This window comes from Paracoccus sp. 08 (genome assembly GCF_024105395.1).
GTDB lineage: Bacteria > Pseudomonadota > Alphaproteobacteria > Rhodobacterales > Rhodobacteraceae > Paracoccus > Paracoccus marcusii.
Genome location: NZ_WEKR01000021.1, coordinates 1 through 55,617, shown reverse-complemented (window position 1 = coordinate 55,617; position 55,617 = coordinate 1). Strand labels below are relative to the sequence as shown.

At 67.6% G+C, this 55,617-nt stretch carries 55 protein-coding genes and 3 tRNA genes (1 of these 58 only partly in view); 31 read left to right on the top strand and 27 right to left on the bottom strand.

The window, feature by feature from the left end:
• From GBO37_RS09395 to GBO37_RS09385, 3 genes are all read right to left on the bottom strand, one after another.
• Positions 1-976: the 5' portion of a hypothetical protein gene (locus GBO37_RS09395; protein WP_252928592.1), read on the bottom strand. 59 nt of this gene lie to the left of the window's left edge; 976 of the gene's 1,035 nt are visible here — the first part of the coding sequence; the start codon lies at positions 974-976; its stop codon lies off the left edge, out of view.
• Between the two features lie 68 nt (positions 977-1,044).
• The gene (gene rpoH / locus GBO37_RS09390) at positions 1,045-1,953 is read right to left on the bottom strand and encodes an RNA polymerase sigma factor RpoH (protein ID WP_045999157.1); all 909 of its coding nucleotides are present in this window, start codon (positions 1,951-1,953) and stop codon (positions 1,045-1,047) included.
• A 110-nt stretch (positions 1,954-2,063) separates the two neighbouring features.
• A complete protein-coding gene (locus GBO37_RS09385) occupies positions 2,064-3,086 on the bottom strand; it encodes an RluA family pseudouridine synthase (RefSeq protein ID WP_252928591.1) in 1,023 nt (340 codons plus the stop codon).
• On the opposite strand from GBO37_RS09385, the gene GBO37_RS09380 reads away from it, so the two are divergent.
• Positions 3,085-3,396: a DUF6476 family protein gene (locus tag GBO37_RS09380; RefSeq protein WP_252928590.1), complete on the top strand. Its 312-nt coding sequence runs from the start codon at positions 3,085-3,087 to the stop codon at positions 3,394-3,396. The genes GBO37_RS09385 and GBO37_RS09380 overlap by 2 nt on opposite strands.
• Here the strand turns inward: GBO37_RS09380 and GBO37_RS09375 are convergent.
• Complete coding sequence (locus tag GBO37_RS09375) at positions 3,387-3,644, bottom strand: accessory factor UbiK family protein (protein ID WP_252928589.1); 258 nt, start codon at positions 3,642-3,644, stop codon at positions 3,387-3,389. The genes GBO37_RS09380 and GBO37_RS09375 overlap by 10 nt on opposite strands.
• A 119-nt stretch (positions 3,645-3,763) precedes the next feature.
• Between GBO37_RS09375 and lgt the strand changes: the two genes are divergently transcribed.
• The 3 genes from lgt to pgeF are packed head-to-tail and all read left to right on the top strand — an operon-like array spanning position 3,764 to position 6,439.
• Complete coding sequence (gene lgt, locus GBO37_RS09370; RefSeq protein ID WP_252928588.1) at positions 3,764-4,645, top strand: prolipoprotein diacylglyceryl transferase; 882 nt, start codon at positions 3,764-3,766, stop codon at positions 4,643-4,645.
• Positions 4,642-5,700 (top strand): class I SAM-dependent methyltransferase, encoded by a 1,059-nt coding sequence (locus GBO37_RS09365; protein ID WP_252928587.1) that lies wholly within the window; start codon positions 4,642-4,644, stop codon positions 5,698-5,700. Before lgt ends, GBO37_RS09365 begins: the two co-directional genes overlap by 4 nt.
• Positions 5,684-6,439, top strand: a complete 756-nt coding sequence (gene pgeF, locus GBO37_RS09360; RefSeq protein ID WP_252928585.1) for a peptidoglycan editing factor PgeF — start codon at positions 5,684-5,686, stop codon at positions 6,437-6,439. Before GBO37_RS09365 ends, pgeF begins: the two co-directional genes overlap by 17 nt.
• Here the strand turns inward: pgeF and GBO37_RS09355 are convergent.
• Both GBO37_RS09355 and GBO37_RS09350 read right to left on the bottom strand, forming a co-directional pair.
• Entirely contained in the window at positions 6,436-7,461 is a 1,026-nt protein-coding gene (locus GBO37_RS09355) for a hypothetical protein (RefSeq protein WP_252928582.1), read from the bottom strand. The two genes, pgeF and GBO37_RS09355, sit on opposite strands and share 4 nt — an antisense overlap.
• Before the next feature lie 3 nt (positions 7,462-7,464).
• Positions 7,465-7,965, bottom strand: coding sequence for an Lrp/AsnC family transcriptional regulator (locus GBO37_RS09350; RefSeq protein ID WP_045999164.1), 501 nt, complete (start codon positions 7,963-7,965; stop codon positions 7,465-7,467).
• A gap of 156 nt (positions 7,966-8,121) precedes the next feature.
• On the opposite strand from GBO37_RS09350, the gene trxB reads away from it, so the two are divergent.
• Positions 8,122-9,105: a thioredoxin-disulfide reductase gene (trxB, locus tag GBO37_RS09345; protein ID WP_252928580.1), complete on the top strand. Its 984-nt coding sequence runs from the start codon at positions 8,122-8,124 to the stop codon at positions 9,103-9,105.
• Positions 9,106-9,109: 4 nt separating this feature from the next.
• On the opposite strand, the gene GBO37_RS09340 is transcribed toward trxB, so the two are convergent.
• Positions 9,110-9,652, bottom strand: a complete 543-nt coding sequence (locus tag GBO37_RS09340) for a hypothetical protein (protein WP_252928578.1) — start codon at positions 9,650-9,652, stop codon at positions 9,110-9,112.
• A 191-nt stretch (positions 9,653-9,843) separates the two neighbouring features.
• On the opposite strand from GBO37_RS09340, the gene GBO37_RS09335 reads away from it, so the two are divergent.
• The 3 genes from GBO37_RS09335 to GBO37_RS09325 all read left to right on the top strand — a co-directional run bounded on the left by GBO37_RS09335 (position 9,844) and on the right by GBO37_RS09325 (position 13,888).
• Entirely contained in the window at positions 9,844-11,553 is a 1,710-nt protein-coding gene (locus GBO37_RS09335; RefSeq protein WP_252928577.1) for a bifunctional sulfate adenylyltransferase/adenylylsulfate kinase, read from the top strand.
• A 110-nt stretch (positions 11,554-11,663) separates the two neighbouring features.
• A complete protein-coding gene (locus tag GBO37_RS09330; protein WP_252928576.1) occupies positions 11,664-13,091 on the top strand; it encodes an MFS transporter in 1,428 nt (475 codons plus the stop codon).
• Entirely contained in the window at positions 13,088-13,888 is an 801-nt protein-coding gene (locus GBO37_RS09325) for a hypothetical protein (RefSeq protein ID WP_252928575.1), read from the top strand. The genes GBO37_RS09330 and GBO37_RS09325 overlap by 4 nt, the downstream gene beginning before the upstream one ends.
• On the opposite strand, the gene GBO37_RS09320 is transcribed toward GBO37_RS09325, so the two are convergent.
• The 3 genes from GBO37_RS09320 to GBO37_RS09310 all read right to left on the bottom strand — a co-directional run bounded on the left by GBO37_RS09320 (position 13,885) and on the right by GBO37_RS09310 (position 15,072).
• Positions 13,885-14,112 carry a DUF1150 family protein gene (locus GBO37_RS09320; RefSeq protein WP_045999169.1) on the bottom strand — a complete coding sequence of 76 codons (228 nt, stop codon included), beginning with the start codon at positions 14,110-14,112 and terminating at the stop codon, positions 13,885-13,887. The two genes, GBO37_RS09325 and GBO37_RS09320, sit on opposite strands and share 4 nt — an antisense overlap.
• On the bottom strand, positions 14,105-14,533 hold the full coding sequence (locus GBO37_RS09315; RefSeq protein WP_045983045.1) for an Hsp20 family protein: 429 nt from the start codon (positions 14,531-14,533) through the stop codon (positions 14,105-14,107). Before GBO37_RS09315 ends, GBO37_RS09320 begins: the two co-directional genes overlap by 8 nt.
• Positions 14,534-14,640: 107 nt before the next feature.
• Positions 14,641-15,072: a hypothetical protein gene (locus GBO37_RS09310; RefSeq protein WP_252928574.1), complete on the bottom strand. Its 432-nt coding sequence runs from the start codon at positions 15,070-15,072 to the stop codon at positions 14,641-14,643.
• Positions 15,073-15,194: 122 nt separating this feature from the next.
• Here GBO37_RS09310 and GBO37_RS09305 point away from each other — a divergent pair, with 122 nt between their 5' ends.
• The 4 genes from GBO37_RS09305 to GBO37_RS09290 are packed head-to-tail and all read left to right on the top strand — an operon-like array spanning position 15,195 to position 17,498.
• Complete coding sequence (locus tag GBO37_RS09305) at positions 15,195-15,410, top strand: YdcH family protein (RefSeq protein WP_045983047.1); 216 nt, start codon at positions 15,195-15,197, stop codon at positions 15,408-15,410.
• Positions 15,411-15,470: 60 nt separating this feature from the next.
• A complete protein-coding gene (gene purE, locus GBO37_RS09300) occupies positions 15,471-15,956 on the top strand; it encodes a 5-(carboxyamino)imidazole ribonucleotide mutase (RefSeq protein WP_045983048.1) in 486 nt (161 codons plus the stop codon).
• Positions 15,949-16,983 carry a 5-(carboxyamino)imidazole ribonucleotide synthase gene (locus GBO37_RS09295; RefSeq protein WP_252928573.1) on the top strand — a complete coding sequence of 345 codons (1,035 nt, stop codon included), beginning with the start codon at positions 15,949-15,951 and terminating at the stop codon, positions 16,981-16,983. The genes purE and GBO37_RS09295 overlap by 8 nt, the downstream gene beginning before the upstream one ends.
• Positions 16,980-17,498, top strand: coding sequence for an NUDIX domain-containing protein (locus GBO37_RS09290; protein ID WP_371927533.1), 519 nt, complete (start codon positions 16,980-16,982; stop codon positions 17,496-17,498). The genes GBO37_RS09295 and GBO37_RS09290 overlap by 4 nt, the downstream gene beginning before the upstream one ends.
• On the opposite strand, the gene purF is transcribed toward GBO37_RS09290, so the two are convergent.
• The 3 genes from purF to radA all read right to left on the bottom strand — a co-directional run bounded on the left by purF (position 17,432) and on the right by radA (position 21,053).
• Entirely contained in the window at positions 17,432-18,922 is a 1,491-nt protein-coding gene (purF, locus tag GBO37_RS09285) for an amidophosphoribosyltransferase (RefSeq protein ID WP_045980781.1), read from the bottom strand. The genes GBO37_RS09290 and purF overlap by 67 nt on opposite strands.
• Before the next feature lie 130 nt (positions 18,923-19,052).
• Positions 19,053-19,646, bottom strand: coding sequence for a CvpA family protein (locus tag GBO37_RS09280; RefSeq protein WP_127898539.1), 594 nt, complete (start codon positions 19,644-19,646; stop codon positions 19,053-19,055).
• A 42-nt stretch (positions 19,647-19,688) separates the two neighbouring features.
• Complete coding sequence (gene radA, locus GBO37_RS09275) at positions 19,689-21,053, bottom strand: DNA repair protein RadA (RefSeq protein WP_045999173.1); 1,365 nt, start codon at positions 21,051-21,053, stop codon at positions 19,689-19,691.
• A 135-nt stretch (positions 21,054-21,188) separates the two neighbouring features.
• Here radA and GBO37_RS09270 point away from each other — a divergent pair, with 135 nt between their 5' ends.
• From GBO37_RS09270 to GBO37_RS09255, 4 genes are all read left to right on the top strand, one after another.
• Positions 21,189-22,484 carry a lipoprotein-releasing ABC transporter permease subunit gene (locus GBO37_RS09270; RefSeq protein WP_252928572.1) on the top strand — a complete coding sequence of 432 codons (1,296 nt, stop codon included), beginning with the start codon at positions 21,189-21,191 and terminating at the stop codon, positions 22,482-22,484.
• Entirely contained in the window at positions 22,477-23,142 is a 666-nt protein-coding gene (locus GBO37_RS09265; protein ID WP_252928570.1) for an ABC transporter ATP-binding protein, read from the top strand. Before GBO37_RS09270 ends, GBO37_RS09265 begins: the two co-directional genes overlap by 8 nt.
• A 64-nt stretch (positions 23,143-23,206) precedes the next feature.
• The gene (locus GBO37_RS09260; RefSeq protein WP_045999176.1) at positions 23,207-23,614 is read left to right on the top strand and encodes a c-type cytochrome; all 408 of its coding nucleotides are present in this window, start codon (positions 23,207-23,209) and stop codon (positions 23,612-23,614) included.
• Positions 23,615-23,618: 4 nt separating this feature from the next.
• A complete protein-coding gene (locus GBO37_RS09255; RefSeq protein WP_245008314.1) occupies positions 23,619-24,116 on the top strand; it encodes a phosphatase PAP2 family protein in 498 nt (165 codons plus the stop codon).
• On the opposite strand, the gene selD is transcribed toward GBO37_RS09255, so the two are convergent.
• Positions 24,113-25,174, bottom strand: a complete 1,062-nt coding sequence (gene selD / locus GBO37_RS09250) for a selenide, water dikinase SelD (RefSeq protein WP_252928568.1) — start codon at positions 25,172-25,174, stop codon at positions 24,113-24,115. The two genes, GBO37_RS09255 and selD, sit on opposite strands and share 4 nt — an antisense overlap.
• Positions 25,175-25,330: 156 nt before the next feature.
• Between selD and tig the strand changes: the two genes are divergently transcribed.
• The 5 genes from tig to GBO37_RS09225 all read left to right on the top strand — a co-directional run bounded on the left by tig (position 25,331) and on the right by GBO37_RS09225 (position 27,982).
• Positions 25,331-26,665 (top strand): trigger factor, encoded by a 1,335-nt coding sequence (tig, locus tag GBO37_RS09245; protein WP_252928600.1) that lies wholly within the window; start codon positions 25,331-25,333, stop codon positions 26,663-26,665.
• Between the two features lie 96 nt (positions 26,666-26,761).
• Positions 26,762-27,181: a DUF1489 family protein gene (locus tag GBO37_RS09240; RefSeq protein WP_045980796.1), complete on the top strand. Its 420-nt coding sequence runs from the start codon at positions 26,762-26,764 to the stop codon at positions 27,179-27,181.
• Positions 27,182-27,223: 42 nt separating this feature from the next.
• A tRNA-Gly gene (locus GBO37_RS09235) sits at positions 27,224-27,297 on the top strand.
• A gap of 18 nt (positions 27,298-27,315) precedes the next feature.
• Positions 27,316-27,858 (top strand): histidine phosphatase family protein, encoded by a 543-nt coding sequence (locus tag GBO37_RS09230; protein WP_252928566.1) that lies wholly within the window; start codon positions 27,316-27,318, stop codon positions 27,856-27,858.
• 49 nt (positions 27,859-27,907) lie between these two features.
• Positions 27,908-27,982: transfer RNA gene (locus GBO37_RS09225), tRNA-Val, on the top strand.
• A 103-nt stretch (positions 27,983-28,085) separates the two neighbouring features.
• Here the strand turns inward: GBO37_RS09225 and GBO37_RS09220 are convergent.
• Positions 28,086-28,175: transfer RNA gene (locus GBO37_RS09220), tRNA-Ser, on the bottom strand.
• 108 nt (positions 28,176-28,283) lie between these two features.
• On the opposite strand from GBO37_RS09220, the gene GBO37_RS09215 reads away from it, so the two are divergent.
• The 4 genes from GBO37_RS09215 (at position 28,284) to GBO37_RS09200 (ending at position 33,786) form a co-directional block, all read left to right on the top strand.
• On the top strand, positions 28,284-29,141 hold the full coding sequence (locus GBO37_RS09215) for a hypothetical protein (protein WP_252928564.1): 858 nt from the start codon (positions 28,284-28,286) through the stop codon (positions 29,139-29,141).
• Positions 29,138-30,199 carry an NUDIX domain-containing protein gene (locus GBO37_RS09210; RefSeq protein ID WP_252928562.1) on the top strand — a complete coding sequence of 354 codons (1,062 nt, stop codon included), beginning with the start codon at positions 29,138-29,140 and terminating at the stop codon, positions 30,197-30,199. The genes GBO37_RS09215 and GBO37_RS09210 overlap by 4 nt, the downstream gene beginning before the upstream one ends.
• Before the next feature lie 84 nt (positions 30,200-30,283).
• Positions 30,284-31,315, top strand: a complete 1,032-nt coding sequence (locus tag GBO37_RS09205) for a cysteine synthase A (RefSeq protein WP_252928560.1) — start codon at positions 30,284-30,286, stop codon at positions 31,313-31,315.
• Between the two features lie 8 nt (positions 31,316-31,323).
• Positions 31,324-33,786 carry a DUF3772 domain-containing protein gene (locus tag GBO37_RS09200; RefSeq protein ID WP_252928558.1) on the top strand — a complete coding sequence of 821 codons (2,463 nt, stop codon included), beginning with the start codon at positions 31,324-31,326 and terminating at the stop codon, positions 33,784-33,786.
• A 42-nt stretch (positions 33,787-33,828) separates the two neighbouring features.
• Here the strand turns inward: GBO37_RS09200 and GBO37_RS09195 are convergent, their stop codons facing one another.
• The 4 genes from GBO37_RS09195 to GBO37_RS09180 all read right to left on the bottom strand — a co-directional run bounded on the left by GBO37_RS09195 (position 33,829) and on the right by GBO37_RS09180 (position 38,900).
• Positions 33,829-34,917 carry an AI-2E family transporter gene (locus GBO37_RS09195; protein WP_084697130.1) on the bottom strand — a complete coding sequence of 363 codons (1,089 nt, stop codon included), beginning with the start codon at positions 34,915-34,917 and terminating at the stop codon, positions 33,829-33,831.
• A 59-nt stretch (positions 34,918-34,976) separates the two neighbouring features.
• Entirely contained in the window at positions 34,977-37,754 is a 2,778-nt protein-coding gene (gyrA, locus tag GBO37_RS09190) for a DNA gyrase subunit A (RefSeq protein WP_371927532.1), read from the bottom strand.
• A 103-nt stretch (positions 37,755-37,857) separates the two neighbouring features.
• Positions 37,858-38,325, bottom strand: a complete 468-nt coding sequence (locus tag GBO37_RS09185) for a disulfide bond formation protein B (RefSeq protein WP_045980734.1) — start codon at positions 38,323-38,325, stop codon at positions 37,858-37,860.
• Entirely contained in the window at positions 38,322-38,900 is a 579-nt protein-coding gene (locus GBO37_RS09180) for a YqaA family protein (RefSeq protein WP_045980733.1), read from the bottom strand. The genes GBO37_RS09185 and GBO37_RS09180 overlap by 4 nt, the downstream gene beginning before the upstream one ends.
• 147 nt (positions 38,901-39,047) lie before the next feature.
• Here GBO37_RS09180 and GBO37_RS09175 point away from each other — a divergent pair, with 147 nt between their 5' ends.
• Positions 39,048-39,884 (top strand): neutral zinc metallopeptidase, encoded by an 837-nt coding sequence (locus GBO37_RS09175; protein ID WP_045980732.1) that lies wholly within the window; start codon positions 39,048-39,050, stop codon positions 39,882-39,884.
• A gap of 137 nt (positions 39,885-40,021) precedes the next feature.
• Here the strand turns inward: GBO37_RS09175 and GBO37_RS09170 are convergent, their stop codons facing one another.
• Complete coding sequence (locus GBO37_RS09170; RefSeq protein WP_252928557.1) at positions 40,022-40,201, bottom strand: hypothetical protein; 180 nt, start codon at positions 40,199-40,201, stop codon at positions 40,022-40,024.
• A 71-nt stretch (positions 40,202-40,272) separates the two neighbouring features.
• Between GBO37_RS09170 and GBO37_RS09165 the strand changes: the two genes are divergently transcribed.
• On the top strand, positions 40,273-40,731 hold the full coding sequence (locus tag GBO37_RS09165; protein ID WP_045999186.1) for a type II toxin-antitoxin system RatA family toxin: 459 nt from the start codon (positions 40,273-40,275) through the stop codon (positions 40,729-40,731).
• Between the two features lie 38 nt (positions 40,732-40,769).
• Here GBO37_RS09165 and metK read toward each other — a convergent pair whose 3' ends face one another.
• From metK to GBO37_RS09130, 7 genes are all read right to left on the bottom strand, one after another.
• Positions 40,770-41,948, bottom strand: coding sequence for a methionine adenosyltransferase (gene metK / locus GBO37_RS09160; protein WP_252928554.1), 1,179 nt, complete (start codon positions 41,946-41,948; stop codon positions 40,770-40,772).
• Positions 41,949-41,952: 4 nt separating this feature from the next.
• Positions 41,953-43,338 carry an adenosylhomocysteinase gene (gene ahcY / locus GBO37_RS09155; RefSeq protein WP_045980728.1) on the bottom strand — a complete coding sequence of 462 codons (1,386 nt, stop codon included), beginning with the start codon at positions 43,336-43,338 and terminating at the stop codon, positions 41,953-41,955.
• 75 nt (positions 43,339-43,413) lie between these two features.
• Complete coding sequence (locus GBO37_RS09150; protein ID WP_252928553.1) at positions 43,414-44,058, bottom strand: TetR-like C-terminal domain-containing protein; 645 nt, start codon at positions 44,056-44,058, stop codon at positions 43,414-43,416.
• A gap of 258 nt (positions 44,059-44,316) precedes the next feature.
• Positions 44,317-46,137, bottom strand: coding sequence for a translational GTPase TypA (typA, locus tag GBO37_RS09145; protein WP_045980726.1), 1,821 nt, complete (start codon positions 46,135-46,137; stop codon positions 44,317-44,319).
• Between the two features lie 142 nt (positions 46,138-46,279).
• Positions 46,280-47,404, bottom strand: coding sequence for a hypothetical protein (locus tag GBO37_RS09140; protein WP_252928550.1), 1,125 nt, complete (start codon positions 47,402-47,404; stop codon positions 46,280-46,282).
• A 218-nt stretch (positions 47,405-47,622) separates the two neighbouring features.
• On the bottom strand, positions 47,623-48,381 hold the full coding sequence (locus GBO37_RS09135; RefSeq protein ID WP_252928548.1) for a hydroxypyruvate isomerase family protein: 759 nt from the start codon (positions 48,379-48,381) through the stop codon (positions 47,623-47,625).
• The gene (locus GBO37_RS09130) at positions 48,382-48,927 is read right to left on the bottom strand and encodes a DUF1285 domain-containing protein (RefSeq protein WP_252928546.1); all 546 of its coding nucleotides are present in this window, start codon (positions 48,925-48,927) and stop codon (positions 48,382-48,384) included. It lies immediately after the preceding gene.
• Between the two features lie 63 nt (positions 48,928-48,990).
• Here GBO37_RS09130 and GBO37_RS09125 point away from each other — a divergent pair, with 63 nt between their 5' ends.
• The 4 genes from GBO37_RS09125 to GBO37_RS09110 all read left to right on the top strand — a co-directional run.
• Entirely contained in the window at positions 48,991-49,998 is a 1,008-nt protein-coding gene (locus GBO37_RS09125) for a MoxR family ATPase (RefSeq protein WP_252928545.1), read from the top strand.
• A complete protein-coding gene (locus tag GBO37_RS09120) occupies positions 49,995-50,858 on the top strand; it encodes a DUF58 domain-containing protein (RefSeq protein WP_252928541.1) in 864 nt (287 codons plus the stop codon). The genes GBO37_RS09125 and GBO37_RS09120 overlap by 4 nt, the downstream gene beginning before the upstream one ends.
• Entirely contained in the window at positions 50,858-53,605 is a 2,748-nt protein-coding gene (locus GBO37_RS09115; RefSeq protein WP_252928539.1) for a DUF4159 domain-containing protein, read from the top strand. The genes GBO37_RS09120 and GBO37_RS09115 overlap by 1 nt, the downstream gene beginning before the upstream one ends.
• Positions 53,602-55,617 (top strand): hypothetical protein (locus GBO37_RS09110; protein WP_252928536.1); only part of this gene is annotated, 2,016 nt, incomplete at its 3' end. The genes GBO37_RS09115 and GBO37_RS09110, both read left to right, overlap by 4 nt.

The following is a 55,617-nucleotide window of genomic DNA, read 5'->3' as shown; positions in this document are numbered from 1 at the left end:
GCGTGGTTCCCTGACGGATTGGGTCGGCCTCAATCAGCGGCAGGACAGCGGCGCCGGTCGGATCGATGCTGCGCGCATAGGGTTCGGTCGACAGCCCGCGTTCCGCAAAGGCCGGGGGCAGGCTGGCCAGGTCGGGTCGCGGCAAAGACTGCGACAGCAGCGTCTCTCCATAGCCCTGCATCGCGTCGCGCGAGAGCGTGCCAAGCGTCATCAGGCGCAGTGAGTTCATCAGCCCCGCATGCCGCAGCGCATCCAGCGTCGCCTGCTTGTCCTCGACCGCCAGACGGGCGGCGATCAGGTGACCGGCAGAGGCTTCGGGCCCGGGGGTGGTGGCCAGCAGGTCGTTGCCCAACACGTAAAGATCACCCGGCAGGCGACGCGCCCCGTTGAGCGGCGCGGGCACGACCTGCACCAGCGCCTGGTCGCCGATCAACTGGGGTGCGATCCAGTCCAGCACCTGCTGGCCCGACCGGCGCCGGCAGACGGCACCGGCGCTGTGCTCCAGATCGGCCAGCACGGCCAAACCGATTGTTCGCGCCTGCGCGGGTGGAGCGATCCGGGCCGCATGGCGGATCAGCGCGTCGGGCAGCCAGAATGTCAGGGCAGCCAGCATGGCGACCGCGCCCAGCACCGTGACGACGCCCCGCAGGCGGCCCGGCACGGCACGGTGGATGGCGATGGCCCGTTGAACGCGCTCGATCCCCTCGATCATCAGCGGATCGTCGATCTCGACGGTCTCGTCGGGTGCCTGGCCGTTCGGGGTATAGATCGCGGGCAGCTGTCCCGGATTGATCCGCGTCACCGCAGGCAGCGACCAGTGCGACAACGGCCGGTCAGATTTCGGGTCCATCATCGTCAGCGTCGCGGCGCCCACCGAGACGATGACCTCGCGCAGCCGTGATTCGGGCGTCTCGCGCCACGAGCCCTGCGCCTCAAGGCGCTGGAATTCAGTCAGGGCAGTCACGGGGGCGGGCATGGTCTAGGGTCGTCCTGCAGGGTGCCCAGACCATAGCGACGCGCCGCGTTGCGTCAATGCAGCGCGGGTCACTCGACCGTATCGGCGATCCGCATGCCCTTGTCGCGGGCCAGGGTGCGCATCCGTTCCTGCAGCTTCTCGAACGCGCGCACCTCGATCTGGCGGATGCGTTCACGCGACACGCTGTAGCGGCTGGAAAGGTCCTCCAGTGTCATCGGATCGTCGCGCAGACGACGCTCCATCAGGATGTCCTTCTCACGCTCGTTGAGTGCATCCATCGCGTCGATCAGCATCTGGCGCCGGGTGTCCAGCTCCTCGGATTCCGCATAGGCCTCGGCTTGATTGGCGTTCGTGTCCTCCAGCCAGTCCTGCCACTGCGCCGACGATTCGCCATCGCCCGACCCGACCTGAGCATTCAATGAGGCGTCACCACCGGAAAGCCGGCGGTTCATGTCGACGACTTCCTTTTCGGTGACGTTCAGTTCGGTGGCAATTTGGGCGACGTTCTCGGGACGAAGATCGCCTTCCTCCAAGGCTCCGATCTTGGACTTGGCCTTGCGAAGGTTGAAGAACAGCTTCTTCTGCGCGCTTGTGGTGCCCATCTTGACCAAGGACCAGGACCGCAGAATATATTCTTGGATCGAGGCGCGGATCCACCACATCGCATAGGTGGCAAGGCGGAAGCCACGTTCCGGGTCAAACCGCTTGACCGCCTGCATCAGGCCGACATTCGCCTCGCTGATCACCTCTGCCTGCGGCAGGCCATAGCCGCGATAGCCCATCGCGATCTTTGCGGCCAGACGCAGGTGACTTGTGACCAGCTGATGCGCGGCATCGCTGTCCTCATGATCGGCCCATGCCTTGGCCAGCATGTATTCCTGTTCGGGTTCCAGCAGCGGAAACTTGCGGATCTCCTGCAGATAGCGGTTCAGACCCTGTTCCGGGCTTGGGGCGGGAAGATTTCCATAAGTCGCCATGATGTTCGCCTTTCGCAGAGACCGGTTAACGCAGCGTCGAACAGCCCGGTTCCGGGACAGAATGCCGCATCCGCGCGGGCAGTGTCATGTGTGGTCGGCTCACGCTGTCGTCAAGGGGCAGTGCGAAGGGCATCCAGAAGGGCCTGCATGTCGTGGGGCAGGGGACTGTCGAACCCCATCTCGACCCCGGTGACCGGATGGACGAACCCCAGATGCGCGGCGTGCAACGCCTGTCGGGAAAACGCCTGGACCGCTGCCGCCGCGGTGCCAAGCGCCTTGGCAGAGGCACGTCGCGACCCGCCATAGACCGGATCGCCGATCAGCCCCAGGCCGCAATGGGCCATGTGCACCCGGATCTGGTGGGTGCGCCCCGTTTCCAACCGGCACTCCACCAGCATGGCGGAAGGCGGCGTGCCGAACCGTTCCAGCAACCGCGCGCGGGTCACGGCGTGACGGCCCTTGTCGGCAAAGACCGCCTGACGTTGGCGGTCGGTCGGGTGGCGCGACAGGTGCGTGGCGATCCGCAGCACCAGCCCTTCCTCGAACGAGACGCCGGGCGTGCCACGCAAACGCGGATCGGCCGCGTCGATCGCCCCGTGCGCCAGCGCAAGATAGCGCCGGTTGGCGGTATGCGCCTCGAACTGGGCGGTAAGGCCGTGATGCGCGCGGTCCGACTTGGCGACGACCAGCAGGCCCGACGTGTCCTTGTCGATGCGGTGCACAATGCCGGGGCGCTTTTCACCCCCGATGCCCGACAGCGAATCGCCGCAATGCGCCAGCAGCGCATTGACCAACGTGCCGGTGGGGCTGCCCGGCGCGGGATGGACGACCATCCCGGCAGGCTTGTCGATCACGATCAGGTCATCATCCTCATGCGCGATGACCAGCGGAATGGCCTCGGCCCGCGTCTCGACAGGCTCGGGCGGGGCCAGGGCGATGCGGTATTCCTGACCCTCGGCGACGCGCGCCTTGACGTCGCGTGCGAGGCCGTCCGGACCGCTTACCGCACCATCGGCGATCAGCCGCGCCAGGCGCGACCGCGACAGGGCCGCATCCTCTGGCACCGCCATGGCAAGCGCCTTATCAAGTCGGTCGGGCGGGTTGGCCGGAATGGTCACGGAAAGGATCGACATGGCGCAGGATGATACCGATTGGAAGGTGGCGGCGAAAGCCGTCCCGGAACTGCGCTTTCTGAAGACGCTGGTGACGGGGCTGACGCTGGTCATGGGGGTGGGGATGATCGCGGTCGTGGCGCTGCTGTGGGTGCGGCTGAACCAGCCCGTGCTGCCCGAACTGCCAGATGCGATCACGCTGCCCCAGGATGCGCAAACCCGCGCGGTGACCTTTGCGACCGATCGGATCGTCGTGCTGACGACGGACGACCGGGTGCTGGTCTATGACCGCGCGGGAACGCTGGTGGGGCAGACGGTGCTTCAGCCCTGAGGCTTGTCGGCACCGGCGGACATGGCGTCCAGCCGCGCCTTCAGTTCGGCATTCTCGGTGCGGGCCTTGATCGCCATCTCGCGCACGGCCTCGAACTCCTCGCGGGTGACAAAGTCGCGGTCGGCCAGCCAGCGGTCGATCCAGCCCTTCATGGCCGTCTCGGCCTCGCTGCGGGCGCCCTGGGCCACGCCCATCGCGTTGGTCATCAGCTTGGACATGTCGTCGAAGAAACGGTTCTGAGTGGTCATCTGGCGGTGCCCTTCTGTCTTGCGTTGCGTCCTATATGGTCCGGTGCGGTCCCGGGTTCAATGTTGACAGTGCGGCTTTGGCGACTAGCGTGCGCGGCAAATCGCAGACCCGAGGCCCCATGATCCCGTTTCCCGACGTCGCCCCCGAAATCTTCACGATCACCCTGGGCGGGTTCTCGTTTTCGCTGCGCTGGTATGCGCTGGCCTATCTGGCCGGCCTGATCCTGGGTTGGCGGCTGATCGTCGCGATGATGCGCCGTCCCGCGCTGTGGGGCGGCACGCCGCCCACCGCGCCCGACCGGGTCGACGACCTGCTGACCTGGGTCATCCTGGGGGTGATCCTGGGCGGGCGTCTGGGGTTCGTGCTGTTCTACGAGCCCGCCTACTATCTGTCGAACCCCGGGCAGATCCTGCAGGTCTGGCAGGGCGGGATGAGCTTTCACGGCGGCTTTGCCGGCGTGATCGTCGCGACCTGGGCCTGGTCGCGAAGCCAGGGCGTGCCTGTCCTGCGGCTGGCCGACGCGATGGCCGTCGTGGCACCGATCGGCATCTTCTTCGGGCGCATTGCCAACTTCATCAACGCCGAACTGTGGGGCCGCCCCACCGACCTGCCGTGGGGCGTGGTCTTTCCCGGCGAGGCGGCGCAGACCTGTCCCGGCATCGTCGGACCATGCGCCCGCCACCCCAGCCAGCTGTACGAGGCGGGACTTGAGGGCCTGCTGCTGGGGCTGATCCTGCTGGTCCTGGTTCGCGCCGGAGGGCTGCGCCGTCCGGGCCTTGCGTTCGGGGTTTTCCTTGCCGGCTATGGGCTTGCGCGCATGTTCGTCGAACTGTTCCGCGTCGCCGATGCCCAGTTCATCACGCCGGACAACCCGCTTGGCCACGTCCTGGGCGGCCCTGTGATCGGCCTGACGATGGGGCAGACGCTGTCGCTGCCGATGGTCCTGATCGGACTGGCGCTGGTGGCTTATGCGCGGCGCCGCCCGCCCGTCGCCGCATGACGCCCCTGGCCGCGATCATCGCGGCGCGCATCCGCGCGACGGGGCCGATCAGCCTGGCCGAGTACATGCAGGTCTGCCTGATGGACAGTCGTCACGGCTATTACGCGACGCGCGATCCCTTCGGCACCGCGGGTGATTTCACGACCGCGCCGGAGATCCACCAGATGTTCGGCGAACTGTGCGGCCTTGCGCTGGCGCAGACCTGGCTGGACCAGGGTGCCCCGGCCCCGTTCGCCTTGGTCGAGCCGGGACCGGGTCGCGGGACGCTGATGGCCGACATGCTGCGCGCGATGCGGCAGGTGCCCGGTCTGCACCAGGCCGCCGACGTCGCCCTGATCGAGGCCTCGCCGCATCTGCGCGGCGTTCAGCGCGATCGTCTCGGACCCGTCACGCATCTCGACCGGATCGAGGATATAGGATTTAAACCACTATTCCTGATCGGAAACGAGTTCATCGATGCCCTCCCAATTCGTCAGTACCAGCGGACCGACGATGGCTGGAGGGAGCGTCTGGTCGGGCTGTCGGATGATGGTCTGCGCATGGGGCTTGGCCCCGTCGTGCCGCTGTCCCGGACGGGGTCCGTGGGCGACATCGTCGAGGAATGTCCCGAAGGCGCGGCCTTTGTCGAGGCTGCGGCCCGCCACATCGCGACCCATGGCGGCTGCGCGATCCTGATCGATTATGGCGGGTGGAACGGGTTCGGCGACACGTTTCAGGCCCTGCGCAACCATGCTCCCGAAGATCCGCTGGCGCATCCGGGGCAGGCCGACCTGACGGCGCATGTTGATTTCGCACCCTTGGCCGCCGCGGCCATCCGGGGCGGGGCGGTGGCGTCGCGTCCCGTGCGGCAGGGCGATTGGCTGCGCGCCCTGGGGGCCGAGGCACGGGCAGCCCGGCTTGCCGCTGCGGGTGACGGGAGCGCGATGGCCGCGCTTCGGCGCTTGACCCACCCCGACGAAATGGGTCACTTGTTCAAGGTAATCGCGATCTGGCCCAAGGGCGCGCCGCCCGTCCCCGGATTTGTCGCGCTGGAGGCCCATGCAGACCACGCTTGAGATCCTGACCCACCCGTTGCTTTCCGACGTAAGGCACGGATTCTTCACGCGAAAGGGCGGGGCATCCTCCGGGCTGTTCGCAGGTCTGAACTGTGGGCGGCGCTCTTCGGACCAAAGCGAGATGGTGCTGGTCAACCGCGCCCGCGTGGCGGGGGCGATGGGCCTGCCGCTGGCCACCGTCAAGCAGATCCATTCGGCGGACGTGGTCACCTTGACGGACGATCACGATGTCGATGTGGTCAAGGACATCAAGGCCGACGGGCTGGTCACCGCCCGGCGCGACGTGGCCTTGGCCGTGCTGACCGCCGATTGCCAGCCCGTGCTGCTGGCCGATGCCGCGGCCGGCGTCGTCGGCGCCTGTCACGCCGGTTGGCGCGGCGCCATCGCCGGCGTGATCGAGGCGACGGTGGCCGCCATGCGCGATCTGGGTGCGACCGACATCCGCGCGGTGATCGGCCCCACGATCAGCCAGCGCGCCTATGAGGTCAGTCTCGAATTCATGGATGAGTTTCTGGCCGACGATACTGCCAATGACCGGTTCTTTTCCGGCGGTCCGAATAGTCGGCCGATGTTCGACCTGCCCGCGTTCGGGCTGTCACGGCTGCGCGCGGCTGGCGTGCAGGCGGAATGGTCGCGGCACTGCACCTATTTCGACCCCGAACGCTTTTTCAGCTATCGCCGGTCCACGCATGAGGGCCAGGCCGATTACGGTCGGCTGATCAGCGCCATCTCGCTCTAGCCCCCGAACGCAACTGAACGCAGCGGAGGCGGCATCCGCCGCGCAGGGTTCGGGCGCAGGCCACGACGCAGGGCCATCTGGACCCCGGCGCCCAGCAACGCCGCCATCTGTCCCAGGACCAGCGCGATCAGGGCGGCGGCGGCCATGGCGGCATCGGCCAGGCGCCGCATCAGGCGCAGGCTGTCGGATTTGCCCAGCACTGTCAGCACACGGGTCGTGTCCGGCCCCGCGGCTTCTGACAGACGCGCAAGGCGGCGCAGGTCGTCCGGATCGTCGGCCAGCCGCAGGATCGGCAGCAGTTCGGGAACCGAGGCCTGTCGCCCGATCGTCCGCAGATCACCGGCGATGCCGGACAGGGCCCGGGCGGGCGCGGGGCTGCGCGCCGCGGCGGACAGGGCGCGCGTCATGCCGGGTGACAACGCATCGGCGCGACGCGCGACGCGCAGCGTGGTGGCCGCGCCCTTAATCGACAGACTGCTGCCCGCCGTGACCAAGGTGCCGGCGGTCGCGGCAAGGCCCAGGGTCGCCAGCGCAGCCTCGATGCCGTCGGGGTCGCCTCCGGTAGCCCAGGTGCCGCCCTGCCGGATCAGCGCCGCGGCATCGCCTGCAGGAGACAGCTCGAACGGCAGGGTGCAGGCGGCGATCAGGGACAGGCTGGGACAGGCGGTCACGTCGCGCATGCAGGTGCCGCAATCGGACAGCGTGTCCAGCATGCCGACCGCCAGCGCGGCGTCGGCGCGTGCGCGCAGGTCCGGTGGCAGCGGCATGCCCTGATCGCGGGCCAGATCCATCAGTATCTGCACCTGCTGGCGGTCGCCTGCATCCAGCGCGGCGGTCAGGCGGGGGATCAGCCAGTCCGGGGTCGCGCGGTCGGCCACGGCGCGCATCAGGGCCGCACGGGCCTGATCCAGGCCGCGATCGACAAGCGGTGCGGCAAAGGGGTTCTGCGACAGCATCCAGCCCGTCACCGCGACCGTCGCCAGCGACCAGATCAGCAGCGTCAGGCGGGCCAGCCTGCGCAAGGATCAGCCTGCTTCGCGGACGCGTTCCTCGACGATCTCGAAGGGGACGGCGGGTTCGTCCTTGGCACCCCGGATCACCAGCGACGTCTTGACCGATGCCACGTTCGGCGCGGCGGTCAAGCTGTTGGTCAGGAAGCGTTGGAAGGTCGACAGGTCCGGAGAGATGCATTTCAGGATGAAATCGATCTCTCCGTTCAGCATGTGGCATTCGCGGACCAGCGGCCATTCCTGAACCAATGCCTCGAAGGCCGACAGGTCGCGTTCGGATTGTGACGCAAGGCGCACCATGGCAAAGACCTGCACCTCGAATCCCAGTTCGCGGGCGTCGATGTCGGCATGGTATCCGCGGATATAGCCCAGCTCCTCCAGCGTGCGGACGCGGCGCAGGCAGGGCGGCGCCGAGATGCCCACCCGGCGGGCCAGTTCGACATTGGTCATGCGCCCGTCGGCCTGAAGTTCGGCCAGGATCTTGCGGTCGATGTCGTCCAGTTTGGCGCCGGCCATGGTTGTCTTTCTTCTGTCAGGTCTTGGCGTTGCCGGAAACTACAATGCCGCCCCGTCCGGCGCAACAATCTTATCGACGTCGGTCCGTGGCGGGGATGCGTTGCAGTCCGGCGCATGAGGGACTACCTCATGCACAAACCGCGAAAGGGGCGCAAGATGACCGAACGCAGCCATGTGAAACTTTTGATCGTGGGATCGGGCCCGGCGGGATACACCGCCGCCGTCTACGCCTCCCGCGCCATGCTGGAGCCGATGCTGATCCAAGGGATGCAGCCGGGCGGGCAGCTGACCATCACCACCGAAGTCGAGAACTGGCCCGGCGACACCGAGATCCAGGGCCCCGACCTGATGGTCAAGATGGAGACCCATGCCCGTGCGATGGGTGCCGAGATCGTGACCGATCTTGTGACCGCGCTGGACCTGCAGAAGCGTCCCTTCACGGCGACGTGCGACAGCGGTCGGGTGGTCACCGCAGACGCGGTGATCCTTGCCACGGGGGCGCAGGCGCGCTGGCTTGGCCTGCCGTCCGAGGAGAAGTTCAAGGGTTTCGGCGTCAGTGCCTGCGCCACTTGTGACGGGTTCTTCTATCGCAATCGCGAGGTCGTGGTGATCGGCGGCGGGAACACCGCGGTCGAGGAGGCGCTGTTCTTGACCAAGTTTGCCAGCAAGGTGACGCTGGTGCACCGCCGCGACAGCCTGCGGGCCGAGAAGATCCTGCAGAACCGCCTGTTCGCCCATCCTAAGGTCGAGGTGATCTGGAACAGCGAACTGGCAGAGGTCACCGGGACCGAAACCCCGGTCGGCGTCAGCGGTGCCACGCTGCGTAACTTGGTTGATGGAACGACGCAGACGATCAAGGCTGACGGCGTGTTCGTGGCAATCGGTCATGCGCCGGCCAGCGAACTGGTCAAGGATCAGCTGGAGCTGCACAACGGCGGTTACGTCAAGGTCGAGGCGGGCAGCACGCGCACCTCGATCCCGGGCGTGTTCGCGGCGGGCGACCTGACCGATCACATCTATCGTCAGGCTGTGACCAGCGCGGGCATGGGATGCATGGCCGCGCTGGATGCCGCCCATTTCCTCGAGGCTAAGGGCGAGGTCGAGCTGGAGCCTGAGCAGCCGGTCGCCGTCATCTACTGACGGCTCAGCCGCGCTCGCGCGAGCGTTCGCGGGCCGGCAGCTCGCCCGCGTGATCCAAGGCACCCGACGGTGCGGCCTCACGCTGCGTCTCTGCCAGGCCGGCCTTGCCGGGATCGGCATCGGGGTCGTTTGGGTGCAGCGGTCCACCGGTCTCCATCATCGCGTTGGTGGCGTCGTCCTTCAGTGCGGCAGCTTTCTCAGCCAGATCCTTCTGGCTGGGATCGGCATCGCCTTCGCGCCGTTCGCGTTCGGCCGTCGCCCGGTCCAGAGCGGCGGTCAGGAACTCGGCCTTGCTGCGCGTGCCCGCGTTGCCGGCCGCAGGGTTTGTGCCCTTGGGCCCGGCCTTTCCGCGCGCCTCGCGCCCTTGGCGGGCCGCAATGTCGCGCGCGCGGTTGCGACGGACACGCAGCAGCCCCACCAGATCGGACAATTCCTTGTCGGACAAACGGCCCAAGGCCGGTTGTCGGGTCTGGTTCGCCAGCTCCAGTTCATCCTGGGACAAGGCGCGCTGCTCTTCCTGGCTTGCGGTGGTCTGGTCGGTCATCATGCGCTCCTGTCGTTGCGGTTCGCGGACCCAACGTGACGCGTGTGGTCGGGTTCCTCGCGGCACGCCCAAAGCGAAAAGCGTTTTCCCAGACTTGAATATCGCTTTCATGGGGGCTATGCGTCGCCTCGAGTCGCGCGATCCCCGCAGGGTCGCGTATTGATCCGTTTCTGCGCAACCCACGAGTCGTGACCATGACCCTGCCCAAGCATGCCCCCATTCCCGAACTCTATGTCTCCGAGGCGTCGGCCGCCGCGCTGAAAGACGATGCCGGGCGGATGCCCAGCTGGGACCTGACGCCGCGCCAGATCTGCGATCTTGAGCTGCTGATGAACGGCGGCTTCAACCCGCTGAAGGGCTTTCTGACCCAAGCCGACTATGACGGCGTCGTCAGCGATATGCGCCTGACCTCGGGCGCGCTGTGGCCGATGCCCATCACGCTGGACGTGTCCGAAACGTTCGCCGAAGGGCTGGAGCCGGGCACCGACATCGCGCTGCGCGACCAGGAGGGCGTGATCCTGGCGATCATGTCGCTGACCGACAAATGGGTGCCGAACAAGGCGCTGGAGGCCGAGAAGGTGTTCGGCGCCGACGACCTGGCGCATCCGGCGGTGAACTATCTGCACAACGTCGCGGGCCCGATCTATCTGGGCGGCCCGGTCAAGGGCCTGCAGGCGCCGACGCATTACGATTTCCGCGCCCGCCGCAACACGCCCAACGAACTGCGCACCATGTTCAAGAAGCTGGGCTGGAGCCGCGTCGTCGCGTTCCAGACCCGCAACCCGCTGCACCGCGCGCACCAGGAGCTGACCTTCCGCGCCGCCCGCGAGGCTCAGGCGAACCTGCTGATCCATCCGGTGGTCGGCATGACCAAGCCGGGCGACGTCGACCACTTCACCCGCGTCCGCTGCTACGAGGCGGTGCTGGACAAGTATCCGGCGGCCACCACCAACCTGTCGCTGCTGAATCTGGCGATGCGCATGGCCGGCCCGCGCGAGGCTGTGTGGCATGGCCTGATCCGGGCCAACCACGGCGTGACCCACTTCATCGTCGGCCGCGACCATGCCGGACCCGGCAAGAACAGCCAGGGCCAGGACTTCTATGGCCCCTATGACGCGCAGGAGCTGTTCAAGGCCCATCAGTCGGAAATCGGCGTCGAGATGGTCGACTTTAAGCACATGGTCTATGTGCAGGAAAAGGCGCAGTATTTCCCCGCGAACGAGATCCCGGAGGGCAGCACCGTCCTGGACATCAGCGGCACCGAACTGCGCCGCCGCCTGCGCGAGGGGCTGGACATCCCGGAATGGTTCAGCTTCCCCGAGGTCGTGCAGCAGCTGCGCCGCACCTCGCCCCCGCGCGCCAACCAGGGCTTCACCGTGTTCTTCACCGGCCTGTCGGGGTCGGGCAAGTCGACGGTTGCCAACGCGCTGATGGTCAAGCTGATGGAGATGGGCGGTCGTCCCGTGTCGCTGCTGGACGGTGACGTGGTCCGCAAGCACCTGTCGTCCGAGCTGGGGTTCAGCAAGGAGCATCGCGACATCAACATCAAGCGCATCGGCTATGTCGCGTCCGAGATCACCAAGAACGGCGGCATCGCGATCTGTGCGCCGATCGCACCCTATACCGCGACGCGCCGCGCCGTGCGCGAGATGGTCGAGGCCGGCGGCGCCTTCGTCGAGGTTCATGTCGCCACGCCCCTGGAGGAGTGCGAACGCCGCGACCGCAAGGGTCTCTACAAGCTGGCGCGGGTAGGCAAGATCAAGGAGTTCACCGGGATTTCCGATCCCTATGAAGAACCGGCCAACCCCGAACTGCGCGTCGACACGACCGACATCGACGTGGACAGCGCCGCGCATCAGGTGCTGCTGAAGCTGGAGAGCATGGGCCTGATCGGCCTGTCCTGATCCCTGCCGCAGTGATACGAACGGCCCCGGTGCGACACCGGGGCCGTTTGGCGTCCGGAACCTTGCGCGCCTGCGGATGGTTCCGCGCTGACCGTCAACGGAGTTGCCCGATGTCCCATCCCGCCAGCCCGCCCAAGGGCGTTAACCCCTGGGCCGCAACCGTGCTGTTGCTGATGGGCAATTTCATGAACCTGATCGATGTCAGCATCGTCAACGTCGCGTTGCCCTCGATCCGCACCGATCTTGGCGCCAGCGAGACGCAGATCGAATGGATCTCGGCCGCCTATGTGCTGGCATTTGCGGTGGGCCTGCTGCCCTGCGGACGCTTCGGGGACAAGCTGGGACGCAAGCGGCTGTTCCTGTCGGGCGTGGGGCTGTTCACGCTGGCATCTGTCCTGTGCGGGCTTGCGCCCGACATCAACGTCCTGATCGGCGCGCGTGCGCTGCAGGGCATCGGCGGGGCGATGATGGTGCCGCAGGTCATGGCGATCATGCACGTGATCTTTCCCCCTGAACAGAAGGCCAAGGCATTCGCGCTGGCGGGCGTGGTCATTAGCATGGGCGCGGTCACGGGACCGCTGCTGGGCGGCGTGCTGATCAGCGGAAACCTTTATGGCCTTGAATGGCGGCCCATCTTCCTGGTCAACCTGCCGGTGGGGCTGTTGGTCGTATTGGCGGGGTTCTGGCTGATCCCGCGACTGGAATCGTCGCGCGACATGGCGATCGACTGGTGGGGCGTGGGCCTGTTCGGTCTGGCCATCACGCTGGTCGTCCTGCCGATGATCGAGGGACCGCTGCTGGGCTGGCCGTGGTGGACGCTGGTCACCCTGGTCGCGGCGATCCCCGTCGGAGCGCTGTTCCTGCGACGCCAGCACGCACTGGAGGCGGAGGACCGGGAACAACTGCTGCCGATGGTGTTGCTGCGGGATCGGGGCTTTCTGTCCGGGGTGACGGTGGTGATGCTGCATTTTTCGGCCATTCCGGGAATGTTTCTGGTCCTGGCCATCTATTTCCAGACCGGCTTTGGCCTGACACCGCTGGAATCGGGCATCGCCACGGCGCCATTTCCCTTGGGCATCATGCTGGGCAGCTATGTCACGGGGCGGTTCGGGACGCGGGCGCTGGTGGGGCGGGTCGCCCTGGGCGCGGCGGTCATGCTGGCCGGGATGATCTGGTTGCGCCACGCGGCGGGCCACCCACCTGCCGATCTTGGCCCCGCTACGCTGGCCGGGCCTTTGGCGATGAACGGCCTGGGGATGGGTCTGGCGATCTCTCCGCTGTTCCAACTGGTGCTGCGTGACGTGCCGGGGCGCATTGCGGGGGCAGCGACGGGCGGGATGCAGGCGTTTCAGCAGATCGGCGCGGCCATCGGCATTGCCATTGTCAGCAGCCTGTTCTTTGTCCGCCTGCGCGTTGATCAGGACCATGCCGCGGCCATCGGCCACGCGCTGTCCTATCAGATCTGCGTCTTTGCGGCGATCCTGACGGTGCTGGCGCTGCGCCAATGGCGCGGTGACCGCCGGGCGGTGACGCCATGAGCTGGCGGTCGTCCCTGGAGGTCTGGGAGGTCGCCACCGGGCAGTCCCGCGTGATCCTGCGAACCCCGATGCTGATCGAGGCGCCGAACTGGCACCCCGACGGCTGGTTTCTTGTGAACGGAGAGGGGCGCCTGTGGCGCGCCGATGCCAACGGCCTGCAGCTGCTGCAGACCGGCTGCGCCGAACGGTGCAACAACGACCACGGCTTTCTGCCCGACGGGCGGGTGATCTTTTCCGCACATGACGGGACCGGGGCCGGGATGCATGTCTGGGACGGCGCGGCCACCCAACCGGTGGGCACGCAGCGCCCAAGCTGGTGGCACGGCGCGCATGGCGACCGGCTGGTCTATGCCTGCGCGCGGGGCGACCGCGTGGTGCGCATCGCCACCTGCGACATGGATGGCAGCGGCGAACGGGTGCTGACCCCGGACGTCGCCCATCACGACGGTCCCGATTTCAGTGCGTGTGGCACCTGGATCTGGTTCAACAGCGACGCGACCGGTCATGCGCAGATCTGGAAGATGCGCGTCGATGGATTGGACGCCGCGCCGGTCTTTCGCGACGACGCGGTGAACTGGTTCCCGCATCCGTCGCCCTGCGGGCGCCATGTCGTCTATCTGGCCTATGCGCCCGAAACGCTGGAACATCCGCGCGACCGGGACGTGTCCCTGTGGATCATGGCGCCGGACGGGACGGAACGGCGCAAGCTGTGCGATCTGTTCGGTGGGCAGGGCACGCTGAACGTGCCCTGCTGGTCGCCCGATGGGCGAGCTTTCGCGTTTATGCGCTATGCCTAATGGACGCTGACGGGCCGCAGCTCGTTCTCGCGCGCCAAGGTGAAGGCCAGGGCGCGGTCCTGGACCAAGGCCAACCGTTCGCCGTCGGTGTCGTGGACGGCGTACAGGGTCTGAACGCCGGGCAGTTGGTCCTGAACGTCGCGGGGCAGGGTCGCGGCGGCGACCTGCCGGATGTAGACGGTCTGGGCGGACGTACCGCCTCCGAAATCAAATTTGCTATCCATGATGATCCCCTTGCTTGCGGCTGATCGGAATGGTCTTGACGACCTGCTGCGGGTTCACCCGGCGCAGGTCGATATGCAGAAGCCCGTTTTCCATCGCGGCGGACGTCACCTCGACCCCGTCGGCCAGCACGAAGCTGCGCTGAAAGGCGCGAGCGGCAATGCCGCGATGCAGATAGACGCGGGCGTCGTCCGGTTCGGGTTGCCGGCCGCGGATCACCAGCTGGCGGTCCTCGGTCGTGATGGCCAGGTCGTCCTCGGCAAAGCCGGCGACGGCCAAGGTGATGCGGAAGGCATCGGGCGGCAGGTGTTCGATGTTATAGGGCGGATAGCCCTCGGCCCCCTTGGAGGCCCGTTCCACCAGGCGTTCAAGCTGGTCGAACCCCAGCAGATAGGGATGTGCCCCTAAGGAAATCTTCGTCATCTCAGCCCTTTGCGTTGCAGCGACTGCAGGTCCGGGGCCCCGTTGCGGCGGCCCCCGTCCTGCGCAAGATATGGAAAGGCCGGCATCGTTTTGCAAGATCCGCGCTGTCAGGGCCGAAGGTCGCAGGCCTCCATCGCCTGTCCGATCGCGCGCCGAGACCCCTCCAACGGCAGGCTGAGCGTCACCGGCCCGGCCAGCAGGGTGACCTGCCGCCCTCCGGTCAGCGCCGACAACAGCTGCGATCCGGGATCGGCGGCGATCGAATGGACGCCGTTCGTCATGTCGGACGGCACGGCGATCCGCTGTCCGTCGACCAGGACGACGATGGGATCGTCGGACTGTCCCATCCCGTCGATCACCAGACGTCCCGCATCGCCGGGCCGGCAGACATAGCTGAGCCTGCGTCCCTCATAGGCGATCTCGGCGGCGTGGCCGGGCCCGTCGGGCAGGCGCCCCGTGTTCCAGGTGACATCGCCATCGGACTGGCCCGCGGCGGGGCCGGCGATCATCAGCGCAAGAATGGTGGCAAGCCGCGACATAGCAACCCTCCGGGACACACCCTCACGATGGCGTGAGCCGTGTGGTTTGTCCATGCCAGCTTAACAGATGCCGCGCGACGCGCTATAAGTCGGAACCACGGCATTTCCCAAGAGCCCGCCCGATGAACATGCAGCATTCGATGAACCACGACGAGATCAGCCGCGCCCGTCTTGCGGCCCTGCGCTGCGAGCATCGCGACCTGGACGAGGCCATCGCCGCCCTTCAGGGCCAGCTGACCGCCTCCGTCGCCTTGCAGCGGCTGAAGAAGCAGAAACTGTCGCTGAAGGATCGCATCGCCCGACTGGAGGATGAGCTGACCCCCGACATCATCGCCTGATTGCGACCCGCGCGGACCCGCGCTAGGACAGGCACGCGGCGCACAATACGGGGACGATAGATGACCGAAGCGGTGGGAATCATCATGGGCAGCCAGTCCGACTGGCCGACCATGCGCGAGGCGGCACAGATCCTGGACGAACTGGGCGTGCCCTATCACACCCGCATCGTCAGTGCGCACCGGACCCCGGATCGGCTGTGGGACTATGGCAAGTCGGCGGTCGGGCGTGGTTTGCGCGTGATCATTGCGGGGGCAGGGGGCGCGGCCCATCTGCCCGGCATGATGGCGTCCAAGACCCGCGTCCCGGTGATCGGGGTGCCGATCCAGACCAAGGCGCTGTCCGGTGTCGATTCGCTGTATTCGATCGTGCAGATGCCCAAGGGCTATCCGGTCGCCACAATGGCGATCGGGGCGGCGGGTGCCGCCAATGCGGGGCTTATGGCCGCGGGCATCCTGGCGCTGAACGACCCGGCACTGGCGCAGCGGCTGGACGACTGGCGCATGGCGCTGTCGGCCTCGATCCCAGAGGAGCCCGCCGATGACTGAGGTCCGTACCATCGGGAKCCTGGGCGGCGGCCAGCTGGGCCGGATGCTGTCGGCGGCCGCAAGCCGCCTTGGCCTGCGCTGTCAGATCTTCGAACCAGGCGCCGCCCCTGCGGGTGACGTCGCCTGGCGCGTGACGACCGCCCCCTATGAGGACGAGGCCGCGCTGCGGGCCTTTGCGGACAGCGTCGATGTCATCACCTATGAATTCGAGAATGTGCCGACCAGCGCACTGGATCTGCTGGAAAGCCTGCGCCCCATCCGCCCGGGGCGGCGCGCGCTGGCCGTGTCGCAGGACCGGTTGACCGAAAAGACCTTCCTGACCGACATCGGCCTGACCGTCGCGCCCTTTGCCGACGTGCCGGATCAGGGCGCGCTGGACGACGCCATCGCGCGGATCGGTCGCCCGTCGATCCTCAAGACCCGCCGCATGGGCTATGACGGCAAGGGGCAGGTGCGCATCGGAGAGGGTCCGGCCGACTGGACCGGCGCACCGTCGGTCCTGGAGGGGTTCGTGAACTTCACTGCCGAGATCAGCGTGATCATCGCACGCGGCACCGATGGCCAGGTGGCGGCCTTCGATCCGGGCCTGAACGTCCATGAGGGCGGCATCCTGCGCACCACCACGGTGCCATGCGGCCTGCCCGGGCGGGTGACCACCGACGCGGTGCTGATCGCCGCGCGCATCGCCAACGCGCTGGATTATGTCGGCGTGCTGGGGGTCGAGCTGTTCGTGACCCCGGAGGGACTGATCGTGAACGAGATCGCGCCCCGCGTGCACAATTCCGGCCACTGGACGCAGGCCGGTTGCGCGGTTGATCAGTTCGAACAGCATATCCGCGCCGTGGCAGGACTGCCCCTGGGCGACGGCAAGCGTCATGTGGACGTGGTGATGGAGAACCTGATCGGCGACGACATGGACCGTGTGCCCGCGCTGCTGGCACAGCCGCGGACGCAGGTTCACCTCTATGGCAAGGGGCAGGCGCGGCCGGGCCGCAAGATGGGCCATGTGAACCGGATCGCCGGATGATCCGACTGGCGGTGCGTGCCGCGATCATCCATCGCGATCGCGTGCTGGTGGTGAATGCCTATCCGGGGCAGCAGTCCGACCTGTGGTGCCTGCCGGGCGGCGGGGTCGACCCGCACGCCTCGCTGCCCGATAATCTGGCGCGCGAGGTTTTGGAGGAGACGGGCCTGAGCATCGCCGTCGGGGATCCCTTTCTGGTGAACGAATTCCACGACCCCTCCCGGCGGTTTCACCAGGTCGAGGTGCATTTCCGCGCCACGCTGACAGGGCCCGACGTGTTGACGCTGACCGATCCCGAAGGCGTCGTGAACCGTGCGCGATGGGTCACCCGTGCCGAACTGACCACGCTTGGGCACAAGCCCGATATGCTGGGGGATGCGATCTGGGGAGATGGCACGGCACGATACGACCCGCTTGAGCGGATCGTCCCCCGGGCCGTCGTGGGACGCACCTACTCGGCGGCTTGCTTGACCGCGGTCTCGGATCCGACCTTCATGCGGAAGCCGCGCTCCAGCTGATCGAAGGGCGCCACCGGATAGTCGCCCGAAAAACACGCGTCGCAATAGCGGGGCGCCTGCGGGTCGCGCCCCGCGGCCTCTCCCGCCGCGCGGTACAGCCCGTCCAGCGACACGAAGGACAGGCTGTCGACGCCGATCCATTCGCGCATCTGTTCCGGCGACATGTTCGCCGCCAGCAGCTTGTCGCGGTCGGGCGTGTCCACGCCATAGAAGCAAGGCCAGGCGGTCGGGGGCGACGCGATCCGGAAATGCACCTCGGCCGCGCCCGCATCGAGGATCATGTCCTTTATCTTCCGGCTGGTGGTGCCACGGACCACGCTGTCGTCGACCAGCACGACCCGCTTGCCGCGGATCAGTGCCCGGTTCACGTTCAGCTTCAACCGGACGCCCATGTTGCGGATCTGGTCGGTGGGCTCGATGAAGGTGCGGCCCATGTACTGGTTGCGGATGATCCCCATGCCATAGGGAATGCCCGATTCTTGCGCAAAGCCGATCGCCGCGGGCGTGCCGCTGTCGGGAACCGGGCAGACCAGATCGGCCTCGACCGGTGCCTCGCGGGCCAGTTCCACGCCGATCTGGCGGCGGGTCTCATAGACCGACCGCCCGCCAATGATCGAATCGGGGCGCGAGAAATACACGTGTTCGAAGATGCAGAAGCGCCCGGTCGACGGGCCGAAGGGCCGCGACGATTCGATCTGGCCCTTGGAGATGACAACCATCTCTCCGGGCTCGATCTCGCGCAGGAATTCGGCGCCGATGATGTCCAGCGCGCAGGTCTCTGACGCCAGGACGTACCCATCCTCACCCACGCGGCCCAGCACCAGCGGACGCACGCCCAAGGCGTCGCGGACGCCGATCAGCTTGGTGCGGGTCATGGCGATGACGCTGAACGCGCCCTCGACCCGGCGCAGTGCGTCCTTCATCCGCTCGGGGATGTTGCGCTGGATCGACCGGGCCATCAGGTGGATGATGCATTCGCTGTCCGACGACGACTGGAAGATCGAGCCGCGCTCGATCAGTTCGCGGCGCAGGGCAGCGGCATTGGTGATATTGCCGTTATGCGCGATCGCGCAGCCGCCCATGTGGAATTCGCCAAAGAACGGCTGCACGTCGCGGATTGCGGTGTTTGCCTTGGTCCCGGCGGTGGAATAGCGGACATGGCCGATGGCCAGCTGTCCCGGCAGCGTCGCCATCAGGTCGGGCTTCGTGAAATTGTCACGGACATAGCCGAACCGGTGGGCGCTGTTGAAGCCGAAGTCGGGATGGTGGGCGACGATGCCGCCCGCTTCCTGTCCGCGGTGCTGCAGCGCGTGCAGCCCCAGGGCCACGAAGTTCGAGGCATCGACTACGCCGATCGCGCCAAAGATGCCGCACTCCTCGTGCAGACGGTCCGAATCGAACGGATGGGCCAGGAAAGGTTGCATCGCGCGGGCCTCGATCTGTGGGGGCTGATGTCGTCGTGCTGTCGGGGGACATGTAGTGCCGACGGCCGACAAAGTCACGCCCCCGCGGTTCCGCAGGGGCGCTTTTTCGTCATCTGCCTGTCATGGCGGATCAGTTCGCGGCGGGCGCTTCGGTCGTGACGGGGGTGCCGGTGGCGGTGCAGCCCATGACCATCTGTTCATAGCGGGTCACGATCCAGCCCGGCGCGTCGGTGGGGATCTGGTCGTCCATCTGGCCGCGCATGCGCTCGAAGACCTGGGCAGACCGCGAATTCTCGACCATCGGGACGTCCTGCGTGGTCATCACGCGGTCATAGACGATGAAGGCGATCGCGACCAGCAGGATGCCGCGCGCCACGCCGAACAGGAAACCCATCCCCTGGTCCACGCCACCCAGGGCCGAGCGTTGCACGACCGAGGAGAATAGCGGCGTGATGATCGAGAAGATCACCAGCGCCAGCGCGAAGACGACGGCAAAGCCCGCGATCGTCGCCAGCTCGCAGCTGTCGCCCATGAAGCGGTCCAGCACCGGCAGCTGCGCCACCATCGGCCGTACCGTGGGTGCAAACAGGAAGGCCAGCACGGCTGCCCCGATCCAGCCCAGGATCGCCAGCGATTCGCGCACGAAACCGCGCGACCACGCCAGGATGGCCGACAGGATGATGACAGCCGCCACCACCGCATCAATGATCGTAAATCCGTCCATAAAACCGCCCCTTGCGCCGGTTGTCGTTCAGTATCAGGCGGTTCAGCCGGCGCCGAAGACCTCGCCCACAAATGCGGTCAGATCGGTGATGCGCCGAAGGGCCATTCCCGACTGGCCCTCGACCTTGGAGGCGTCGGGCAGGATAGCCTGTGAAAAACCAAGTTTCTGCGCCTCTTTCAACCTGTTTTCGGTCTGCGACACGGGGCGCAGCGCCCCCGACAGGCTGATTTCGCCGAAAAGCACGGCCTCCGGGGGCAGGGCATTATCCTCGCGCGCCGACAGAAGCGCGCCGGCGATGGCCAAGTCTGCCGCGGGTTCCGCGACCTTCATGCCGCCCGCGACGTTCAGGAACACGTCCAGCCCCGCGAAGGGTATCCCGCAGCGTGCCTCGAGGACCGCCAGGATCGTGCTGACGCGGCCGCTGTCCAGGCCCACGACGGTCCGGCGGGGGCTGGCAAGCGTCGATGGCGCCACCAGCGCCTGAACCTCTGTCAGGACGGGGCGGGTGCCTTCGATGCCCGCAAAGACCGCGCTTCCGGCAATGGGCTGGCCGCGTTCCGACAGGAACAGCGCAGACGGGTTCGTGACCTCGGCCAGGCCGCTACCGGTCATCTCGAACACGCCGATCTCTCCGGACGGGCCAAAGCGGTTCTTGACGCTGCGCAGGATGCGGAACTGGTGTCCGCGTTCGCCCTCGAAATACAGGACACAATCGACCATGTGCTCGACCACGCGGGGGCCGGCGATCTGGCCGTCCTTGGTGACATGCCCCACCAGGATCACCGCAACACCGCGGCTTTTGGCGAATGTCACAAGCTCGTGGGCGGCGGCGCGGACCTGTGCCACGCTGCCCGGTGCGGCCTCGACGGTGTCGGACCACAGGGTCTGGATCGAATCGATCACCGCCACGTCGGGGCGTTCGGCGTCCAGCGTGGTCAGGATGTTCCTGAGATTCGTCTCGGCCCCCAGGCGCATCGGGGCCTCGGCCAGCCCGAGGCGCACGGCGCGCATCCGCACCTGTGCGCTGGCCTCCTCGCCCGAGAAATAGATCGCCTGATAGTTCGCACGCGAAAACGCGGCGGCCGCCTGCAGCAGGATCGTCGACTTGCCGATGCCCGGATCGCCGCCGACCAGCAGTGCCGAGCCGGGAACCAGGCCGCCGCCCAGCACGCGGTCCAGCTCGTCGATGCCCGACAGGAAGCGGGGCGGGGGCGGTTCGCTGGTCGAAAGGCCCGACAGGGGTACGGCCCGACCCTTGGCCGCGCCCAGTCCCCGGCCGGGGCCCTGGGACAGGGGCGCTTCCTCGATGATGGTGTTCCAGGCGCCGCAGGCGTCGCAGCGCCCGGCCCATTTCTTGTGGGCGGCGCCGCAGGCGGTGCAGGTGAAGGCTGTTGTCGCTTTTGCCATGCCCCTCATGTCGCACCGGGGGACGGGCGTCGCAAGGTGGGTATTAGCACGAATGCAAGGCATTCACGCCTTTGTCGGGTTGAATTTCGGGGTCGGCGGGGGCAGGGTCCGGGCGGAAATTCAGGGGCTTGGACCATGGCGATAGGCTTTTCGCGTTTCGAATTCATGATCGCCTGGCGGTACCTGCGGGCGCGGCGCGCCGAGGGCGGCGTCAGCGTCATGACCTGGATCAGCCTAATCGGCGTCGCCCTGGGCGTCATGGCGCTGATCGCCACGCTGGCCGTCCGCGCGGGTTTCCGGGCCGAGTTCGTGGACACGATCCTGGGCGCGAACGCGCACACGACCGTCTACATGGCGCCGCAGACCATCACCAACGAGTTCACCGACGACGTCTATGTCGTACCCGGTCGGATCGCCGACTATGAGGCCATGGCCGCGCGGCTGGCCGAGGTTCCGGGCGTCACCCGCACCGCGGCGATCATCAAGGGTCAGGTGATGGCCAGCGCCAACGACTCCTCCAATGTGGCCGAGGTGTTCGGCGTCACGCGGGCCGACCTGGAGGCGATGCCCCGGATCGTCGATCCCGCCACGTCCGAGGGTGACCTTGCGCGGTTCGACCAGGGCATCGCCATCGGCTCTGGCATCGCCCGCGAGCTGGGCGTGAGGGTGGGCGACCGCATCCGCCTGATCGCGCCGGAGGGCGCGCGCACCGCCATGGGCACGACCCCGCGGGTGAACGCTTATGAGGTGACCTATATTTTCAGCGCCGGGCGTTATGACATCGACCGCACGCGGGTCTACATGCCCCTTGCCGAGGCGCAGTCCTATTTCAACCGCGAGGGTGTCGCGGACGAGATCGAGGTCTTCGTTGACGACCCCGAACGCGTGGACGACTGGACGCTGCCCCTGATGCGCGCCGCCGGAGAGGGCGCTCAGACCTGGTCCTGGCGCGACAGTTCCGGGTCGTTCCTGTCCGCACTGGACATGGAGGACGACGTGATGTTCGTGATCCTGTCGGTGCTGGTCCTGATCGCGTCGATGAACATCACCAGTGGGCTGATCATGCTGGTCAAGAACAAGGGCCGCGACATTGGCATCCTGCGCACGATGGGCCTGACCGAAGGATCGATCCTGCGGGTCTTCTTCCTGTGCGGTGCCTTCACCGGGATCATCGGCACGATCGCGGGGGTGATCCTGGGCGTGGCCCTGGCGCTGAACGTCGACAACATCATGGCGGCCCTGAACGCGCTGACCGGGGGCGGCGCGTGGCAGCCCGAGGTGCGCGGCATCTATCGTCTGCCCGCCGACCTGCGGGCCTGGGACATCTTCCGCGCGGTGGCGCTGTCGCTGACGCTGTCCTTCGTCGTGACGATCTTTCCCGCGCGCCGCGCCGCGCGCATGAATCCGGTGGAGGCCCTGCGCTATGAGTGACGTGTTGCGGCTGGAGGGCGTGGGCAAGACATATGCCAAGGACGGTCCCGCGCCTGTGACGGTGCTGGACGGGCTGGACCTGACCGTCGCGCGCGGAGAAGTCGTGGCGCTGGTCGCCCCGTCGGGGGCGGGAAAATCGACGTTGCTGCACATCGCGGGGCTGCTGGACACGCCCGATACGGGGCGGGTGTGGTTGGCCGGCCGCGACATGACCGGCCTGCCGGACCGCACGCGGACCGAGGCGCGGCGGCAGGAGCTGGGCTTTGTCTATCAGTTCCACCACCTGCTGCCCGAATTCAGCGCGGCCGAGAACATCGTCCTGCCGCAGCTTGCCAATGGCACAGCCCCCCGTGACGCGCAGGCGCGGGCCGCCGACCTGCTGAAGCGCGTGGGCCTGGCCCATCGCGCGGATCACCGCCCCGCCCAGATGTCGGGCGGAGAGCAGCAGCGCGTGGCCTTTTGCCGGGCGCTGGCGAACCAGCCCGCGTTGCTGCTGGCGGACGAACCCACGGGCAACCTGGACCCCGAGACGTCGGACAGGGTCTTCGACGTGCTGATGGGGCTGGTGCGCGATACCGGCCTGTCGGCGCTGATCGCCACGCACAATCACGCCCTGGCGGCACGGATGGACCGCGTGGTGCGCCTAACCGCCGCCTGATCGTTGCACCGTCCCGCGCGCGGGKGCATGCTGGACCAAACGACAACCGACGGGGGCACGGACGATGCGGGCAGTGATGATGGCAGGGGCGGCGGGATTGGCGCTGGCGGGGCTGGTCGCCGCCTGCGCGCCCGAGGCGCAACCGACGGGCGCGGCGCGCGATTACGCGGATTACTGCGCAAGCTGTCACGGGCCGGGCGGGCGGGGCAACGGGCCCGCCGCCGTGGGCATGGTGCCCGCACCCGCGGACCTGACCATGCTGGCCGCACAGGATGGGGGCGTCTTCCCCAAGACCCGCGTGATGGGCCAGCTGGTCGGATACACGATGGGGCGCAGCGAATCGCACATGCCGATCTTTGAGGTCCTGCGCGAGGGGCCGGTCGTCATGTATGACGACGGCTCGGGCCAGCGCGTCGCCACGCCCGCGCGGTTGGTCGCGCTGGCGGATTACCTCCAGACCCTGCAGCGCTAAAGCCATGCGCGCGGCAATTGTCGGGCTGACCTGCATGCTGGCCGTGCCTGCGGGTGCTGACGGGCTGGAACGGTTCGGGACCACGATGAAATATGCGCTGCCGCTGGCGGCAGCCGTCTGCGCGGCCGATCAGGATCGGCTGGAGGATTTCGCCGTGCGCGGTGCCCTGCAGGCGGCGGTGGTGCTGGGCCTCAAGGCGGTATTCGACGGATCGCCCCTGGGCACCCGTCCGACCGGAGAGGGGCGGGGTTTCCCGTCGGGGCATTCCGCCGCCGCTGGTTTCGGGGCCGCGGATCTGGCCGGCAAGTGCTGGGAGGACGATCCCGCTTTGGGCGCCGCCGCCTATGGCGCCGCGGGGCTGACCGCTTTCAGCCGTGTGCAGGCCGGCGAACATACGGCCGATCAGGCGCTGGCCGGTGCGCTGATCGGGATCAGCTTCGGCGCGGCCAGCTTTGGCATCGGCTCCGAAGGGGCCGCGATCAGCTTCGGCCTGCGCTTCTAGCGCAGAATGACGCGCGGCGCGTCGCTGTGCGGGCCGACCTCCCCGATGACGGCGGCATCCGCGAAACCGTGGCGCGCAAAGGCCGCCTGCACCGCCTCCAGCGCGTCCGGCGCGCAGGCGACCATCAGCCCGCCGCTGGTCTGCGGATCGGTCAGCAGCGCGCGTTCGGCATCGCCGAAGCCCTGCGGCAGGGCCACGCCCTCGCCGTAGCTGGCCCAGTTGCGGCCCGAGGCGCCCGTGACATGGCCCGCCGCGATCAGCGCATCGATGCCCGGCAGACGCGGCACGGCGGACCAGTCGATCATCAGATCGCAGCCCGACCCGCGCGCCATCTCCAACCCGTGGCCGCCCAGACCAAAGCCGGTGACATCGGTCATCGCATGCACGCCCTCGATGGCGGCAAGGTCCGGGCCGGGGCGGTTCAGCCTGGTCGTGACCTCGATCATGCGGGCATAGCCTTCGTCGTCAAGTTGGCCTTTCTTCAGCGCGGCCGACATGACGCCCACGCCCAAGGGCTTGCCCAGCACCAACAGGTCGCCCGGCTGTGCCTCGGCATTGCGCTTCAGCAGGGCAGGGTCGATCAGGCCCAAGGCCACCAAGCCATAGATCGGCTCGACCGAATCGATGGTGTGGCCGCCGGCGATGGGGATGCCCGCCTCGCGACAGATCGAAGCGCCGCCATCCAGGATCGCCGCGATCGTCGCATGAGAGATCGCGTTGATCGGCATGCCCACCACCGCCAGCGCCAGGATGGGCGTCGCGCCCATCGCATAGACGTCGCTGATCGCGTTGGTCGCCGCGATGCGACCGAAATCATGCGGATCGTCCACCACGGGCATGAAGAAGTCGGTCGTCGCCACCAGCGCCTGCCGGTCGTTCAGCTTGTAGACGGCCGCATCGTCCGACGTCTCGATCCCCACCAGCAGTTCGGGCGGGACGGGCAGGGCGGCGCTGCCCCGCAGCAGGTTCGACAGGACGCCCGGCGCGATCTTGCAGCCGCAGCCGCCGCCATGGGCCAGGGATGTCAGGCGCGGTTCTTGCATGTCGGTGGCGGTCATGGGGACTCCTGTCGGTTGGACGCAGCATAGCGCGGCGGCGGGGATGTTCCAGCGCCCGGTGACCGCAATCTGCTTGCAGGCCAGCGGCACGGCGACTAGAACGGCTCAAATTTTCAGGCCGCCGGATCGGTGGCCCTTCTTTCTATGAGGACGATGATGCAGGTCAAGGAAACGCAGAACGACGGTCTTCAGCGCGGGTATCAGTTCACGCTGCCCGCAGCAGACCTGGCCAAAGCCGTCGACGCCAAGCTGAAAGAAGCTCAGCCGGAAGTCGAGATGAAGGGCTTTCGCAAGGGCAAGGTGCCCATGGCGATGCTGAAGAAGCAGTTCGGCCCGCGCATCCTGGGCGAGGCCATGCAGGACGCCATCGACGGCGCGCTGAAGGACCACCTGGAGAAGTCGGGCGACCGCCCCGCCGCCCAGCCCAAGGTCGAGATGGAGAACGGCGAGACCTGGAAAGAGGGCAACGACGTCGTGGTCAACGTGACCTACGAGACGCTGCCCGCGATCCCCGAGGTCGACCTGACCGCGCTGTCGCTGGAAAAGCTGACCGTGCCCGCCGAAGACGCGGCAGTCACCGAGGCGCTGGAGAACCTGGCCAAGTCGTCGCAGTCCTTCGAGGACCGCAAGAAAGGCTCCAAGGCCAAGGACGGTGACCAGGTCACCATCGACTTCAAGGGTTTCGTCGTCGGCGAGGCCTTCGAGGGCGGCGCGGCCGAGGACTATCCGTTGGTCCTGGGTTCGAACAGCTTCATCCCCGGCTTCGAGGACCAGCTGGTCGGTGTGAAGGCCGGTGACGAGGTCAAGGTCGAGGTGAAGTTCCCCGAGGAATACGGCGCACCGCACCTGGCCGGCAAGGACGCCACCTTCGAATGCACGGTCAAGGCGGTCAAGGCCCCGAAGGAGGCCGAGATCGACGACGAGCTGGCCAAGAAGTTCGGCGCCGACGACCTGGACGGTCTGAAGAAGCAGATCACCGAGCGTCTGGAGGCCGAGTATGCCGGCGCCGCCCGCGCCATCATGAAGCGTTCGCTGCTGGACCAGCTGGATGCGGCGGTCAAGTTCGACCTGCCCAAGTCGCTGGTCGAGGCCGAGGCCGCCCAGATCGCGCACCAGCTGTGGCACGAGGAGAACCCCGAGGTTCAGGGCCACAACCACGATGCCATCGAGCCGACCGAAGAGCACAAGACCCTGGCCGAGCGCCGCGTGCGTCTTGGCCTGCTGCTGGCCGAGATCGGCCAGAAGGCCGAGGTCACCGTGACCGACCAGGAGATGACCCAGGCCGTGCTGCGCGCTGCCCGTCAGTACCCGGGCCAGGAGCGTCAGTTCTTCGAGTTCATCCAGCAGAACCAGGCCGCCCAGCAGCAGCTGCGCGCGCCGATCTTCGAGGACAAGGTTGTCGACCTGATCGCCGAAAAGGCCAAGGTCGAAGAGAAGACCGTGACCAAGGCAGAGCTGGAAAAGGCCGTCGAGGCGCTGGACGAGCTGTGATTTCGGTCCACTGACCGCGCAGGGGCCGCATCTTCGGATGCGGCCGTTTTGCGTTCGGGGCTTGATGGACGGGTCGGGCGCGACTAGGTGATCGCCATGACGACAAGCCTTCACCTGATGAAACTGTGCGTGGGTGCCGAAGGCCCCGATGAGCTGGCTGCGTGGCAGACCCGGTTCGGGTCCGGCCCGGCGCGTCACGTAACGCGCATGTGGCCCAAGCGCGAGGCGGAGCTGCTGGAAGGCGGGTCGATCTTCTGGGTCTTCAAGGGCGTCATGATGGCCCGCCAGCGCATCCTGACCCTGGAACGGGTCGAGGGTGCCGACGGCATCCAGCGCTGCGGCATCGTGCTGGACCGCGACCTAGTTCGGGTTGCGGCCGTTCCGCGCCGTCCGTTCCAAGGCTGGCGTTATCTGGCCGCTGCGGATGCGCCACCGGACCTGCCCGCAGGCCGCGCGCTGGAGGAGGCCTTGCCCCCCGCCATCGCTGCCGCCTTGGCTGACATGGGCCTGCGCTGAGGCTTGACGGGACTGCGGCCAGCCGCTATCCGGACGAACGATGCGGGTGTAGCTCAATGGTAGAGCAGAAGCTTCCCAAGCTTACGACGAGGGTTCGATTCCCTTCACCCGCTCCACTTCCCGACCTGTATCTGATGCGCCATGGCGAGACGCTCTGGAACGTCGAAGGCCGCCTGCAGGGCCGCGGCGATTCCCCCTTGTCCGACCGCGGGATACGTCAGGCCGGATGGCTGGCGCACCTGACGCGCGGGATCGATGGCTTTTGCGTCTCCAGCCCGCTTGGACGGGCCGACCAGACGGCGCGGATCGTGTTTGGCGACAGGTTCCGGCATGATGCGCGCCTGTCCGAAATTTGCGTGGGTGAATTTGCGGGGCACCTGGAGCGTGATCTTCGCGGCCGCCATCCCGACCTGTTCCGCGGCGGCGACTTGGCGTGGTACGACCGCTGCCCGGGCGGCGAAGGGTTCGCCGCACTGGAGGCACGGTGCCGCGCGTTCCTGATGGACCTGACCGGCCCCACGCTGGTCGTGACCCATGGCATCACCCTGCGCATGCTGCGCTGCCTTGCCTTGGGCCAAGCCTCCGCGCATCTGGCCCAGGGGGTGATTCACCAAGGCGGCATCCACGTGATCCGCAACGGTGCGGAAACCGTGACGCGCCACGCGGATGATGTCTGATCCGCCCTTGCCAAGCGGTACCCAAATCGGTTTTATGCGCGGCGAGCGTGGCCCGTTAGCTCAGTGGTAGAGCGTCCCGTTTACACCGGGCCGGTCGGGAGTTCGAATCTCTCACGGGCCACCATGCATCATTTCCGACATCACGACAGCATGGCCCCAAAATGGGACATTGGCACTATTCTGTTGAAAAATGCCACATTGGCCATCGAAACGGAACTGATGGAAAATGGCGGAGAGGGTGGGATTCGAACCCACGGAACCCTTGCAGGCTCAACGGTTTTCGAGACCGCCCCGTTCGACCACTCCGGCACCTCTCCGCGCTTCTTGGTGTGGTGACGCGGAATTAGAGGGGTGGGGGTTGAAGCGCAAGAGGGTTTGGACGAAAAAATCCCGACCGTCGAAATTTTTCGCGAAAGGTGCGGGACATGCTGACCATTCTGGGATTGCTTGCCGTTCTGGCACCTCCCGCTCCGGCGGTGCCGCCGCCTGCGGACATCCATCTGGTGCAGATGCAGCAGGACGCGGCCGACCGCATGTGGCGCACCCTGGACCTGGCCGCACTGATGCCGATCCTGCAGGAGGAGGCCGTGACCGAGGCCGCCCGGATGGAGGGCGAGGGGCTGATCGCCGGGGGCGGCCTGCCGTGGGCCCGTGTCGTCGCTCGAATCCACGACACCCCGCGGATGGAGGCGCTGTTCCGGGCGGGCGTCCGCGACGCCGCCGCGCGCATGGACCCGCAGCTGGTGGATCGCGCACTGGCCTTTCACGGGTCCGGCCTAGGCCAGCGGGTCATCCGCCTGGAGGGGTCCGCGCGGCGCGCCCTGCTGGAGGACGGGGTCGAGGATCAGGCACGGGCGGACTTTGCCCGCGCCCTGCGCAACGGTGATCCGCGTGCGGAACAGATCGTCCAGCTGATCAACGGGGCGGACCTGATCGCGCCCAATGTCGCGGGTGGCCTGAACGCGGCCATCGCCTTTTCCCGCGGCTATGCCGAAGGAGGCGGGTTCGACATGGCCCCGGATCAGCAGCAGCTGATGGCCGATGCCTGGGCGCAGCGCGACCAGATCGAGGCGGAGGCGACGGTCTGGCTGCAGGGTTTCCTGATGCTGGCCTATGGCCCGCTGAGCGACGCCGAACTGGCGGATTATGCCCAGCACGCCGCATCGGCCGAGGGGCAGGCGCTGTCGCAGCTGCTGTTTGCGGGGTTCGACCGGGTTTTCGGACAGACCTCGTATGACATGGGCATGGCCGCGGCGCTTCGCGGTCAGGGACAGCAGCTTTGATCGTCGTCGTCGGCGCATTGGCGCAGCCGCAGCTGCGCGCGGTGCTGGGCCTTGACGGAACGCCCGTCGAGGTACCGGGTGTCCTGACCGGCGGCCACCGGGCGGGGGTCGTGTTTGACGGCTGGCCCGCGCTGCTGCCTGCGCCGGGGTCGGTCCCGGGGTTGGCCATACAGCCGACGCCGCAGCTGGATCGCTATGCCGCGGTGATGGGCCTGACGGTGCAGGAGGTGGGCGGGATGCAGGTCATGGGCATCGGACCCGGACCCGCCGCGGATCACGCGCCGATCGTCGACCGCGACGCGATAGCCGCCGAAATCGCAGTCCAGATCCTGCAGGCACCCGAAGGGACCGGGGCAGACCTGCTGGCATGGCGGCTGCCGATGATGGGGATCTGGGCGGGCAGCCGGCTGCGCGCCCGCGCATCGGCGCCGTCGGGGCAGGGAATCGTCCCGCAGCGTCCGGCCGATGCGTTGCGCGTTCAGCAGCGCAGTCAGCCGTTCCTGGGGTTCTTCGGGGTGGAGCGGCAGGTGCTGACCCATGCCCTGCATCAGGGCGGCGAGACCGCCCCCATGACCCGCGAGGCGTTCCTGTCGGGCGATGCTGCCGTCATGCTGCCTTGGGACCCGGTCCGCGACCGCGTTCTGGTGATCGAGCAGTTCCGCATGGCCCCCGCCCTTCGCGGCGATCCGCAGCCATGGCTGCTGGAGCCGGTCGCGGGCCGCGTGGACGCCGGTGAGACCCCCGAGGCCGCGATCCTGCGCGAGGCGCGGGAGGAAGCGGGGCTGCAGGTCACGCAGCTGATCCCGGCCTTCAACGCCTATCCCAGCCCCGGCGCGCTGTGCGAGTTTCTGTATCACTATGTCGGCATCGCGGACTTGCCGGACGGCTGCGCCGGTGTCCACGGGCTGGATTCCGAGGCGGAGGATATTCGCGGCCACCTGATGGACCGCGAAACGCTGTCCGCGCTGGTGGATGCGGGACAGATCGCCAATGGGCCGCTGGCCACCCTGTCCCTGTGGCTGGACGCGCGGCGGGACCGGCTGCGGGCGCAGGCCTGAGGGGCAGGGCGGGGTTGCCCCTCCAACCCGGGGGCGTATAGGTAAATGGAAAGTCCTGCACCTGTGAACAAAGGGTCGATCGCCATGCGAATCTATTCTGATCTGGCCGACGCGATCGGCAACACCCCGTTGATCCGCCTGAACCGCGCCAGCGAGGAGACCGGCTGCGAGATCCTCGGCAAGGCCGAATTCATGAACCCCGGCCAGTCGGTCAAGGACCGCGCGGCGCTGTACATCATCAAGGATGCGGTCGCGCGCGGCGCGCTGCGCCCCGGCGGCACCATCGTCGAGGGGACGGCCGGCAATACCGGCATCGGCCTGGCGCTGGTGGGCGCATCGATGGGGTTCAAGTCGGTGATCGTCATCCCCGAGACCCAAAGCCAGGAAAAGAAGGACATGCTGCGGCTGGCCGGCGCGACCCTGGTCGAGGTTCCGGCCGCCCCCTACAAGAACCCCAACAACTATGTCCGATATTCCGGCCGTCTGGCCGAAGCGCTGGCGCGCACCGAGCCGAACGGGGCTATCTGGGCCAACCAGTTCGACAACGTGGCCAACCGCCAGGCCCATGTCGAGACGACCGGACCCGAGATCTGGGAGCAGACCGACGGCAAGGTCGACGGGTTCATCTGCGCGGTGGGCTCCGGCGGCACGCTGGCGGGCGTCGCGGACGCGCTGCAGCCCAAGGGCGTCAAGATCGGCCTTGCCGATCCCGAAGGCGCGGCCCTGCATTCGTTCTACACCACCGGAGAGTTCGACAGCCCCGGCAGTTCGATCACCGAAGGCATCGGCCAGGGCCGCATCACGGCCAACCTGGAGGGGTTCACCCCCGATTACAGCTGGCGCATCTCCGACGAGGAAGCGCTGCCCATCGTCTTCGACCTGCTGAAGGACGAGGGGCTGTGCCTGGGCGGATCGTCCGGCATCAACATCGCGGGCGCCATCCGCATGGCGCGCGAGATGGGGCCGGGCCATACGATCGTCACCATCCTGTGCGATTACGGAACCCGCTATCAGACAAAGCTGTTCAACCCCGACTTTCTGCGCGCCAAGGGCCTTCCCGTACCGGAATGGCTGACCCGTCCGGCGCCGGATCTGCCGCAGGTATACGAAGACTGAAAGGTTTCATGCGACATCTGATTGCAACGTTCCTGGTGGCGCTGCTGGCCCTGACAGCCGCGCCCGCCATCGCCCAATCCGTAAACTATGACACCTGGAACCAGGTCGCCGAACGCGCCGAGTCGCTGACCGCGAACCCCCAGGCCACCAACGAGGAGCTGGCCCGCACGCGGGCGCGGATCGTCGACTGGCGGGATCGGCTGCAGGAGGGTCAGAACGCCAACGGCGACCGCATCGCCACCCTGCGCAACCAGATCGAGGCCCTTGGCCCCGCGCCTGCCGAGGGTGCGACGGAAGATGAGGAGGTCGCAAACCGGCGGACCGAGCTGAACCAGCAGCTGTCCACCGCCCAGGCCCCCCGCATCGCCGCGACCGAGGCCACCAGCCGTGCCAATTCCATCATCGGCCAGATCGACGAGATCGTGCGGCAACGCCAGGCGCTGGAACTGGCCAAGCAGACGCCGTCTCCGGTGCTGCCCGCATCGTGGGCCGCGGCGGCGACGGACGGCCTTGCGCTGCTGGAGGGCGTCGGAGGAGAGGTGTCGGGCCAGGACGCGACGCCCGAAATCTGGGCCGACCTGCGTCCCCGGCTGCCCTATGTCGCGGGCTACCTGATCGCGGCGCTGCTGATCCTGACCTATGGACGGGCATGGATCGTGGCGCTGCCCACCCGCCTGTCCAGCCGGGCGTCGGAATATTCCAAGGCGGTGCTGGCGTTCGTCGTGTCCCTGGGCCAGATCGCCGTGCCGATGGCGGGTGTCTATCTGGGCATCAGCGCCATCCAGGCCACCGGTCTGCCCGGACCGTGGACGACGCCGTTCCTGAATGCGCTGCCGGTGGCGGCGGTGATCCTGTTCGGCGGGATCTGGATGGCCCGTGCGCTGTTCCCGCGCACCGCCATCGCCTATACCTCGCTGCAGATGACCGAGGAGGCTCGCGTCTCGGCAGGTCGCATGGTCCAGACGCTGGCCCTGCTGATGGCCATCCACCACATCCTGTCGCGCGCCATGCTGCCGCTGTCGGGCCTTTATGAACAGGGCGAGGCGCAGGTCGGCCGCGTCCCCGTCCAGTTCGGAGAGGCGTCGGCCGGCGTCTGGCACTTGGTGCTGATCGTGCTGGCCGCGCTGGCGATGTTCCGGCTTGGCAACATCCTGCGGCGGCTGACACGCGATGCCGTGACGCAGGACCTGTCCTATCGCCACTGGATTGCGGCCTGGGCGGGTCGCCTGACGCGCATCATCGCGCCGATCGCGGTGCTGCTGACGGCGGCCGGTTTCGTCAACCTGGGCAACCTTCTGGTCTGGCCGTGGCTGTTCTCGCTGGCGCTGGTGGGGCTGTTGATCCTGCTGCAGGACTTCACCGCCGACCTGTTCAACATGATGCAGCGCGGGGCCGAAGGCGCACGCGAGGGGCTGGCCCCGCTGCTGACCGGGTTCGGCCTGGTCCTGGCGTCCATCCCGATCTTCCTGATCATCTGGGGGTCGTCCGGCGCCGAGCTTGCCGAATACTGGGTCCGGTTCCGCCAGGGCATCAGCCTGGGCGGGGTGAACCTGTCGCCGGGCGCGATCCTGACCTTCCTGATCATCTTCGCCATCGGCTATGCGCTGACGCGTGGGGTGCAGGGGATGCTGCGCACCTCGATCCTGCCCAAGACGCGGCTGGATGCGGGCGGACAGAACGCCGTGGTGTCGGGCCTGGGCTATGTCGGGGTTTTCCTGGCGGCGCTGTTGGCCATCACCTCGGCGGGGATCGACATGTCATCCTTTGCGATCGTCGCGGGGGCGCTGTCGGTCGGTATCGGTTTCGGCCTGCAGAACATCGTGTCGAACTTCGTCAGCGGGATCATTCTGCTGATCGAACGTCCGGTCAGCGTCGGCGATTGGATCAGCGCCGGCGGCCAGCAGGGCATCGTCAAGAAGATCTCGGTCCGCGCCACCTTGGTCGAGACCTTCGACAAGACCGAGGTGATCGTCCCGAACAGCGACCTGATCAGCCAGCCGGTGACCAACTGGACGCGCCACAACAAGGTCGGCCGGATCATCATCCCCGTCGGTGTTGCCTATGGCAGCGATACGAAGAAGGTCGAGAATGTCCTGCGCGAGATCGTCGAGGATCACCCGCTGGTCTCCATCGACCCGGCACCGGCGATCCTGTTCCGGGGCCTGGGGGCCGATGCCCTCAACTTCGAGATCCGGGCGATCCTGGCGGATGTCGGCACGGGGCTGGGCGTGACGTCGGACCTGCTGCATTCCATCGTCCAGCGCTTTGGCGCAGAGGGGATCGAGATCCCCTTTGCCCAACGCGACATCTGGCTGCGCAACCCCGAGGCGCTGCCCGGTCAGTCGCACACGCCCGCGTCGCGAAACGCGCAGCCGGGTGCCGTGACGGCACCCACGACCGTCAGCCCCGAACTGACCCGCGATGACGCCGAAGAGGCGCCGGGCCTGCCGGACGACGGTGACAGCCGCTGATCGACCCTCCGGGGCATGGGGCCAGGCGCCGCATGTCCCGGATCAGGCCGCCATCCGGTCAGATTGGACGTCGTTGTCACCGTCATCGGGCAACCCTTCGCGCGACAGCATCACGGCGACGCCCCGCAGCCAGGGGATATGGGCGCAGATGATCATCAGCGCGACCATGATCGGAACCGCCAGGAACATCCCCGGCACCCCCCAGATCGCCCCCCAGAAGGCAAGCGACAGGATGATGCCGAAACTGGACAGCCGCAGCGTCTGGCCCAGCAGCATTGGATCGATGATGTTTCCGATCAGGAACTGCGTGACCGCGCACAGCACGCCCACGATCACCGTGGCCGTCGGATCGCCGGTCAGCACGAAGGCCAGAAGGACCGCGATCAGCGTCGCGATGATCGACCCGACCGACGGGATGAAGTTCAGGACGAAGGTCAGAAGGGCCACTGCGGTGGCCAGTTCCAGCCCCATCGTCCAGAAGATCAGCCAGACGATCGAGGCCGTGACCGCGCTGACCCCGGTCTTGACCACCAGATAGCGGTTCACGCGGTGCATGATCGACGCGATGATGCGGCGGATCTGGCGCGCGTGGTCGGCGTCATTGGCCAGGCGCTCGATCTTCAGCGGGAACCACACCTGTTCGGCGAACATGAATCCCACGAACAGGATCACCAGCACGCTGCCCGACAGCAGCCCGGAGGCCTGTCCCGCCAACGACCGGATCCAGCCGGTGATGTTGAAGTTGGTCAGCGCCGTGATGATGCGTTCCTGTGCCTCGGGGCCAAGACGCTCGGTCAGGGCGGGCAGGGCGGCCTGCGCCCGTTCGGCATAGCTGATCGCCAGGAACACCACCTCGTTCACCTGCGCGACGATGGTGGTCGACACCCACAGCAGCCCAAGCGCGATCCCGATCAGCGCCAGCGTGGTCGCCAACCAGTTCGGCACCCGAAGCCGGGTCGAGATGGCGTGGATCGCATCCGAGGTCAGCGAGAACAGGATGATCGCGATCGCCAGAGAGATCAGGATGAACTTGGCCTGCACCAGCATGAACATCAGCAGCGAGAATGCGATCAGCCCCAGAAACCCGGTCTGCAGGCGCTCTCTCAGCACGGTCTCGTTCGAATGGTCCAAATGTCGCCCCTGCGGATCGGAAAAACCCGACCCCGGCGGCCGGGGTCGGGTCGATGATGTCAGTCCTGCGCGGGCGCGGTCTGGCCGGGATCGCCTTCGTCCAAGTCGACCGCGTCGCCCTGTTCGGCAATCCGCGCGACCGAGACGACGACCTCTCCGGCGGCTGTGTTGAAGACCCGCACCCCGCCCGCGCTGCGCGAGCGGAAGCTGATGCCCTGCACCGGAACCCGGATCGACTGTCCGGTCGATGTCGCCAGCATGATCTGGTCAAAGCTTTCGACCGGGAAGCTGGCGACCAGCGGGCCGCCCCGCATGGCGCGGTCCATCGCCATCACGCCCTGCCCCCCACGGCCACGGACCGGATAGTCGTGGCTGCTGCTGATCTTGCCCGATCCCTTGGCGGTGATGGTCAGGATCAGATCTTCGGCCGCCGACATCTCGATGTAGCGTTCCTGGGTGACGGTGCCCTCGGGGGTGTCGTCATCCTCGTCCGCTTCGGCGCCGTCGTCCAACGCACCGGCAACCGCACGGCGCATCTTCAGATAGGCCACGCGTTCGGACGGGTCCGCCTCGAAATGGCGGATGACCGACATGCTGACGACCTTGTCGCCCTCGGCCAGACGGATGCCCCGGACGCCGGTGGAATCGCGGCCCTTGAAGACCCGCACCGCCGTGGTCGGGAAGCGGATCGCGCGGCCCTGCGCGGTGACCAGCATCACGTCGTCCTGCTCGGTCGCCATCCGCACGTTCACCAGCGTGACGCCCTCCGGCAGCTTCATCGCGATCTTGCCGTTCGCGCGCACGCTGCCGAAATCGGACAGCGCGTTGCGACGCACGTCGCCGTCATCCGTGGCAAAGACCACCTGATAGTTGTCCCATTCCGTTTCCGGCGCATCCATCGGCAGCAGCGCCGCGATGCTGACGCCCGCGCCGATGGGCAGGATGTTGACCATCGCCTTGCCCTTGGAGGTACGGCCCGCCAGCGGCAGGCGCCAGGTCTTCATCCGATAGACCATGCCGTCGGTCGTGAAGAACAGCAGCTCGGTATGGGTGTTGGCCACGAACAGCGTGGTGACCACGTCGTCTTCCTTGGTGGCCATGCTGGACAGACCCTTGCCGCCGCGCCGCTGCGCGCGGAATTCGGCCAGCGCGGTCCGCTTGATGTAGCCGCCAGAGGTGATGGTGACGACCATGTCCTCGCGCTCGATCAGGTCCTCGTCCATCATGTCGCCGGACCAGTCGACGATCTCGGTGCGGCGCGGCACGGCGAACAGATTGCGGACCTCGCGCAGCTCGTCCGCGATGATCGCCATGATCCGTTCGCGCGACGCCAAGATGGCCAGATAATCGCGGATGCTGTCGGCCAGCGACTGCAGCTCGTCCGTGATCTCCTTGACGCCCAATTGGGTCAGACGCTGCAGGCGCAGCTCCAGGATGGCACGGGCCTGCGTCTCCGACAGGTTGTAGGTCCCGTCCTCGTTCACCGGATGCAGCGGATCGTCGATCAGGCGCAGGTATTCGACGATGTCATGGGCGGGCCAGCGCCGCTCCATCAGCTTCTCGCGGGCCTCGGCGGCATCGGCGCTGCCGCGGATGGTGGCCACGACCTCGTCGACATTGCTGACCGCGACGGCCAGGCCGCACAGGACATGGCTGCGTTCACGGGCGCGGCGCAGCTCGTAGGCGGTGCGGCGGGCGACGACCTCCTCGCGGAAGCTGATAAAGTAGGTCAGGAAGTCGCGCAGCGCCAGCTGTTCGGGCTTGCCGCCGTTCAGCGCCAGCATGTTGCAGCCAAAAGTCGTCTGCAGCTGGGTAAAGCGGAACAGCTGGTTCAGCACCACGTCGGGGGTCGCATCACGCTTCAGTTCGACCACGACGCGCACGCCATGGCGGTCGGATTCGTCCTGGACGGTGGCGATGCCCTCGACCTTCTTCTCCTTGGCCAATTCGGCGATCCGCTCGATCAGGGTCGATTTGTTCACCTGATACGGGATCTCGTCGATGACGATGGCAAAGCGGTCCTTGCGCGGTTCCTCGATATGGGTCTTGGCACGGATCATGACGCTGCCGCGACCTTCCAGATAGGCCTTGCGCGCCCCGGACCGGCCCAGGATCGTGGCGCCCGTGGGAAAGTCGGGGCCCGGGATGATTTCCAGCAGGCGCTCGGTGGGCAGGTCGGGATCGGCGATCAGCTCCAGCGTGGCATCGATGACCTCGCCCAGGTTGTGCGGCGGGATGTTGGTCGCCATGCCGACGGCGATGCCGCCCGCGCCGTTGACCAGCATGTTCGGGAACCGCGCCGGAAGGACGGTCGGCTCGCGGTCCTTGCCGTCATAGTTGTCCTGGAAATCGACGGTGTCCTTGTCGATGTCCATCAGCAGGAAGTTGGCGGGCTTGTCCATCCGCACTTCGGTATAGCGCATGGCCGCGGCCGGATCGCCGTCCATCGACCCGAAGTTGCCCTGGCCGTCCAGCAGTGGCAGCGACATCGAGAACGTCTGCGCCATCCGCACCAGCGCGTCATAGATCGCGCTGTCGCCATGAGGGTGATACTTGCCCATTACGTCGCCCACGGACCGCGCGGACTTGCGATAGGGCTTATCGGCGGTGTTGCCGCTTTCGTCCATCGCATAGAGGATGCGGCGGTGAACCGGCTTCAGGCCGTCGCGCAGGTCGGGGATCGCCCGGCTGACGATCACCGACATGGCATAGTCCAGATACGAGGTCCGCATCTCGGCGCTGATGTCGATCATGGGGCCGTCGTGATGCATCACGACGCGGCCCGCGGCACCGTCTTCGGGGGTTTCGGGCAGATCGTCTTCTGGGGTGTCGGCCACGGGTATTCCTCAACATCTAGTTGGGGTTCGGTATAGCCGAGCCTGCCGCAGGGGGCAATCGCGCCCCGCCTCCAAGGTCAGGAAATCACGCCTTGCGGGGGTCTCAGGCGCCCTTGCGCGCGGCCACTGCCCACAGGCCCGCCAGACCCGCCGACAGGATCGCGTTCCAGCCCGCCATCGACACGCCCATGAACTGCCACGCGATCTCGTCGCAGCGGACCACGGGGGCGGATTGCAGGCGGGCCATCAGGTCCTGCGTGGTCATCCGCGACAGATCGCCCACGCCGCCCGAACAATGCGCCGGTCCGGCCCACCACGTCATCTCGACCCCGACGTGATAGATCGCAAGCCCCATCGCCGCACCCGCCGCGATCATCCCCAGAACCGCCAGCGCCCGCACCCGGCCGGTCAGCCAGATCAGCGCCGCGATGCCAGCCGCCGCCACATGCGGCCAGCGCTGCAGGATGCACAGCTCGCACGGGGCATAGCCCGCCGCCTGGAAGCCAAGCGCCGCGATCAGCAGCAGCGCGGACCCCGCGCCCGCCAGAAGGGAAAGCCTGATGCCCGTCACAGGTACCTCACCGTCGCAAAGCCGCCTATCAGGCAGGCCATGAAGATGGAGAACATCAGCCCAAGCCGACGTTCGATGAAATCGCGAATCGGCGGCCCGAACCGCCACAGCAGCCCGGCCACGACATAGAACCGCCCTGCGCGGCCGATAATGCTGGTCAGCACGAACAGGGGCAACGAAAAGCCCACGGCGCCGGAAAAGATGGTGATGACCTTGAAGGGAAAGGGCGTCAGCGCCGCGACCAGCACGGCCCAACCGCCAAACTCGGCAAAGCGCGCGGCCAGGTCGTCGAACGCGGCCTCCTTGCCGTACATGGTCAGAACCCACATGCCGACGCTGTCCATCAGGACCGCGCCGATCGCGTATCCCAGCAGCGCGCCCAGAACCGACCCCGCCGTGGCGATGAAGGCAATGGCCCAGGCCCGCGCCCGCTGCGCCAGCACCATCGGGATCATCAGCACGTCGGGCGGGATCGGAAAGACCGAACTTTCGATGAAGCTGACCGTGAACAGCGACGCGTTCGCGTGGCGATGCGACGCCAGCCCCATGGTCCAGTCGTATAGCCTGCGCAGCATGTCCGCCCCTTTGTCCGTGCCCCGTGCATCCCCCCGCAGGGCCGTCGCGTCAAGCGCCTTGCACGCCCGTCGCGGCGCTGTGATGATTGGCGGGAACCCCCGGCGGGGCGGGGCGTTCGGGCCGACAGCCAGCAGGGGGACCAGGGCATGCAGTGGCGCGGACGACGGGGCAGCGGAAATGTCGAGGATCGGCGGGGCATGGGCCGCGCCGGGGTCGGCGGATTGGGCGTGGCGGGCACGCTGGTGGTGCTGGCGGTCGGCTATTTCTTCGGGATCGACGTGACGCCGCTGGTCCAAGGCCTGGATCAGGGCGGCGGGCAGCCCACCGAACTGAGCCAGCGCGACCAAGAATGGGGCGAATTCGTCAGCGTGGTTCTGGCCGACACCGAAGAGGTCTGGCAGCCCGTGCTGCAGCAGCAGGCGGGCGTCGCCTATCAGGATCCGACCCTGGTCCTGTTCAGCGGCGTGGTGCAGTCGGCCTGCGGTGGTGCGTCGTCGGCCATGGGTCCGTTCTACTGCCCCGGCGATCAGCGCGTCTATCTGGACACCGACTTCTTCGACATGATGGCGGATCGCATGGGCGCGGGGGGCGATTTCGCCGCAGCCTACGTCATCGCGCACGAGGTGGGGCATCACGTCCAGAACCTGACCGGCACCCTTGGCGCCGCACAGCAGCCGGGTCTTTCGGAAACGCAGGCCAACCAGTTGTCCGTCGCGACCGAACTGCAGGCCGACTGCTATGCCGGCATCTGGGCACGCCAGGCGCAGGAACGTTTCGGCACCCTGGACGTTGGCGATCTGGACGAGGCGATGCGCGCAGCAGAGGCCGTCGGCGATGACGTGATCCAGGCCAGTGCGGGCCGGACCCCCATGCCCGACAGCTTCACCCACGGCAGCGCGGCGCAGCGTCAAGAATGGCTGATGCGCGGGTTCGACTCGGGCGATATGAGACAGTGTGACACGTTCGGCGCCGGGGCCCTGTGACTCCGACACCAAACAGACCGGAGGAAATGATGACCCTGATCCTGACTTTCGCGGGCCTTCTGGCCGCTTTCGCCATCACCTTGGCCCTGGGTGCGCCCAAGCCACGTCCGGTCGCCATTCGCGATCGCGACTGACCGTCAGCGGGGCAGGCGGTGCGGGCGTTGGTCCTGCGTGGCCCAGTCCGGCCACCAGCCCAGCTTTTCCAGCGCCAGCAGCGCAAGCCCGACCGCGATCACGGCGATCACCAGCTTGACCATCTTGGCACTGGGAGGGTTGCGCGCCCATTTTGCCGCACGCAGCAGCCATATCATGTTCATCGCGCGTCCTGCCTGTTAAATCGGTGCCGAATCGAAACAGACGCCGCGACGAAACTCAAGAGCGATAGCCCGTGCCGAACCACCGCGACAGCCGCAACCTTCCCTACAGTGCCCGCCAGATGTACGATCTGGTGGCCGATATCGAAAGCTATCCGCAGTTCCTGCCCTGGAACAGTGCGGCCCGCATCCGGACGCGCACCACCCGCCCCGACGGCGCGGAGGAGATCGCCGCCGATCTGGTCATCAGCTTCAAGGTCTTTCGGGAACGCTTTGGAAGCCGGGTCGTCCTGTGGCCCGAACAGGACGGCGTCTGGAAGATCGACACGGAATATCTGGACGGCCCGTTCAAGTACATGCGCAGCGGCTGGTCCTTCAAGGATCGCCCGGAAGGTGGCTGTCATGTCGAGTTCTTCGTCGATTTCGAATTCAAGAACGCGATCCTGCAACGCCTGATCGGCGTCGTCTTCCACGAGGCAATGTCCCGCATCGTCCGCGCTTTCGAGGATCGAGCCCGCAAGCTGTATGGATGACAAGGAAAAAGGCCGCCCGGTAGGGCGGCCTTCGTCGTTCAGCTCAGCGCCGCTTTCAGCGCATCTGCCTTGTCGGTGCGTTCCCAGCTGAACGCTGTCGCCCCGTTCAACGCATAGGGTTCGCGACCGAAATGGCCATAGCTGGCCGTCGGGCGATAGATCGGATGCAGCAGGTCCAGTTCGCGGATGATCGCGAACGGGCGCAGGTCGAACACCTCGCGCACGGCCGCGACGATCCGGTCGACCGGCACGGTTTCGGTCCCGAAGCAGTTCAGGCTGATCGAGGTGGGCTCGGCCACGCCGATCGCATAGCTGACCTGGATCTCGCAGCGCTTGGCCAGACCGGCCGCCACGATGTTCTTGGCAACCCAACGGCCAGCATAGGCCGCCGAGCGGTCGACCTTGGACGGATCCTTGCCCGAGAACGCGCCGCCGCCATGACGGGCCATGCCGCCATAGCTGTCGACGATGATCTTGCGCCCGGTCAGGCCGCAATCGCCGACGGGACCGCCGATGACGAACTTGCCGGTGGGGTTGATGAAGAAGTTGGTTGCGTCCGACAGCCATTCCGCGGGCAGGACCGGGCGGATGATCTCCTCGATCACCGCCTCGCGCAGGTCGGCCAGGCTGATCTCGGGGTTGTGCTGGGTGGACAGCACGACCGCGTCGATCCCCTCGGGGCGGCCGTTGGCGTCATAGCGCAGCGTCAGCTGCGATTTGGCATCCGGGCGCAGCCAGGGCAGGGTCCCGTCGCGTCGCACCGCCGCCTGGCGTTCGACCAGGCGATGGGCATAGGTGATCGCAGCGGGCATCAGCACGTCGGTCTCGTCGCTGGCATAGCCGAACATCAGGCCCTGGTCGCCTGCGCCCTGCTCCTCAAGGCTGGCGCGGTCGACGCCTTGGTTGATCTCGGGCGACTGCTTGCCGATGATGTTGATGACCGAACAGGTCGCCCCGTCAAACCCCACATCCGACGAATTATAGCCAATGTCGGTGATCACCCCGCGCACGATGGATTCCAGATCCACCCAGGCACTGGTGGTGATCTCTCCCGAGATGATGGCGACGCCGGTCTTGACCATGGTCTCGCACGCAACGCGGGCGCGCGCGTCCTCGGCCAGGATGGCGTCCAGGATCGCGTCCGAAATCTGGTCGGCGATCTTGTCGGGATGGCCCTCGGACACGGATTCCGAGGTGAAGGTCGAATATTCTGTCATGACATCAATACCGGTAATGGTCGGATTTGAAGGGGCCCTCGGGCGTCACGCCGATATAGGCGGCCTGTTCGGACGACAGCACGGACAGTTTCGCACCGATCTTGTCCAGGTGCAGCCGCGCGACCTTTTCGTCCAGCGCCTTGGGCAGGATGTAGACGCCGGGCTTGTAGTCGTCACCCTTGGTCCACAGTTCGATCTGCGCCAGCACCTGGTTGGTGAAGCTGGCCGACATCACGAAGGATGGGTGGCCCGTGGCATTGCCCAGGTTCAGCAGGCGCCCCTGCGACAGCAGGATGATGCGATTGCCCGAAGGCATCTCGATCATGTCCACCTGGTCCTTGATATTGGTCCATTTGTGGTTGCGCAGCGCCGCGACCTGGATCTCGTTGTCGAAATGGCCGATGTTGCCGACGATCGCCATGTCCTTCATGGCACGCATGTGCTCCAGCCGGATCACGTCGCGGTTGCCGGTGGTGGTGATGAAGATGTCGGCGCTGTCGGCCACATCCTCCAGGGTCACGACCTCGAACCCGTCCATCGCGGCCTGCAGCGCGCAGATCGGATCGACCTCGGTCACCTTCACGCGGGCGCCGGCGCCCTGAAGGCTGGCGGCCGAGCCCTTGCCCACGTCGCCATAGCCGCAGACGACGGCGACCTTGCCCGCCATCATCACGTCGGTGGCACGGCGGATGCCGTCGACCAGCGATTCCTTGCAGCCGTACTTGTTGTCGAATTTCGACTTGGTCACGCTGTCGTTCACGTTGATCGCGGGGAAGGGCAGCTGGCCGTTCTTCTGCAGATCGTACAGGCGGTGGACGCCGGTTGTCGTCTCTTCGGACACACCGACGATCTGGTCGCGCATCTTCGTGAACCAGCCGGGCGACTGCGCCAGACGCTTGGCGATCTGCGCCTTGATGACGGTTTCTTCGTCCGACTGCGGCACGGGGATCACGTCCTCGCCGGCCTCGGCGCGGGCACCCAGCAGGATGTACAGCGTCGCATCGCCGCCATCATCCAGGATCAGGTTCGGGCCCTCGGGGAACTGGAACGAGCGATCAAGGTAATCCCAATGCTCGGCCAGGCTCTGCCCCTTGATGGCGAAGACCGGGACACCCGCGGCGGCGATGGCGGCAGCGGCGTGATCCTGGGTCGAGTAGATGTTGCAGGACGCCCAACGGACATCCGCGCCCAGTTGGGTCAGCGTCTCGATCAGGACGGCGGTCTGGATGGTCATGTGCAGGCTGCCGACGATCCGGGCACCCGCCAGCGGCTTGGCCTCGCCGTATTCGGAACGCAGCGCCATCAGGCCGGGCATTTCCGTCTCAGCGATGTCCAGTTCCTTGCGGCCGTATTCGGCCAGCGCAATGTCCTTGATGATGTAATCGGTCACGGCTGCTCTCTTCGGTCATTCACAGGTTGCAACCGGGATACCGCAAGCACCATGGGTCCGAAAGGGGCTAATCCGTCACATGCCGGCCATATGGGGCTGGCTGCTGCGCGCCATGCGATGCACGAAATCATGCGTCAGATGCTTGGCGGTGGTCAGGGAATCGCGCTCCTCGGTCCAATCCTTCAGGCGGCCGTCCAGAACCAGCCGCGCAAGCCCCACCACATAGCAGCGCGCGGACAGGGCCAGCATCGCAATATCCTCGCGCGGGTGCAGGCGACCGGTATCGCGGGCCCGCGCCAGCATGCGCAGCGTCAGATCGGCGATGCTGTCGGTATAGCGCCGCAGGATGGGTTCGTGCCGCGCGTTGGTCAGATCGCAGTCCTGCAGCAGCCTAAACTGCGCGGGATAGCGGCAGGCCCAATCCAGATAGGTGTCGCCCAGGCTCAGGAACTGCGCGACGGGGTCGTCGGGATTGACGCGGACCACCGCGCGGGTGCAACTGTCGATCAGCACGACCAGCGCCTGTTCGACGCTGGCCACCAGCAGGGCGCGTTCGTCGGTGAACAAGGCACGGACCCGTTCGACGGGTTCGTCGACGGCTTCGGCGATATCGGCAATCGTGGGGGGCTGGCGGCGTTGGTCCAGGACAAGCGTCATCGCGGCACTGATGGCGCGGTCGTGCAGACCCCTGGGGTCACGGCGTTCCGACAGGTGTTTCATCACGATGCAATCCGATCCGTTGCGGGGTGGGCCAAACGAAAACAGATGACTTGAATGTGATTTAGGGCCAGAATGCCCCAGAAAAGCAGCCGTGGAATCTGTGTAGCAACCAAATTTGTGCATCTTAAACGGGTGCACAATTCGGATAAGACAATCATAGCACGAAGTGTCGCCTTGGCGACATATCTAAATGGACAGGTCCGCGTGCCGGGGGGGCACGCGGACCTGTGATTTCAGCAACCTTGCGGTGGATGCGTATCAGGCGCCGGACCGTGCGACGCGCTTGCGTTCGTGCGGATCCAGGTGCCGCTTGCGCAGGCGGATGTTCTTTGGCGTGACCTCGACCAGTTCGTCGTCGTTGATATAGGCGATCGCCTCTTCCAGCGACTGGCGGACCGGGGGCGTCAGGCGGACGGCCTCGTCGGTGCCGGAGGCACGGACGTTGGTCAGCTGCTTGCCCTTCAGCGGGTTCACCTCAAGGTCGTTGTCCCGGCTGTGTTCGCCGATGATCATGCCCTGATACAGCTCTTCCTGCGCGCCGATGAAGAACTTGCCGCGATCTTCCAGTTTCCACAGCGCATAGGACACGGACACGCCGTTCTCCATGCTGATCAGCACGCCCTGGCGACGGCCCTGGATGGCACCCTTGTGCGGCGCCCAACCGTGGAAGATGCGGTTCAGCACGCCGTTGCCGCGCGTATCGGTCATGAACTCGCCCTGATAGCCGATCAGGCCACGCGAGGGGACATGGGCCACAATGCGCGTCTTGCCGACGCCGGCAGGACGCATCTCGACCAGGTCGCCCTTGCGGTCGCCGGTCAGCTTCTCGATCACCACGCCGGTGTATTCATCATCGACGTCGATGATGACTTCCTCGATCGGCTCCAGGCGCTGGCCGTCCTCTTCCTTGTAGATCACGCGCGGGCGGCTGATCGACAGCTCGAACCCTTCGCGGCGCATGTTCTCGATCAGGACGCCCATCTGCAGTTCGCCGCGACCCGAGACAACGAAGGCCTCGCCGCCGGGGGTGTCCTCGACCTTGATGGCGACGTTGATCTCGGCTTCCTTCATCAGGCGCTCGCGGATCACGCGGCTCTGGACCTTCTTGCCGTCCTTGCCGGCCAGCGGGCTGTCGTTGATGCCGAATGTGACGCTGATGGTCGGGGGATCGATCGGCTGCGAGGGCAGGGCCTCCATCACGTCCGGATGGCACAGCGTGTCGGCCACGGTGGCCTTGGCCATGCCCGCGATCGTCACGATGTCACCGGCCTCGGCCACGTCGATCGGGGTCTGGGTCAGGCCGCGGAACGCCATGATCTTGCTGATGCGGAACTGCTCCAGCCGCTCGCCGTCGCGCGACAGCGCCTTCAGCGTGTCGCCGGCCCTGGCGGTGCCCGCCTCGACGCGACCGGTCAGCAGACGACCCAGGAAGGCGTCGGCGCCGAGCGTGGTCGCCAGCATCTGGAACGGCTCGTCCGCGCGGGTGATCTGCTTGGGCGGCTGCACGTGCTTCAGGATCAGGTCGAACAGCGCGTCCATGTTCTTGCGCTCGCCGTCCAGCGTCGCGTCGGCCCAACCGCCGATGCCCGAGGCATAGACATGCGGAAAGTCCAGCTGCTCGTCGCTGGCGCCCAGGTTGGCGAACAGGTCGAACACATCGTTCAGCGTCTCGTCGGGCTCGGCTGCGGGCTTGTCGACCTTGTTCAGCACGACGATCGGGCGCAGGCCTAGGGCCAGTGCCTTGGAGGTCACGAACTTGGTCTGGGGCATCGGGCCTTCCGCCGCGTCGACCAGCAGGCAGACGCCGTCCACCATCGACAGGATGCGTTCGACCTCGCCGCCGAAATCGGCGTGGCCGGGCGTGTCAACGATGTTGATGCGGGTGCCCTTCCATTCGACCGAGGTTGCCTTGGCCAGAATGGTGATGCCGCGTTCACGTTCGATGTCGTTGCTGTCCATCGCGCGTTCCGCGACGGCCTGGTTGTCGCGGAAGGACCCCGACTGACGCAGCAGCTGGTCCACCAGGGTGGTTTTGCCGTGGTCGACGTGAGCGATGATGGCGATGTTGCGGATATCCATGACGGCCTTAATCTGTAGGTTTCGCGGCTGCCCTAGCCGATAAGGGCCGCGAATGCCAGCCCGCAAATGCGCATGGCCCCCGACACGGGGGTCGGGGGCCACGCTTGTCACAGTTCCGTCGCGTCGGACGGAGACGGTCCCGTCAGGTGCGGCGACGCGACAGGCCTCCCCAGACGCGGCCGGCATCGCGGTCCGAACCGCCCTTGATGGCGCCCATCCAGGCGGCCAGACCGGCAACCAGCGACGACACGGCCAGGAACAGCGCGCTCCACACCGCACCGCGGCGGGCGGATTCGGCAGCGGCGATGGCGGCATCCTGTGCCTCCTGCAGCTGCTGTTCGGCCTGCGCCTGCAGTTCCTGGGCGCGCTGTTCGGCAGCGGCCACGGCTTCCTCAGCCTGGGTCCGCGCTTCTTCGATGCGGGCTTCGGCTTCGGCACGCAGGTCCTGGGCCTGGGTCACGGCTTCCTCGACGCGGGCGTCGATCTGGGCCGGGGTCAGGTCGGTACGGGCAGCAAGCGCGTCGCGCAGATAGTCAAGATCGTCATCGGCCACCTCGCCCGTGCGCAGCACGGTGCCCAAGATGCCGGTGACCTCATTGCGGATCGCCTCGTTCGAGAACTGATCCGGTGCCGCAGCCTCGCTGCGCAGCAGACGGTCGGTCACATAGTCCAGCGGATTGCCGCCCATGTCCTGACCACCAGCGGCCTCACCGGCGCCCGAAATCGCGCCGCCAGCCAACTGACCGACGCCGCTGACGGCACCGCCAGCGATCTGGCCAACGCCACCGACGACTCCACCGGCCAGCTGACCGGCGCCCTGAACGGCACCACCCACGGCGGAACCTGCAGCTTCGACCGCGGTCGACGCCGCATTGCCGGCCGCGCGAACGCCGCTGGACGCCGCACCTGCGGCCAGGATGCCCGTCAGGATCATTCCGATCGCCCAAACGGTCAGGCCATGAATGCCATCACGTGCATCCGTCTGGTCCTCACCGGAATGGGTGCGACGGCGCATCCGTCCCGACACGTATCCACCCAGACCATAGACGGCCACCATGGACGCGAAGGCGAACAGGCCGACCAGGATCAGGGCGAACGTGCCCAAACCTTCGCCCGGCTCTGCCGAGACGGAACCAAGGCCAATGGCAGCCGTGAAGCCCGTGAAGACGACCGAGGCGCCTGCGGCGATGGCCGCACCGGCAAGGATGGATGCCCAGTCGACATGGGGGCGCGAGCCGGTGCCGGCTGCTTCGAGGTTTTCGTTCATGCTGTTAGCCCTCAACGCAGGCCGAGGAACGACAGGACGAACAGGACGACGACAACCAAGCCGACAATGTAGATGATCGAGTTCATGGCATTTTCCCTTTGCTTTCGGCGTCTGCCGCGCCCGGGGGCGCGACACGGCGACGCATCTGTCAGCAAACGGACCACGCTGCGCGCAAGTTCCCTGTTGCACAGGAAAATCCGACCGGATGTTGCGCGGGTTCAACCGGCGGCGTGCAGCCAGCCCAATCCGGACTGGGTGGTTCGGACGGGGGCGTATTCGGCCGACACCCAGCCGCGATACCCCCAGTCGTCCAGTTCCGCGAACAGGGCGGGATAATCCAGAGTGCCGACGTCGGGCTCGTTCCGGCCGGGATGGCCCGCGATCTGGATGTGGCGCACCAGCGGGGCGACCTTGCGCCAGCAGGCCTGCATGTCGCCCGTGATGACCTGCGCATGATAGGTGTCCAGCTGCAGCCCCAGGTTCGGCGCGGCGATGCGGTCGATGATGTCGATGGCCATGCCGTAATCTGTCAGGAAATAGCCCGGCATGTCGGTGTCGTTCACGGGTTCGATCGTCAGGCTGGCATGGGGGGCGCGATCCGCGGCCCAGGACAGGTTCGCGACAAGGGTCTCCAGCGCCTGAGCACCCTCGGCGCGACCGGCCATGATGTGGATGTGACGCGCGCGCAGCGCCTGCGCCACGCGCAGGCTGCGTTCGAAATCGCGACGAAAGCGATCCTCCAGCCCCGGAACCGCAGCAAACCCGCGCGGTCCGCCGGCCCAGTTCGGCGGCGGCGCGTTGATCAGCACGATCGGCAGCCCCGTCTTGACCGACGCGCGATAGAGGTCCTGCGCCGCGATGTCATAGGGGAACAGGATCTCGACCCCGGTGAACCCGGCCTCGGCCGCGGCGGCAAAGCGGTCGATCATCTGCAGTTCGGTGAACAGCGTCGTCAGATTGGCTGCGAACTGCGGCATTCAAGGCTCCAGCGCGAAGGACTGTCCGCCGGACCGCACCGCCGCGCGCCCGTCGGGCCCGGGATCGGCCGCGGCTGCCAGGCGGTAGAAGGTCTTGCGGTCGATCAGCGCCTCCAGCCCGCCGCGCACATGGACATAGGGCCGCGGAACCTCGGCCGTGCCGCGGACGATGATCGCGTGATCCGGGCCCGCCGTCACCCGTTCGCCCATGTTGGTGGTAAAAGTGATTGCGTCCTGGGCGATGTCGGCATCGGTGACCAGGAACGGCGCATCCTCGACCCGGATGCCGATCTTCTCGACCGGAGAGACCAGGTAAAATCGGTCGCCCTCACGCTTCAGGATGCTGGCGAACAGGCGCACCATCGCGGGGCGTCCGATGGGGGTACCTTCGTGCAGCCAGGTGCCGTCCGCGCAGATAGTCAGCTCCATCTCTCCGCAATAGGGCGGGTTCCACAGATGCACGGGCGCCGGCCCGTCCTTGGCTGCGATCGCCGCGGCCTGGGCCAGCCCGTCGGGGTTCACGCTTTTGTCACCGTTTTCCGCCATTCGATCTGGTCGCCTGTGTCTGGACTGCCTATGCTTTCCTTAAACCAGCGCGGGGGCAATGTCATGACGTCGGACGAATTTCTGGTGCAAGAGGTCCAGGCCCTGGCCGCCCGCCTGTCGGACGCCCGCGCCAGCGTCGAACGCCGTTTCGTGGGCCAGCACGAGGTGGTCGAACAGGTCCTTGCGTCGATCCTGTCCGGGGGACACGCGCTGCTGATCGGGCAGCCGGGCCTGGGCAAGACCATGCTGGTCGACACGCTGTCGACGGTCCTGGGCCTGGACAGTGCCCGCATCCAGTTCACGCCCGACCTGATGCCCGCCGACATCCTGGGGTCCGAGGTCCTGGACGCGCGGCCAGACGGAAGCCGGGCGTTCCGCTTCATCGAGGGGCCGGTCTTTACCCAGCTGCTGATGGCCGACGAAATCAACCGCGCCAGCCCCCGCACCCAGTCCGCCCTGCTGCAGGCCATGCAGGAGCGCGAGGTCACCATCAGCGGCCAGCACCGCCCCCTGGGCCGTCCGTTCCACGTCCTGGCCACCCAGAACCCGATCGAGCAGGAGGGCACCTATCCGCTGCCCGAGGCGCAGCTGGACCGGTTCCTGCTGCAGATCGACGTCGATTACCCGGACCGCGACACCGAACGTCAGATCCTGATCGCGACCACGGGCCTTGAGGATGACACGCCGCATGCCGCTTTCACCCCCGACCAGCTGATCGCGGCACAGCGCCTGATCCGCCAGATGCCCGTGGGAGAGACCGTGGTCGAGGCGATCCTGGACCTTGTCCGCGCGGCACGCCCCGGCGTACCCGAGGCCGCGTCCTTCGTCACCGATGCGCTGACCTGGGGACCGGGTCCGCGCGCCGCGCAGGCGCTGATGCTGGTCAGCCGCGCGCGTGCCGTGCTGAACGGCCGCTATGCGCCGACGCTGGACGACGTGGCCGCGATGGCGGCGCCCGTGCTGCGGCACCGCATGGCGCTGTCCTTCGCTGCCCGGGCACGCGGAGAGACGGTCGACGCGGTGATCGGCCGCCTGCTGGACGACCGCATCGGCACCCGTCGCGCCGCATGAGCGTGACGCCCACCGATCTGCGCGCGCGGGCCGAAGGGGTCGCCGGGCATCTGCCCGGCCTGATCCTGTCGGCCGAACGGCTGGCCGCGATGGTGGCCCCGGGCGCCCATGGCCTGCGCCGCGCCGGTCCCGGAGAGGATTTCTGGCAGTACCGCCCCGCGGGCGCGGGCGACGGGGCGCGCAGCATCGACTGGCGGCGGTCCGGCCGGTCAGACAGCCAGTTCGTGCGCGACCGCGAGGCGCAGACGGCGCAATCCGCTGCCCTGTGGCTGTCGCGCGCGCCCGGAATGGATTTCACCGGCGGGCCCGACCGCCCGACCAAGGCCGAACGCGGTCAGATCCTGACACTGGCGCTTGGCATGCTGATGCTGCGCGGGGGGGAAAAGGTCGGGCTGCTGGGCCAATCCGCACGGGCCGGCCGCATCCAGGCCGACCGCCTTGCCGAACAGCTTGCCACGGATACCGCCGCCGAGGATGCCGCCCCGGCCCACGCCCTCCGACCGAACCTGCGGGTGGTGATCCTGTCGGATTTCCTGACCGATCCGGGCTGGGTTGCGGACCTGCTGGGGCAGGCGGCGGGCCTGGGCCTGTCGGGTCTGCTGTTCCAGATCCTGGACCCGGACGAGGCGCATTTCCCCTATGACGGCGCGGTCGAGTTCCGCTCTGGCAGCCTGCGGCATGACAGCCGCGATGCCGGCGGGCTGCGCGCGGCCTATCTGGCCCGGCTGGCCGAACGACAGGCCTGGCTGGAGGGGCAGGCGCGGCGGGCAGGCTGGCAGTTCGGCACGCATCTGACGGACGCCGACCCCGCACAGGCGCTGAACTGGCTGTGGCAGGCACTGGGGCAGGGGGCACGCTGATGCTGCTGCTGGGGCCCCTGGGTTTCGCCGCGCCATGGCTGCTGGGCGCGCTGATCGCGCTGCCGGTCCTGTGGGTGATCCTGCGCGCCATGCCGCCCGCGCCGCGGCGGGTGATCTTTCCGGGCGTCGCCCTGTTGGCGGGGCTTGTCGATCGCGCGCCCATCGCCAGCCGCACGCCATGGTGGCTGCTGCTGATCCGCTTGGCGGCGGTGGCGGCGGCGATCCTGGCCTTTGCGGGGCCCGTCTGGCGCCCCGTGGTGCAGCCCGCGGCCGACGGGCCGTTGCTGATCGTGATGGATGCGGGCTTTGCCGCCGCGCCCGATTGGGCGGCCCGCCAGACGCGCGTCGAAACCGCCCTGACGGATGCCGCCGCCGCGGGCCGGCCCGCGGCATTGCTGATGGCCGACGGACGGGGTCAGGGCGCACTTGCGTTCCAGCCCGCCGATGCCCTGCTGTCCGGCCTGCGCGCGGCGCAGCCGCAACCCTGGTCGACGCGCCTGCCCGACGATCCGGGCGCCGCGCTGGCCGATGCGCCGGAGGGGTCGCTGTCGACGCTGTGGATCGCGGACGGGACCGATCATCCGAACCGCGCGGCGTGGCTGGCGGCCCTGGCGGATCGCGGCACGGTGACAGTCGTGCCGCCCGCGCGTCCGCTGCGGACGCTGACGCTGGCTGCGGGGGATACGCCGTCGCTGACGCTGACCTCGGTCGATGATGCCGCCCCGGCGATCCAGGCCATCGGCCCCGATCCGCAGGGGATCGAACGCGCCCTGACCAGCCTGACGCCCGGCGACGCGACGGATGCCGACGGGTTGACCGTCCGCCCCGTGGCCATCGACCTGCCGCCCGAACTGCGCAACCGGATCACCCGCTTTCAGATCGAGGCCGAGACCCATGCCGGCGCGGTCGTTCTGACGGACGACCGCGTGCGCCGCCGCAAGGTGGCCCTGGTCGGCGATCCGCTGGCCGAAGGCCAGCAGCTGTTGGCCCAGACCCACTATCTGCGCCAAGCGCTGGCCCCCACGACCGACCTGGTCGAAGGCGCCTTGGGCGATGTCCTGGACACCGCGCCCGACGTGATCGTGCTGGCAGATCAGGTGCAGCTGGCCGAGACGCTGGACCTGGCGCAATGGGTGGCCGAAGGTGGGCTGCTGATCCGCTTTGCGGGGCCGCGCATGGCCGGTTACGACCGCCTGGCCGAAGAACCGCTGCTGCCCGTGGCGCTGCGCCAAGGCGGGCGCGACATCGGCGGTGCGCTGTCCTGGGGCGACCCGCGCGGGCTCGCGCCGTTCCCCGATGACGGTCCCTTTGCGGGCCTGCCCGTGCCGGATGATGTGTCCATCCGCGCGCAGCTGATGGCCCAGCCCGCGCCCGATCTGGCGGGGCGCACCATCGCGTCGCTGTCCGACAACACGCCGTTGATCACCCGCGACCGGCTTGGCCAGGGGCAGGTCGTGCTGGTCCATGTGACGGCCAATGCCGAATGGTCGAACCTGCCGCTGTCGGGCCTGTTCCCGCAGATGATGGAGCGCCTTGTCGCAACCGCCCGCCTGTCGCCGTCCGAGGCTGCGACCGAGGACCTGACCCAACCCTTCTGGACGCCCGAGGCCGTGCTGGACGGGTTCGGGCGTCCCGCCGACGCCCAGGGCCTGACCCCGGTGCCCGCCGCCGATCTGGCGCAGGGGACGGGCCCCGACCGCCCCGCGGGCATCTATGCGGCGGGCGAGCGGCGCCGGGCGCTGAACGCGGGCGGTCCCTTCGTGCGGGCGACCTGGCCCGGCGCCACCGTCGAGGCCGTCGCCGCCACGCCGGGACGCGACCTGAAGGGCGCGCTGCTGGCCACGGTGGCGCTGCTGCTGGCGCTGGATGCCATTGGGTCGGCTTGGCTGGGGCGCGGACGCAGGCGGGGGGCCATGGCGGCGGTCGCGCTTGTTTTGGCGATGCTGCCGGGACCGCGGGCGCAGGCGCAGGACCTGGATCCCGATCTGATGCGGGCCGCGGCCGACGTGGCGCTGGCCTATGTCGTGACGGGTGACGCGCGGATCGATCAGGCATCGGAGCAGGGTCTGACCGGGCTGTCGCAGGCGCTGCGCAGCCGCACCTCGGTCGAGCCGGGACAGCCGATCGGGATCGATTTGGACCAGGACGACCTGTCGCTGCTGACGTTCCTGTACTGGCCCATCACCGATGCACAGCCCGCGCCCGGACCACAGGCCTATCTGCGGCTGAACGCTTTTCTGCGGTCGGGGGGAATGATCCTGTTCGACACACGCGACGGCGACATCGCGGGTGTCGGCGGCCCCGACATGTCGCAGGCGCTGCGCCGCTTGGCCGCGCCGCTGGACATCCCGCCCTTGGCGCCCATTCCAGACGATCACGTGCTGACGCGGACATTCTATTTGCTGGACGACTTTCCAGGCCGCTGGCAGGGCAATCCGGTTTGGGCCGAGGCCCCGACCGTCACGTCCCAGGCCGAGGCCGGCGTGCCGTTCCGCCAGCTGAATGACGGGGTCAGCCCGGTCATCATCGGCGGCAATTCCTGGGCCGAGGCCTGGGCGGTCAACGCCGACGGCTATGCCGCCTATCCCATCGGACAGGGCTGGGAGGGTGACCGCCAGCGAGAGATGGCGGCCCGGTTCGGCGTGAACCTGGTGATGTACGTGCTGACCGGAAACTACAAATCCGACCAGGTGCATGTGCCCGCCCTGTTGGACCGCCTGCGGACCGAGGAGATCCTGGCACCATGACATCCCTGACCCAGCTGCGGTTCGACCCGGCCCTGCCGTGGTGGGCCATCGGCATGCTGGCCGCGCTGGCGGTGCTGGTCGCGGCATTCGCGCTGTGGCGCGGGCTGCGGGGGTGGGCATGGCGCGGCTTGGCGGGGCTGGCGGCTGCGCTGGCTCTGGCCGGTCCGGCGTTGGAGCTGGGCACGCGCGCGGCCCTGTCCGACATCGTGATCCTGCTGGATGACCGCTCTGCCAGCCAGGCCCTGCCGGGGCGCACCGCGCAGGTCGATCAGGCGGTGGACGACCTGACCGCGGGCATCGCCGCATTGCCCGGCACCGACCTGCGCCGCGTGACCGTGGGCGACAGTGATGACGGCACGGCGCTGGCGACCGCCCTGTCGCGGGCCATCGCCGCCGAACCCGAGGCTCGGCTGGCCGGGGTGATCGCCGTCACCGATGGCCGCCTGCACGACCCGCAGATGCTGCCCCAGGGGATGGCGGCGCCGCTGCACGTGCTGCTGACCGGTCAGCCGCAGGACTGGGACCGCCGCCTGGTGATCGAGGAGGCCCCGGCCTTTGGCCTGATCGGGCAGGAGGTCACCATCCGCCTGCGCGTCGAGGATCAGGGCCTGGTCCCCGAGGCCAGCCGCACCGGCAGCGTCACCCTGCGCCTGTCCGTGGACGGCGAGGACGAGCAGACCGTCGCCGTGCCCCTAAACACTAGCCTGTCCCTGCCGGTGACGCCCGGCCATGCCGGCCAGAACGTCGTGCAGATCGCGCTGGACGACGCGCCCGGAGAGCTGACCGACCGCAACAATGCCGCCGCCGTCAGCATCAACGGCGTGCGCGACCGCCTGCGTGTGCTGCTGGTATCCGGAGAGCCCCATGCGGGTGAGCGGACCTGGCGCAACCTGCTGAAATCGGACGCCGCGGTCGACCTGATCCATTTCACCATCCTGCGACCGCCCGACAAGTTCGACGGCGTCCCGGTGGACGAGCTGTCGCTGATCGCGTTTCCGACACGAGAGCTGTTCCTGGAACGGATCGATGATTTCGACCTGATCATCTTTGACCGCTACAGCGTGCGGGGCATTCTGCCGCCCGAATACTACATGAACATCGCCCGATACGTCGAGGAAGGCGGCGCGATCCTGGTGTCGGCCGGCCCCGAAATGGCGTCGGTCGAAAGCCTGAACCTGTCGCCTCTGGGGCCGATCCTGCCTGCGCGGCCCACCGGTCGCGTCATCGACCAGCCGTTCACGCCGCGCCTGACCGATGAGGGGCGGCGCCATCCGGTGACCGCGGGCCTGGGCGGCCCCGATCCCGACGCGCCCGATTGGGGCCGCTGGCTGCGCCTGTCCGAGGTCACGCCCACAAGCGACGCCCAGGTCGCCATGACCGGGGCCGAGGACAAGCCGCTGCTGATCCTGGACCGGGTCGGAGAGGGGCGCGTCGCTTTGTTGACCTCGGACCAGGTCTGGCTGTGGGGGCGCGGGTTCGAGGGCGGCGGCCCGCAGCTGGAGCTGCTGCGCCGCATCGCCCACTGGTCGATGAAGGAGCCCGAGCTGGAGGAGGAAGCCCTGCTGGCGGATGTCCGCGACGGTCTGGCCGTGCGGTTCACCCGCCGCACCATGCAGGACGGCGCCGGCCCGCTGCAGGTCACCGCCCCCGACGGCAGCATCAGCCAGGTCCCGTTGGCCGCCGACGGGCCGGGACGGTTCGTCGCGGACTGGACCGCGCCCGAACCCGGCCTGTACCGCCTTGCGGATGGCGACATGCGCCGCGTGCTGGCGCTTGGCCCCGCGGCGCCCCGCGAATTCGAGGAGACGGTGGCCGACGCGCCCCTGCTGACACCCTTGGTCGAGGCCAGTGGCGGGTCGGTTCAGCGTCTGTCCGACGGCGTGCCGGACCTGCGCCAGACGCGTGCGGGCCGGGCGGCCAGCGGCGATGGCTTGGGCGGCCCCTGGATCGGCGTCACCCCGCACAATGCCGCGACCGTCACCGGCCTGGACCGCAAGCCGCTGCTGCCCGGA

Bases quoted from the DNA above. Each gene is read 5' to 3' on its own strand.
- GBO37_RS09375 (WP_252928589.1), bottom strand. From the start codon at position 3,644: ATGACCACTCAGAACCGTTTCTTCGACGACATGTCCAAGCTGATGACC.
- GBO37_RS09320 (WP_045999169.1), bottom strand. From the start codon at position 14,112: ATGGATAGCAAATTTGATTTCGGAGGCGGTACGTCCGCCCAGACCGTC.
- GBO37_RS09315 (WP_045983045.1), bottom strand. From the start codon at position 14,533: ATGACGAAGATTTCCTTAGGGGCACATCCCTATCTGCTGGGGTTCGAC.
- GBO37_RS09135 (WP_252928548.1), bottom strand. From the start codon at position 48,381: ATGCCGCAGTTCGCAGCCAATCTGACGACGCTGTTCACCGAACTGCAG.
- GBO37_RS09175 (WP_045980732.1), top strand. From the start codon at position 39,048: ATGCAGTGGCGCGGACGACGGGGCAGCGGAAATGTCGAGGATCGGCGG.
- GBO37_RS09330 (WP_252928576.1), top strand. From the start codon at position 11,664: ATGTCCCATCCCGCCAGCCCGCCCAAGGGCGTTAACCCCTGGGCCGCA.
- pgeF (WP_252928585.1), top strand. From the start codon at position 5,684: ATGCAGACCACGCTTGAGATCCTGACCCACCCGTTGCTTTCCGACGTA.
- selD (WP_252928568.1), bottom strand. From the start codon at position 25,174: ATGACCGCCACCGACATGCAAGAACCGCGCCTGACATCCCTGGCCCAT.
- radA (WP_045999173.1), bottom strand. From the start codon at position 21,053: ATGGCAAAAGCGACAACAGCCTTCACCTGCACCGCCTGCGGCGCCGCC.
- GBO37_RS09230 (WP_252928566.1), top strand. From the start codon at position 27,316: ATGCGCCATGGCGAGACGCTCTGGAACGTCGAAGGCCGCCTGCAGGGC.
- GBO37_RS09290 (WP_371927533.1), top strand. From the start codon at position 16,980: ATGATCCGACTGGCGGTGCGTGCCGCGATCATCCATCGCGATCGCGTG.
- lgt (WP_252928588.1), top strand. From the start codon at position 3,764: ATGATCCCGTTTCCCGACGTCGCCCCCGAAATCTTCACGATCACCCTG.
- GBO37_RS09200 (WP_252928558.1), top strand. From the start codon at position 31,324: ATGCGACATCTGATTGCAACGTTCCTGGTGGCGCTGCTGGCCCTGACA.
- GBO37_RS09255 (WP_245008314.1), top strand. From the start codon at position 23,619: ATGCGCGCGGCAATTGTCGGGCTGACCTGCATGCTGGCCGTGCCTGCG.
- metK (WP_252928554.1), bottom strand. From the start codon at position 41,948: ATGACAGAATATTCGACCTTCACCTCGGAATCCGTGTCCGAGGGCCAT.
- GBO37_RS09380 (WP_252928590.1), top strand. From the start codon at position 3,085: ATGGCGCAGGATGATACCGATTGGAAGGTGGCGGCGAAAGCCGTCCCG.
- GBO37_RS09365 (WP_252928587.1), top strand. From the start codon at position 4,642: ATGACGCCCCTGGCCGCGATCATCGCGGCGCGCATCCGCGCGACGGGG.
- GBO37_RS09240 (WP_045980796.1), top strand. From the start codon at position 26,762: ATGACGACAAGCCTTCACCTGATGAAACTGTGCGTGGGTGCCGAAGGC.
- GBO37_RS09120 (WP_252928541.1), top strand. From the start codon at position 49,995: ATGAGCGTGACGCCCACCGATCTGCGCGCGCGGGCCGAAGGGGTCGCC.
- tig (WP_252928600.1), top strand. From the start codon at position 25,331: ATGCAGGTCAAGGAAACGCAGAACGACGGTCTTCAGCGCGGGTATCAG.
- GBO37_RS09340 (WP_252928578.1), bottom strand. From the start codon at position 9,652: ATGATGACCGACCAGACCACCGCAAGCCAGGAAGAGCAGCGCGCCTTG.
- purE (WP_045983048.1), top strand. From the start codon at position 15,471: ATGACCGAAGCGGTGGGAATCATCATGGGCAGCCAGTCCGACTGGCCG.
- GBO37_RS09130 (WP_252928546.1), bottom strand. From the start codon at position 48,927: ATGGCGGAAAACGGTGACAAAAGCGTGAACCCCGACGGGCTGGCCCAG.
- GBO37_RS09270 (WP_252928572.1), top strand. From the start codon at position 21,189: ATGGCGATAGGCTTTTCGCGTTTCGAATTCATGATCGCCTGGCGGTAC.
- GBO37_RS09305 (WP_045983047.1), top strand. From the start codon at position 15,195: ATGAACATGCAGCATTCGATGAACCACGACGAGATCAGCCGCGCCCGT.
- GBO37_RS09325 (WP_252928575.1), top strand. From the start codon at position 13,088: ATGAGCTGGCGGTCGTCCCTGGAGGTCTGGGAGGTCGCCACCGGGCAG.
- GBO37_RS09280 (WP_127898539.1), bottom strand. From the start codon at position 19,646: ATGGACGGATTTACGATCATTGATGCGGTGGTGGCGGCTGTCATCATC.
- GBO37_RS09140 (WP_252928550.1), bottom strand. From the start codon at position 47,404: ATGAACGAAAACCTCGAAGCAGCCGGCACCGGCTCGCGCCCCCATGTC.
- purF (WP_045980781.1), bottom strand. From the start codon at position 18,922: ATGCAACCTTTCCTGGCCCATCCGTTCGATTCGGACCGTCTGCACGAG.
- GBO37_RS09125 (WP_252928545.1), top strand. From the start codon at position 48,991: ATGACGTCGGACGAATTTCTGGTGCAAGAGGTCCAGGCCCTGGCCGCC.
- GBO37_RS09115 (WP_252928539.1), top strand. From the start codon at position 50,858: ATGCTGCTGCTGGGGCCCCTGGGTTTCGCCGCGCCATGGCTGCTGGGC.
- GBO37_RS09310 (WP_252928574.1), bottom strand. From the start codon at position 15,072: ATGTCGCGGCTTGCCACCATTCTTGCGCTGATGATCGCCGGCCCCGCC.
- GBO37_RS09350 (WP_045999164.1), bottom strand. From the start codon at position 7,965: ATGGCCGGCGCCAAACTGGACGACATCGACCGCAAGATCCTGGCCGAA.
- GBO37_RS09265 (WP_252928570.1), top strand. From the start codon at position 22,477: ATGAGTGACGTGTTGCGGCTGGAGGGCGTGGGCAAGACATATGCCAAG.
- GBO37_RS09385 (WP_252928591.1), bottom strand. From the start codon at position 3,086: ATGTCGATCCTTTCCGTGACCATTCCGGCCAACCCGCCCGACCGACTT.
- GBO37_RS09205 (WP_252928560.1), top strand. From the start codon at position 30,284: ATGCGAATCTATTCTGATCTGGCCGACGCGATCGGCAACACCCCGTTG.
- GBO37_RS09335 (WP_252928577.1), top strand. From the start codon at position 9,844: ATGACCCTGCCCAAGCATGCCCCCATTCCCGAACTCTATGTCTCCGAG.
- GBO37_RS09170 (WP_252928557.1), bottom strand. From the start codon at position 40,201: ATGAACATGATATGGCTGCTGCGTGCGGCAAAATGGGCGCGCAACCCT.
- typA (WP_045980726.1), bottom strand. From the start codon at position 46,137: ATGGATATCCGCAACATCGCCATCATCGCTCACGTCGACCACGGCAAA.
- trxB (WP_252928580.1), top strand. From the start codon at position 8,122: ATGACCGAACGCAGCCATGTGAAACTTTTGATCGTGGGATCGGGCCCG.
- GBO37_RS09260 (WP_045999176.1), top strand. From the start codon at position 23,207: ATGCGGGCAGTGATGATGGCAGGGGCGGCGGGATTGGCGCTGGCGGGG.
- GBO37_RS09180 (WP_045980733.1), bottom strand. From the start codon at position 38,900: ATGCTGCGCAGGCTATACGACTGGACCATGGGGCTGGCGTCGCATCGC.
- GBO37_RS09150 (WP_252928553.1), bottom strand. From the start codon at position 44,058: ATGAAACACCTGTCGGAACGCCGTGACCCCAGGGGTCTGCACGACCGC.
- rpoH (WP_045999157.1), bottom strand. From the start codon at position 1,953: ATGGCGACTTATGGAAATCTTCCCGCCCCAAGCCCGGAACAGGGTCTG.
- GBO37_RS09215 (WP_252928564.1), top strand. From the start codon at position 28,284: ATGCTGACCATTCTGGGATTGCTTGCCGTTCTGGCACCTCCCGCTCCG.